39 protein-coding genes are annotated in these 41285 nt (G+C 72.1%); 15 read left to right on the top strand and 24 right to left on the bottom strand.

The genetic code is table 11. The features are described 5' to 3' along the window. Positions 1 to 50 precede the first annotated feature (50 nt). The 4 genes from ACWGE1_RS18270 to ACWGE1_RS18255 all read right to left on the bottom strand — a co-directional run bounded on the left by ACWGE1_RS18270 (position 51) and on the right by ACWGE1_RS18255 (position 3137). The gene (locus ACWGE1_RS18270) at positions 51 to 1043 is read right to left on the bottom strand and encodes a pirin family protein (RefSeq protein ID WP_453421516.1); all 993 of its coding nucleotides are present in this window, start codon (positions 1041 to 1043) and stop codon (positions 51 to 53) included. Positions 1044 to 1160: 117 nt separating this feature from the next. Beyond that, on the bottom strand, positions 1161 to 1535 hold the full coding sequence (locus ACWGE1_RS18265; protein WP_453421515.1) for a hypothetical protein: 375 nt from the start codon (positions 1533 to 1535) through the stop codon (positions 1161 to 1163). 101 nt (positions 1536 to 1636) lie between these two features. Then, positions 1637 to 2596, bottom strand: coding sequence for a DUF5937 family protein (locus tag ACWGE1_RS18260; RefSeq protein ID WP_453421514.1), 960 nt, complete (start codon positions 2594 to 2596; stop codon positions 1637 to 1639). A gap of 82 nt (positions 2597 to 2678) precedes the next feature. Next, positions 2679 to 3137, bottom strand: coding sequence for an SseB family protein (locus tag ACWGE1_RS18255; RefSeq protein WP_453421513.1), 459 nt, complete (start codon positions 3135 to 3137; stop codon positions 2679 to 2681). Between the two features lie 172 nt (positions 3138 to 3309). On the opposite strand from ACWGE1_RS18255, the gene ACWGE1_RS18250 reads away from it, so the two are divergent. From ACWGE1_RS18250 to ACWGE1_RS18240, 3 genes are all read left to right on the top strand, one after another. Further along, positions 3310 to 5136: an acyl-CoA dehydrogenase gene (locus tag ACWGE1_RS18250; protein WP_453421517.1), complete on the top strand. Its 1827-nt coding sequence runs from the start codon at positions 3310 to 3312 to the stop codon at positions 5134 to 5136. Positions 5137 to 5270: 134 nt separating this feature from the next. Then, complete coding sequence (locus ACWGE1_RS18245; RefSeq protein ID WP_453421512.1) at positions 5271 to 5999, top strand: hypothetical protein; 729 nt, start codon at positions 5271 to 5273, stop codon at positions 5997 to 5999. 101 nt (positions 6000 to 6100) lie between these two features. Next, on the top strand, positions 6101 to 7393 hold the full coding sequence (locus ACWGE1_RS18240; protein WP_453421511.1) for a M18 family aminopeptidase: 1293 nt from the start codon (positions 6101 to 6103) through the stop codon (positions 7391 to 7393). A 23-nt stretch (positions 7394 to 7416) separates the two neighbouring features. Here the strand turns inward: ACWGE1_RS18240 and ACWGE1_RS18235 are convergent, their stop codons facing one another. Next, positions 7417 to 9267, bottom strand: coding sequence for an NHL domain-containing thioredoxin family protein (locus tag ACWGE1_RS18235; RefSeq protein ID WP_453421510.1), 1851 nt, complete (start codon positions 9265 to 9267; stop codon positions 7417 to 7419). A gap of 74 nt (positions 9268 to 9341) precedes the next feature. Between ACWGE1_RS18235 and ACWGE1_RS18230 the strand changes: the two genes are divergently transcribed. From ACWGE1_RS18230 to ACWGE1_RS18220, 3 genes are all read left to right on the top strand, one after another. Then, entirely contained in the window at positions 9342 to 10016 is a 675-nt protein-coding gene (locus ACWGE1_RS18230) for a hypothetical protein (RefSeq protein WP_453421509.1), read from the top strand. Positions 10017 to 10119: 103 nt separating this feature from the next. After that, a complete protein-coding gene (locus ACWGE1_RS18225; protein ID WP_453421508.1) occupies positions 10120 to 10674 on the top strand; it encodes a Uma2 family endonuclease in 555 nt (184 codons plus the stop codon). 25 nt (positions 10675 to 10699) lie between these two features. Further along, positions 10700 to 11365, top strand: coding sequence for an MSMEG_1061 family FMN-dependent PPOX-type flavoprotein (locus ACWGE1_RS18220; RefSeq protein ID WP_453421507.1), 666 nt, complete (start codon positions 10700 to 10702; stop codon positions 11363 to 11365). Here the strand turns inward: ACWGE1_RS18220 and ACWGE1_RS18215 are convergent. Together ACWGE1_RS18215 and ACWGE1_RS18210 are read right to left on the bottom strand one after the other, a co-directional pair. Next, positions 11356 to 11883 carry a DUF4240 domain-containing protein gene (locus ACWGE1_RS18215; RefSeq protein WP_453421506.1) on the bottom strand — a complete coding sequence of 176 codons (528 nt, stop codon included), beginning with the start codon at positions 11881 to 11883 and terminating at the stop codon, positions 11356 to 11358. The two genes, ACWGE1_RS18220 and ACWGE1_RS18215, sit on opposite strands and share 10 nt — an antisense overlap. A gap of 28 nt (positions 11884 to 11911) precedes the next feature. Further along, complete coding sequence (locus ACWGE1_RS18210) at positions 11912 to 12724, bottom strand: hypothetical protein (RefSeq protein WP_453421505.1); 813 nt, start codon at positions 12722 to 12724, stop codon at positions 11912 to 11914. A 32-nt stretch (positions 12725 to 12756) separates the two neighbouring features. Between ACWGE1_RS18210 and ACWGE1_RS18205 the strand changes: the two genes are divergently transcribed. Further along, positions 12757 to 13254 carry an LURP-one-related/scramblase family protein gene (locus ACWGE1_RS18205; RefSeq protein ID WP_453421504.1) on the top strand — a complete coding sequence of 166 codons (498 nt, stop codon included), beginning with the start codon at positions 12757 to 12759 and terminating at the stop codon, positions 13252 to 13254. Between the two features lie 129 nt (positions 13255 to 13383). Here ACWGE1_RS18205 and ACWGE1_RS18200 read toward each other — a convergent pair whose 3' ends face one another. Together ACWGE1_RS18200 and ACWGE1_RS18195 are read right to left on the bottom strand one after the other, a co-directional pair. Further along, the gene (locus tag ACWGE1_RS18200; protein ID WP_453421503.1) at positions 13384 to 13617 is read right to left on the bottom strand and encodes a hypothetical protein; all 234 of its coding nucleotides are present in this window, start codon (positions 13615 to 13617) and stop codon (positions 13384 to 13386) included. A gap of 316 nt (positions 13618 to 13933) precedes the next feature. Further along, positions 13934 to 14725 carry a carbon-nitrogen family hydrolase gene (locus tag ACWGE1_RS18195; protein WP_453421502.1) on the bottom strand — a complete coding sequence of 264 codons (792 nt, stop codon included), beginning with the start codon at positions 14723 to 14725 and terminating at the stop codon, positions 13934 to 13936. A gap of 149 nt (positions 14726 to 14874) precedes the next feature. Here ACWGE1_RS18195 and ACWGE1_RS18190 point away from each other — a divergent pair, with 149 nt between their 5' ends. Then, positions 14875 to 15705, top strand: a complete 831-nt coding sequence (locus ACWGE1_RS18190) for a maleylpyruvate isomerase family mycothiol-dependent enzyme (RefSeq protein WP_453421501.1) — start codon at positions 14875 to 14877, stop codon at positions 15703 to 15705. A 17-nt stretch (positions 15706 to 15722) separates the two neighbouring features. Here the strand turns inward: ACWGE1_RS18190 and ACWGE1_RS18185 are convergent, their stop codons facing one another. From ACWGE1_RS18185 to ACWGE1_RS18175, 3 genes are read right to left on the bottom strand one after another with little or no spacing between them, the layout of a single operon-like run. Then, positions 15723 to 16718: an AraC-like ligand-binding domain-containing protein gene (locus ACWGE1_RS18185; protein ID WP_453421500.1), complete on the bottom strand. Its 996-nt coding sequence runs from the start codon at positions 16716 to 16718 to the stop codon at positions 15723 to 15725. A 51-nt stretch (positions 16719 to 16769) separates the two neighbouring features. After that, on the bottom strand, positions 16770 to 18131 hold the full coding sequence (locus ACWGE1_RS18180; protein ID WP_453421499.1) for an MFS transporter: 1362 nt from the start codon (positions 18129 to 18131) through the stop codon (positions 16770 to 16772). Next, complete coding sequence (locus ACWGE1_RS18175) at positions 18128 to 18778, bottom strand: GntR family transcriptional regulator (protein WP_453421498.1); 651 nt, start codon at positions 18776 to 18778, stop codon at positions 18128 to 18130. Before ACWGE1_RS18175 ends, ACWGE1_RS18180 begins: the two co-directional genes overlap by 4 nt. A gap of 206 nt (positions 18779 to 18984) precedes the next feature. On the opposite strand from ACWGE1_RS18175, the gene ACWGE1_RS18170 reads away from it, so the two are divergent. Further along, positions 18985 to 20166, top strand: a complete 1182-nt coding sequence (locus ACWGE1_RS18170) for a DUF418 domain-containing protein (protein ID WP_453421497.1) — start codon at positions 18985 to 18987, stop codon at positions 20164 to 20166. Here the strand turns inward: ACWGE1_RS18170 and ACWGE1_RS18165 are convergent. The 3 genes from ACWGE1_RS18165 to ACWGE1_RS18155 form a co-directional block, all read right to left on the bottom strand. Continuing rightward, positions 20150 to 20482, bottom strand: coding sequence for a hypothetical protein (locus tag ACWGE1_RS18165; RefSeq protein ID WP_453421496.1), 333 nt, complete (start codon positions 20480 to 20482; stop codon positions 20150 to 20152). The genes ACWGE1_RS18170 and ACWGE1_RS18165 overlap by 17 nt on opposite strands. 15 nt (positions 20483 to 20497) lie before the next feature. Then, positions 20498 to 22396, bottom strand: a complete 1899-nt coding sequence (locus ACWGE1_RS18160; protein ID WP_453421495.1) for a C1 family peptidase — start codon at positions 22394 to 22396, stop codon at positions 20498 to 20500. Positions 22397 to 22545: 149 nt separating this feature from the next. Beyond that, the gene (locus ACWGE1_RS18155) at positions 22546 to 23655 is read right to left on the bottom strand and encodes an FAD-dependent monooxygenase (RefSeq protein ID WP_453421494.1); all 1110 of its coding nucleotides are present in this window, start codon (positions 23653 to 23655) and stop codon (positions 22546 to 22548) included. Positions 23656 to 23822: 167 nt separating this feature from the next. On the opposite strand from ACWGE1_RS18155, the gene ACWGE1_RS18150 reads away from it, so the two are divergent. The 3 genes from ACWGE1_RS18150 to ACWGE1_RS18140 are packed head-to-tail and all read left to right on the top strand — an operon-like array spanning position 23823 to position 26490. Further along, positions 23823 to 24797 carry a GntR family transcriptional regulator gene (locus ACWGE1_RS18150; protein ID WP_453421493.1) on the top strand — a complete coding sequence of 325 codons (975 nt, stop codon included), beginning with the start codon at positions 23823 to 23825 and terminating at the stop codon, positions 24795 to 24797. A 10-nt stretch (positions 24798 to 24807) separates the two neighbouring features. After that, positions 24808 to 26019 carry a DUF1266 domain-containing protein gene (locus tag ACWGE1_RS18145; RefSeq protein WP_453421492.1) on the top strand — a complete coding sequence of 404 codons (1212 nt, stop codon included), beginning with the start codon at positions 24808 to 24810 and terminating at the stop codon, positions 26017 to 26019. Between the two features lie 60 nt (positions 26020 to 26079). After that, positions 26080 to 26490, top strand: coding sequence for a PPOX class F420-dependent oxidoreductase (locus tag ACWGE1_RS18140; protein ID WP_453421491.1), 411 nt, complete (start codon positions 26080 to 26082; stop codon positions 26488 to 26490). 81 nt (positions 26491 to 26571) lie between these two features. Here ACWGE1_RS18140 and ACWGE1_RS18135 read toward each other — a convergent pair whose 3' ends face one another. The 8 genes from ACWGE1_RS18135 to pdhA form a co-directional block, all read right to left on the bottom strand. Beyond that, complete coding sequence (locus tag ACWGE1_RS18135) at positions 26572 to 29334, bottom strand: PKD domain-containing protein (protein ID WP_453421490.1); 2763 nt, start codon at positions 29332 to 29334, stop codon at positions 26572 to 26574. Positions 29335 to 29503: 169 nt separating this feature from the next. Beyond that, positions 29504 to 30268 (bottom strand): hypothetical protein, encoded by a 765-nt coding sequence (locus tag ACWGE1_RS18130; RefSeq protein WP_453421489.1) that lies wholly within the window; start codon positions 30266 to 30268, stop codon positions 29504 to 29506. 48 nt (positions 30269 to 30316) lie between these two features. Beyond that, positions 30317 to 30730 carry an Imm50 family immunity protein gene (locus ACWGE1_RS18125; RefSeq protein WP_453421488.1) on the bottom strand — a complete coding sequence of 138 codons (414 nt, stop codon included), beginning with the start codon at positions 30728 to 30730 and terminating at the stop codon, positions 30317 to 30319. A 1-nt stretch (position 30731) separates the two neighbouring features. Then, positions 30732 to 31217, bottom strand: coding sequence for a hypothetical protein (locus tag ACWGE1_RS18120; RefSeq protein ID WP_453421487.1), 486 nt, complete (start codon positions 31215 to 31217; stop codon positions 30732 to 30734). Continuing rightward, positions 31214 to 32149, bottom strand: a complete 936-nt coding sequence (locus ACWGE1_RS18115) for a GNAT family N-acetyltransferase (RefSeq protein ID WP_453421486.1) — start codon at positions 32147 to 32149, stop codon at positions 31214 to 31216. The genes ACWGE1_RS18120 and ACWGE1_RS18115 overlap by 4 nt, the downstream gene beginning before the upstream one ends. A 128-nt stretch (positions 32150 to 32277) precedes the next feature. Beyond that, positions 32278 to 33705, bottom strand: a complete 1428-nt coding sequence (locus ACWGE1_RS18110; RefSeq protein WP_453421485.1) for a dihydrolipoamide acetyltransferase family protein — start codon at positions 33703 to 33705, stop codon at positions 32278 to 32280. Between the two features lie 12 nt (positions 33706 to 33717). Continuing rightward, positions 33718 to 34698, bottom strand: coding sequence for an alpha-ketoacid dehydrogenase subunit beta (locus ACWGE1_RS18105; protein ID WP_453421484.1), 981 nt, complete (start codon positions 34696 to 34698; stop codon positions 33718 to 33720). After that, on the bottom strand, positions 34698 to 35897 hold the full coding sequence (gene pdhA / locus ACWGE1_RS18100; protein WP_453421483.1) for a pyruvate dehydrogenase (acetyl-transferring) E1 component subunit alpha: 1200 nt from the start codon (positions 35895 to 35897) through the stop codon (positions 34698 to 34700). Before pdhA ends, ACWGE1_RS18105 begins: the two co-directional genes overlap by 1 nt. Positions 35898 to 36224: 327 nt before the next feature. Here pdhA and ACWGE1_RS18095 point away from each other — a divergent pair, with 327 nt between their 5' ends. Then, the gene (locus ACWGE1_RS18095; RefSeq protein WP_453421482.1) at positions 36225 to 36887 is read left to right on the top strand and encodes a response regulator; all 663 of its coding nucleotides are present in this window, start codon (positions 36225 to 36227) and stop codon (positions 36885 to 36887) included. Between the two features lie 165 nt (positions 36888 to 37052). Here ACWGE1_RS18095 and ACWGE1_RS18090 read toward each other — a convergent pair whose 3' ends face one another. Then, positions 37053 to 38654 (bottom strand): protein kinase domain-containing protein, encoded by a 1602-nt coding sequence (locus ACWGE1_RS18090; RefSeq protein ID WP_453421481.1) that lies wholly within the window; start codon positions 38652 to 38654, stop codon positions 37053 to 37055. A gap of 230 nt (positions 38655 to 38884) precedes the next feature. Between ACWGE1_RS18090 and ACWGE1_RS18085 the strand changes: the two genes are divergently transcribed. Continuing rightward, a complete protein-coding gene (locus ACWGE1_RS18085) occupies positions 38885 to 40549 on the top strand; it encodes a protein kinase domain-containing protein (protein ID WP_453421480.1) in 1665 nt (554 codons plus the stop codon). 162 nt (positions 40550 to 40711) lie between these two features. Continuing rightward, positions 40712 to 41194, top strand: a complete 483-nt coding sequence (locus ACWGE1_RS18080; RefSeq protein ID WP_453421479.1) for a hypothetical protein — start codon at positions 40712 to 40714, stop codon at positions 41192 to 41194. Positions 41195 to 41285 lie beyond the last annotated feature (91 nt).

Here is a 41285-nt window from a genome sequence, read left to right as displayed (position 1 = left end):
GGCGGACTCCCCGCGGGGAGTCCGCCCGGCCCTTCGACCCCGTCGGCCGGTCAGCTGTCCGCGTCACCCGTGCCGCGGTGGCCGAGACCGGTGCGCGCGGTGGTGGGGATGCGGCCCAGCCGGCCCGCCTGGAAGTCGTCGAACGCCTGCTGCAGCTCGTGCTGGCTGTTCATCACGAACGGCCCGTAGTGCGCCATCGGCTCCCGGATCGGGCGTCCGCCGAGGAGCACGACCTCCAGGTCCGGGGCGTTGGAGTCCTGGGACTCGTCCGCCCGCACCGTCAGCGAGCCGCCCTCGCCGAAGACGGCCGTCTGCCCGGTCGCGAGGGGCCGGCGGTCCTCGCCGACGGACCCGCGCCCGGCCATGACGTACGCCAGCGCGTTGAAGTCCTCGCGCCACGGCAGGGTGATCTGCGCGCCCGGCGAGACGGTCGCGTGGATCATCGTGATCGGGGTGTGGGTGATGCCCGGCCCCTGGTGCCCGTCGAGCTCACCGGCGATCACCCGGAGCAGGGAGCCGCCGTCCGGGGTGGTCAGCAGCTGGACCTGGCCGCCGCCGATGTCCTGGTAGCGCGGGGGCATCATCTTGTCGGAGGCCGGGAGGTTCACCCACAGCTGCAGGCCGTGGAACAGCCCGCCGGACACGACGAGGGACTCCGGCGGGGCCTCGATGTGCAGGAGGCCCGAACCGGCGGTCATCCACTGCGTGTCACCGCCGTTGATGACGCCGCCGCCGCCGTTGCTGTCCTGGTGGACGAAGGTTCCGTCGATCAGGTACGTGACGGTCTCGAAGCCGCGGTGCGGGTGCCAGGGGGTGCCCTTGGGCTCGCCGGGCGCGTACTCCACCTCACCCATCTGGTCCATCATGATGAACGGGTCGAGGTACCGGTAGTTGATCCCGGCGAACGCGCGGCGCACCGGGAATCCCTCACCCTCGAACCCACCGGGAGCGGAGACGACGGCCAGCACCTTGCGCGCGACGGCGGCCTGCGGCTCGGCCACTCGCGGAAGGGTCAACGGGTTCTCAACAGTCACTGCGGGCATGGTCAGGACCTCCTTCTGCGTCGAGTTTAGTTGAAACTCGAACTTTCTGCCACACCCACAGAACAGAGGGGCCCCGGAGGAAATTTCCTCCGGGGCCCCAGCAGTCCCGACCTGCGGTTACGGCGAGACGATCACCGAGTTGATCGGCGTGAGGTCGACCGCCACCCACTGGTCGACGGGCATGTTGGTACAGCTCCCCGTGCCGTTCCAGCCGGTGCACAGCCTGAACTTCCAGTTGGAGGTCTGGTTGTTCAGGACCCAGTGCCATCCGTACTGGTTGCTCAGGTTGTAGGTGCCCGCCCGCGACCACTTCAGCGACGGGGTGACCGGCACCGCGTCCTGCGGGTAGATGCACGCGAAACCGGAGGGGCACCCGGCCACCGTGTGGTCGGACGCCTGGGCGGATCCTGCCGCCAGGACCCCCGTACCCAACGCCATCACCCCCGCGGCCGCCACAGCCCCGAGCTTCGCGCGTAACGACGTACGTGACATCGCAGTCTCCCTGTCCCTAGGAGCGGGTGTCCCCCCGCGGCACCGATACTCACCGGCCGCGGCCCCCGCCGCGATCCTTTCGGGCAGGGCCGAAGCGTGGCTCAGCCGCCGCTGTGCAGGAGGTCCACGCCCAGGCCCGTCACCGAGTGGAGGACCGCCCTGCCGTCCCGCTCGGTGGTGATCAGACCGGCCGCGCGCAGGGTGCGGGTGTGCTCCGAGACGGAGGGGAGGCTGATGTCGAGATCCCTGGCCAGCTCGCTGGTCGTGCGGCGGCGCACGAGCAGCTGGAGCACCGCCGCCCGGGTGCGGCCCAGCAGCGCGTCCAGGGCGCCTTCGGCCGGACCCGCGGCGGTCAGCGGCAGCGGGGTCAGCGCCGGGTAGAGCAGAACGTGCGGCCCGTCCGGGTGCTCGGCCACCAGCGGGCGGCCCGTCCAGAACGGCGAGGGCATCAGCATCAGCCCGCGCCCGCCGAGGCGCACCTCGAAGTGCGGCGGCCGGGCCACCTCGAAGACGGTCCCCGACCAGCCGGCCGCCGGGTGGGTGCTGGCCAGGCACGCCTTGATGCCGTGGGTGGCCAGCAGCCGGGTCCGCCAGGCGACGTCCGCCTGGAAGGACTGGCGGATCCGGGCCCAGTGCGGGGCCACCAGGGTCTCGTGCCCGGCGCGGAGCGCCCCGTCGAGCTGGTCCCAGGCGCCGTGGTCCCGCCGCCACAGGGCACGCAGCCAGGAATCCGGCCCGGGGGCCCGCGCGGCCGCGCGGGCGAGCTGCTCGGCCGTCAGCAGCGGCGCGGCGTCCCGTACCGCCGCCAGGCCCTCCTCGAGGGTGGCCGCGTACGGCTCGACGAACGGGAGGTTGTCGCCGTCGGGGCGCAGGAGGTCGAGCAGCGGACGGGCCCGGCCGGGCAGCTCCCTGCCGACCTGGCTGCGCCAGCGGCCGAAAACCGCCGGTTCATCGGTGCGCTGCCAGGCCACCAGGGCCATCGCCAGCTCCACCATGGGCAGCGGCTCGGTGGCGAACCTGATGCCGAGCAGGTCCTCGGCCGTGAAGTGCACCCGCAACATCGCCCCGCCCCCCGTCAGGCGCCGCCGGACCGGTCGCCGTCTGCGCGGCGATGGCGTCTAGCCGTCCGCGCAGCAATGGCGCCTAGCCATACATCCGGCGCATCGCGAAGTCGACCATCTGCTCGACGGCCTTCGCGTCGAAGACCATCCGGTGGTCGCCCTCCATGTCGAGGACGAAGCCGTACCCGGTCGGCAGCAGGTCGATCACCTCGGCGCCGGTGATCACGAAGTACTTGGACTCCTTGCCGGCGTACCGGCGCAGTTCCTTGAGCGTGGTGAACATGGGGATGACCGGGTGCTGTGTGTTGTGCAGCGCCAGGAATCCGGGCGTGTCGCCGCGCGGGCAGTAGACCTTCGAGGTGGCGAAGATCTGCTGGAAGTCCTCCGCGGAGAGGGACCCGGTGGTGAAGGCCCGCACGGCGTCGGCGAGCGACGGCGGTGACGGCTCCGGGTACAGCGGCGGCGTCTGCTGCGCGTAGCCCTGCGGGGGCTGCTGCGCGTACTGCTGCTGGGCGCCCGGGTTCTGGTCATAGCCGTACATGGGGCGAAGCCTACCGACCGGCCGCGGGACGCCGGACACGGATTTCCCGCCAGGCTTGACGCTGGTCACAGTCGTCAGGGGTTGCGCCTTATTACCGGCGGGTAGCATCATTACGTTACCGATTGGTATGTACGAGGAACCTGTCTCCCCGAGCCTTAACGGAGCCGTCGCCATGGGGCACTACAAGTCGAATCTCCGCGACATCGAGTTCAACCTCTTCGAGGTGCTCGGCCGCGACAAGCAGTACGGCACCGGTCCGTTCGAGGAGATGGACACCGAGACCGCCAAGAGCATCCTGTCCGAGCTGGCCCGCCTCGCCGAGAACGAGCTGGCCGCCTCCTTCGAGGACGCCGACCGCAACCCGCCGGTCTTCGACCCGGCCACCAACACCGCGCCCGTCCCGGCCTCCTTCAAGAAGAGCTACGAAGCCTTCATGGAGTCCGAGTACTGGCGCCTGGGCCTGCCCGAGGAGATCGGCGGCACCACCTCGCCCCGCTCCCTCATCTGGGCCTACGCGGAGCTGCTGCTCGGCTCGAACCCGGCGATCTGGATGTACTCCTCCGGCCCGGCGTTCGCCGGCATCCTCTTCGAAGAGGGCAACGAGGCGCAGAAGAAGGTCGCCCGGATAGCCGTCGAGAAGCGCTGGGGCTCCACCATGGTCCTCACCGAGCCGGACGCCGGCTCGGACGTGGGCGCCGGCCGCACCAAGGCCGTCCAGCAGGAGGACGGCTCCTGGCACATCGAGGGCGTCAAGCGCTTCATCACGTCCGGTGAGCACGACATGGAGGAGAACATCCTCCACTACGTCCTGGCGCGCCCCGAGGGCCACGGCCCCGGCACCAAGGGCCTGTCCCTCTTCCTCGTCCCGAAGTTCCACTTCGACTGGGAGACCGGCGAGCTGGGCGAGCGCAACGGCGTCTACGCGACGAACGTCGAGCACAAGATGGGCCTCAAGGCCTCCAACACGTGCGAGATGACCTTCGGCGACCAGCACCCCGCCAAGGGCTGGCTGATCGGTGACAAGCACGACGGCATCCGCCAGATGTTCATGATCATCGAGTTCGCGCGGATGATGGTCGGCACGAAGGCCATCGCCACCCTCTCCACCGGCTACCTGAACGCGCTGGAGTACGCCAAGGAGCGCGTGCAGGGCCCGGACCTGGCGAACTTCATGGACAAGACCGCGCCCAAGGTCACCATCACGCACCACCCCGACGTGCGCCGCTCGCTCATGACGCAGAAGGCCTACGCCGAGGGCATGCGCGCCCTCGTCCTCTACACGGCCTCCGTGCAGGACGAGATCCAGGTCAAGCAGGCCGCGGGCGAGGACGCCTCCGCCGAGATCGGCCTGAACGACCTGCTCCTGCCGATCGTGAAGGGCTACGGCTCCGAGAAGTCGTACGAGCAGCTCGCGCAGTCCCTGCAGACCTTCGGCGGCTCCGGCTACCTGCAGGAGTACCCGATCGAGCAGTACATCCGCGACGCCAAGATCGACACCCTCTACGAGGGCACCACGGCCATCCAGGGCCAGGACTTCTTCTTCCGGAAGATCGTCCGCGACCAGGGCGCCTCCCTGAACGTCCTCTCCGAGACGATCAAGAAGTTCCTGGCCGAGGCCGTCGGCGGCGAGGAGCTGGCCGGCGCCCGCGACGCGCTCGCCAAGGCCGCGGTCGACCTGGAGGCCATCGTCGGCCAGATGATCGTCGACCTCACCGCCACCGGCGAGGACGTCAAGAACATCTACAAGGTCGGCCAGAACACCACCCGCCTGCTGATGGCCTCGGGTGACGTGGTCGTCGGATACCTGCTGCTCAAGGGCGCCGCCGTGGCCGCCGAGAAGCTGGCCACCGCCGCCCCGAAGGACGTCCCCTTCTACACCGGCAAGATCGCTGCCGCGAAGTTCTTCGCGTCGCAGGTCCTGCCGAACGTCTCGGTCCAGCGCCAGCTGGCCGAGGTGGTCGACAACTCCCTCATGGAGCTCGACGAGGCCGCCTTCTAGGCCGGTCGCGCCCCGCGCACACGCACCAGCGGCCGGGCCCCCACACAGGGGCCCGGCCGCTGGCGCGTACCCGGCCCCGGGCCCCTGTCCTGCGGCTTTCCGCTATGTCAGTCGTTCATGGGACGCTCGTACACATGAGTCCACAGGATCAGCACGGCAGCAGGGGGTACTCCGTCCCCACCGGGCGTCCGTACGCCCTCAAGGAGCTGCAGGCGAGCCTGGGCAGCCTCGGCGACCACCTGCGCGAGCTGTACGACGGCGCCCACCCCGCCGAGTACGACACCATCGCCGACGCGCTGTACGTGGCCTTCCAGACGGCCACCGGACTGGCTCCCGCCAAGAGCTACACCGGCTGCCCCGAGCACCCCAACGGCGCCCTGGACCCCGAGGCACCCGAGGGCTGGGGGCGCTGCCTCATCTGCAACGACCGCCGACGCCTCGGCCGGCGCGGCCGCGGCGGCCCGCCCGCCGCCCCCGCCGGAGAGCAGCGGCGCCTGGGCTACCCCGTGCCGGACCCCCCGTACACGCTCCAGCGGCTGCGCACGTACGTGCGTGCCGTCGAGGACCAGCGGTTCCACCTGGGCCTGTCCTCGCCCGCCGAGGACTTCGTCCGCATCGCCGACGACCTGCACCGCGCCTTCATCGTCGCCCGCGAACTGTCCCGGCCACGCAACGCCTCGGGATGCGCCGAACATCCCGGCGCGCCGATAGACCCCGACGCTCCTGCCGGCGAGGGCTGTATCTTCTGCGCCGGACGCAAGAGACGCGCGCAGCGCTCCCCGCAGACCCCCGAGATGCTCCCGCGCATCCGCCGGGGCGAGCGCAGGCAGCTGCAGCGCCGATTCGAGCGTCCGCCGGGCTGAAAACCGACGGGACCGCAGATCACCCACCCTGCGGACCCAGACCACCGGCCATCCCTCGCAGTCCGGCCATGGCGAACACGACCGTCGTTAAGGTGATCCACATGAGCTCTCCCGCCCGCTTCGACCGCGGCCACACCGACGATCTGATGACCTTCCTGACGGCCAGTCCGTCGCCGTACCACGCCGTCGCCAACGCGGCGGAGCGGCTGGAGAAGGCAGGCTTCAGGCAGTTGTCGGAAACGGACGCCTGGGATGCGGGCACCGGGGGCAAGTTCGTGCTCCGCGGCGGTGCGCTCATCGCCTGGTTCGTCCCCGAGGACGCGACCCCGCACACCCCGTTCCGGATCATCGGCGCACACACCGACTCCCCGAACCTGCGGGTCAAGCCGCTGCCGGACACGGGCTCACAGGGCTGGCGGCAGATCGCCGTCGAGATCTACGGCGGCACCCTGCTCAACACCTGGCTGGACCGCGACCTGGGCCTGGCCGGGCGGCTGACCCTGCGCGACGGCAGCGAGCGCCTGGTGAACGTGGACCGCGCACTGCTGCGCGTCCCCCAACTGGCCGTCCACCTCGACCGGTCGGTGAACAGCGACGGCCTCAAGCTCGACAAGCAGCGGCACATGCAGCCGATCTGGGGCCTGGGCGACGTCCAGGAGGGCGACCTGATCGCCTTCCTGGAGGAGGAAGAGGGCCTGGAGCAGGGCTCGGTGGCCGGCTGGGACCTGATGGTGCACTCCATCGAGCCGCCCTCGTACCTGGGCCGTGACCGCGAGCTGGTGGCCGGCCCGCGCATGGACAACCTGCTGTCGGTGCACGCGGGCGTCGCGGCCCTGGCGGCGGTGTCCACTACCGACAAGCTCGAACACATCCCCGTGCTGGCCGCCTTCGACCACGAGGAGAACGGCTCGCAGTCCGACACCGGCGCGGACGGCCCGCTCCTGGGCAACGTGCTGGAACGTTCAGTCTTCGCCCGCGGGGGCTCGTACGAGGACCGCGCGCGCGCCTTCGCCGGCACCATCTGTCTGTCCTCGGACACCGGCCACGCCGTGCACCCCAACTACGGTGAGCGGCACGACCCGACGCACCACCCGCGCGCCAACGGCGGACCGATCCTGAAGGTCAACGTCAACCAGCGGTACGCGACGGACGGCAGCGGGCGCGCGGTGTTCGCCGCCGCCTGCGAGCGGGCCGGCATCCCGTGGCAGACCTTCGTCTCCAACAACTCGATGCCGTGCGGCACGACGATCGGCCCGATCACCGCGGCCCGCCACGGCATTCAGACGGTGGACATCGGCGTCGCGATCCTCTCGATGCACAGCGCCCGCGAACTGTGCGGCGCGGACGACCCGTTCCTGCTGGCGAACGCCCTGGTGGCCTTCCTGGAGGGCTGAGCCCCCAGGAAGGCCACCACCGGCTACCCCTCGGCGTCCATGCCCGCGAGGACGAGGGGCAGCCGGGAGGCGCCGTCGGCCGTGACGCGGACGGGCACGCCCCAGTCCTGCTGGTGGACGTGGCAGGCCGGGTACTCGTTGGCCGGGTCGTCGTCGCAGGACGCCGCCATCGCCGAGACGTGCAGAACGCCCTCGGTGACGTCCGGGTTCAGCGCGAGCTCCCGGAACAGGTCGGTCCCGGCGCCCTCGCCGTCCGCCAGCAGCCCGGGCGGGGTCGAGGAGACGAGCAGCCGGGTGGAGGGCCCGTAGCGGGTGTCGAGCTTCTGCCCGCTCGGGGCCTGGAAGACGATGTCGAGGCGGAGCGTGCCGGGCGCCACCTCGGTGGCGGCCCGCTGCGTACGGTGGGCGACCGCGTCCACCCGTACCGCCTCCTCCGGCAGGCGCAGCCGGGTCAGCCGGTGCCGGGCCGACTCCACGACCACGATGTCCTCGCCGACCAGCACGGCGTCGCTGGGCTCGCGCAGATCGGTCGCCAGGGTCGAGACCTGCCCGGTCGCGGGGTCGTAGCGGCGCAGCGCGTGGTTGTACGTGTCGCACACCGCGACCGAACCGTCGGGCAGGGCGGTCACCCCGAGCGGGTGCTGGAGCAGCGCCTGGGCCGCGTCGCCGTCCCGGTGCCCGAAGTCGAACAGCCCCGTGCCGACGGCGGACTTGATGACGTACCCGGCCGCCGGGTCCTCGGCGGCCTCCACGTACCGCAGGGCGCTGGTCTCGGAGTCGGCGATCCACAGCCGGTCCCCGGCGGCCGCGAGCCCCGAGGGCTGGGCGAACCAGGCCTCGGCGGCGGGCCCGTCGAGCAGCCCCTCATTGGTCGTACCGGCCGCGACCCCGACCGTCCCGGCCTCCGGGTCCCAGGTCCACAGCTGGTGCACACCGGCCATGGCGATCCAGACCCGGCCCTGCCACCAGGCCACGTCCCACGGCGAGGACAGGTCCACCTCCAGCGCCGGCCCGGAGGTCGGCGACCCCTGCCACCACTGCCGGCCGGTGCCGGCGACGGTCTCGACCTGCCCGGTGGCCGGGTCGTAGGTGCGCAGCGCGTGGTTGACGGTGTCCGCGACGACGACCTTCCCGTCGGGCAGCAGCGCCAGCCCTTGCGGCTCGCTGAAGCTGTCCCCGGCGAAGCCGCGCTCGCCGCTGCCGATGCGGCGTACGACGCTCTCCCCGTCGGCGGCCAGCTCCACGAGCTGGTGCCGCGTCGAGTCCGACACCAGCAGGTTCCCGGACGGCAGCAGCAGCCCCTTCCCGGGGAACCGCAGGGCGCCGGCCACCGGCTCGGGCGCCACGTACGGCCCGTCCCCGCGCCGCAGCGTGCCCTTGGCCTCGTGCTCGGCCTCCAGCTCCTCGACCAGGCGGGCGATGGCGTGCGCGTGCCCCTCACCGGCGTGCTGGGCGACGATGTACCCCTCGGGGTCGATCACGACGAGCGTGGGCCAGGCGCGTACGGCGTACTGCTTCCAGGTCGCGAGCTCGGGATCGTCCAGCACGGGGTGGTGCACCTGGTACCGCTCGACGGCATCGACCACGGCGGCGTGCTCGGCCTCGTGCACGAACTTCGGCGAGTGCACGCCGATGATCACGACGGTGTCGCGGTGCTTCTCCTCCAGCTCGCGCAGCTCGTCGAGAACGTGCAGGCAGTTGATGCAGCAGAAGGTCCAAAAATCAACAACAACGCACTTACCTCGCAGGTCAGCGAGGGTGAGCTCCTTGCCTCCGGTGTTCAGCCAACCACCCTTGCCGATCAGCTCGGGGGCACGGACACGGGCACGGCGGGGCGCAGGCGCGGGGGTGGGCGCCGAGGCAGCATCGTTCATCCTTCAAGCTTGCCATCCGGGTATGAACACCGGATCACGCGTATGCGGCAAGGACCACGACGGGGGAGCGACGGATGACGGAGGACGGCAGAGCGGCGGTGTTCATGGCGCTGCCGGAGACCGCGGAGGACCGGCAGGAGGAGGCGTTCGCCGGGGCGCTGGCGGACGTCGTCCGGGTGCTCGGGCTGGACGTCGCGCGCGAGCCGGAGACCGACGGCGGGCTGACCTGGGAGCACCGCGCCCGGGCGGTGTTGCGCGAGGCCTGCCGCCAGGGCCTGGTCCTTTCCGACGAGTCCTTCGGCGTACTGGTCCGGGCCGGGGTCCACGACCCCAACCCGAGCTCCAACCGTCAGTTCATCGAGCCGGCCCTGAACGCGTTCGGGCACCACCGCGTCCAGACCGCCCTGCTCGAGTACCTGCGCACGGGAACCGACCTCGAACGGGCGGGCGCCACCCGCGCCTGGTACTGGTCGGCCATGCCCCTGCGGATGCCCCTCGTACGGGCGGCGCACCCGGCCGCGGCCGGGGACGGCCCGTGCGTCGTGGCCGAGTGGGACGACGCCGCGCTGCGCGAGTTCGTGCGCAACGAGAACGTGAGCGTCCGCCGGCGCATCCTGCCGGGTCTGCCGCTGCGGAAGGCGGCCCACCCGCCGGAGCTGCACGCCCTGGTGGACGAGGCGGTGGCGATTGCCCGGTCCCATCCGGACGAGTACATCCGCCACCGCGTGGAGCACCAGGTCGGCGGCTGACGTCCGCTGCGGCGGCCGCCGGCCGATGTGCACTCGCAGGGGTGACGACGGGCGGCAGGACCCCGTGGGAGCCTGGTGCCAGGAAGCAAGGGAGGCGTCCGGAATGACCACCGAGCACGACTACAGCGAAGGCGTCGATCCCGAGCGCGCGCTGAAGTACGCCATCCAGCACCACAGCGGGGACCGCACCGAGATCGTCGAAGGGGTCATCAGCAACGTGACGCCGAGTTGGGACCACGAGAACGCGGCCGAAGAGATTCGCGATCAGATCCGACCGCGGGTCAAGGAGCTGGACTGCGTCACCGGCTCGGGCAACCTGGACCTCCCGGGCTCGCCGAATTGGTACGTGCCCGACCTCGCCGTCGTTCCCAAGGCGCTGGCGAAGGGGGGCAGCGCTCTCCTGCCGGACCAGGTGCTGCTCGTCGTCGAGATCACCTCCGAGTCCAACGCCGGGACCGACCGTGTCGTCAAGCGCAAGCGGTACGCCGAGTACGGGGCACCGCTGTACCTGCTGGTCGACCGGGAGGAGGCGACCGTCACACTGTTCGCGCAGCCCGGTCGGCTCGGATACACCAGGGTGGACGGGCCCCACCCGTTCGGGACGCCGGTGCGGCTGCCCGAGCCGTTCGGGATCGACCTCGACACCAGCGGGCTCTAGCCGACACCCGGTAGCGTGCGGGAACGTGACAGTCAGCACGCCGCCGAGCGGGCGGATATTCGATGCCGTGAACGCCACCGCCGTCCGGAGCACGGACGGATTGCGCGAGCTGTACGAGAACCCGGGGGAGCTGGCCCGCCGCAAGGCCGTGGACCGGATCCACGGGGCCGCCCGGGCGGTCATCGGGCAGTCGTCGCTGGTGTTCGTCGCCAGTACCGGGGCCGACGGGAGCTGCGACGTCACGCCCCGGGGCGGGCCGCCCGGATTCGTGGCCGTGCTGGACGAGTTCACCCTCGCGCTGCCCGACGCCACCGGCAACAAGCGGCTCGACACCGCCCACAACATCGTGGAGACGGGCCGGGCCGGGCTGATCTTCGTCATCCCCGGGCGGGCCACCACCCTGCGGGTGAACGGGCGGGCCTGCGTATCCGCCGATCCGCGGCTGCTGGAGCAGCTGACCGCCGTCGGCAAGCCCCCGCGGAGCGCGATCGTGGTGGAGGTCGAGGAGGCCTACCAGCACTGCCCGAAGGCGTTCCTGCGCAGCAACGCGTGGAAGCCGGAGCAGTGGCTCGCCGAGGACGCCGTCCCGAGCTCCGCCGAGATCACCCTCTCCCACGTGGATCTCCCCGGTCTGACGATCGAGGAGATCCGGCGGCAGGAGCGCGACTCCCTGCTGCACCGCTACGAATGAGCGAAGAGGGCGCTCAGGCGGGGCAGTCGGGCCGTCATCTCGTCCGTGTCGTCGAAGTCGAAGTCCCAGGACGGGTCCAGGTCCGGGTAGCTGATCGTGAAGGAGTCCGCGGGGAGCTCGCGGCCGGTGCCGGTCTCGTGGGCGGTCCAGGCTATCGAGAGGGCGTCCTCGTCCCACAGCTCGAGGCCGTCGGCCGCGGCCGCGCGGACCGCGGGGTGCGCGGCCAGGGAGTCGGGGTCGGTCACGGCCGTCTCGAAGGCCTCCTGGCCCTGGGTGAGGAGCCAGCCGCGGAAGTAGTCGAAGCCGTCGTCCGAGCAGCCGCCGTTGATCAGGTAGGCGGCGGCCCAGAGCGGCGCCCGGTAGGACTCGGCGAGCAGGTCCCACAGCACCTGCTGGGCCTGGGCCATCTCGGTCTCCGGGCGGTCCGCCAGGAGTTCCGCGGCGCGCGCGGCCACGCCCTCCGGTTCCGCGTCGGCGCGGGCCGTCTCGATCAGCTTCCAGAACGTCTGCTTGTCCATGGGGAAAGCCTGGCAGCCGGGTCTGACATCAGGCGGTGGTGCCGAGGAAGGTGTGGAGGGATCTTGTGAGCGCGCCGACGAACGCGTCCTGCACCGGCGCCGGGACGAGGTCCAGGGAGAGGTAGGGGTTCAGGTCCTCCAGCTCGACGAGGAGCAGTTCGCCCGACGGCGCCCGGCAGGCGTCCACGCGCTGGATGCCGTGGTCGAGGGTGTTCCAGGCGATGAAGGAGCGGGCGAAGGCCAGGTCCGCCTCGGTCGGGGTGTAGAGCTGCAGCTCCCAGCGGCGGGCCGGATCGGGGGCGTACAGCGCGTACTGGAAGGCGTCGTCGACGAAGTAGAAGGACACTTCGTACGTGAAATCGATGCGCGGCTGGATCAGCACGGCCCCGGCCGGGCCGGCCGGTGTCGCGGTGAAGGTGAGGCCGATGGAGTCGGCGCCCTGCTTCGGCTTGACCGCGTACTGCGGCACCTGCGGCAGCTCCGCCAGCCGGGCGGGGTCGTCGACCGTCGGGATGACCGGGTAGCCGGCGGCGGTCAGGTCCAGGAGGTACTGCTTGCCCGCCATGTCGGCGCGGCCGGTGAGCGGGTTGTAGACGCGGGTCCCGGCGGCGAGGGCGGCCGCGCGGAAGGAGTCGTATGCCTCCTGGTAGTGCAGGACCGGACCGCTGTTGCGGATGATCACCGCGTCGAAGCCCAGCGGGAGGAGTGCCTCCGCGTCGGCGGGGTGGCACAGGGCCAGGTCGAATTCGGCGCGCAGCCGGGACGTGAGGAATATGTCCTCGTCGCAGTAGCGGCGGCCGCGTGCGGGATACGCCAGGTCGGTCACGTAGAGCAGGGGCATGAGGGCAACCTATCGCGGGCACTGATCAGCGCATGAAATACCTCGTTCGGGACAAAATGCTGGCCATCGGGGACGACTACTGGATCGAGGACGAGGACGGTCGGCACGCCTTCCTCGTGGACGGGAAGGCGCTGCGCTTCCGGGACACGCTGGAGCTGAAGGATCCGGACGGGCTGATCCTGATCACCCTGCGGGAGAAGCTGTTCACCCTGCGGGACGCGATGACTCTGGAGCGGGACGAGCGGCGGCTCGCGGTGATCCGCAGGAAGCGGCTGTCGCTGCTGCGGGGCCACTTCCGCGTGACCCTGGCCGAGGGCACCGAGCTCGATGTCAGCGGGCGGATCCTGGACCGCGAGTTCAAGGTCGAGTACGACGGGGAGCTGCTCGCGCTGGTCTCGCGGCAGTGGTACCGGGTCCGTGAGACGTACGCGGTGGACGTGGTGCGCGAGGACGCGGACGCGGCGCTGCTGATCGCGGTCGCGGTGTGCGTGATCCGGATGGCGGAGAAGGAGCGCGAGGACGACGCCTGAAGGGTTCTGCGCCCCCAGGTGCGGAGGGCGGGGGGCTCCGGGAGGGCTTCGCGCGGGCGGTCGGGGAGCACCCGGGCCGCGGGGCCGCAGGGGCCGGGGCCCTGGCCGCCCCGGATCCTGCGCCGCGGCTCACTGCAGGGGCAGCACCAGTACGTCGTACGCCGGGTGCTCGTCCCCGTAGCGGGCGCGGCCGACCTTCCGGTAGCCCCACGCGGCGTAGGCCGTCCGTGCGGGTGCGGCCCCGGGCTCGGGCCGGGTGGTCAGCGTGGCCCGCTCGGCCCGCTGGTCCTCGATCAGGAGCCGGTGCATCCCGGCCGCGACGCCCTGCCGCCGCCAGGCCCGCCGCACGGCGAGTTCGGCCACGTTGAACGTCCGCCGTCCGTCCTCCTCGGTGCAGGGGCCTTCGAGCGGTTCCTCCAGGGCGCTCCACCACCCCGTGTCCGCGGGCAGCGGTAGCCGTACGAGAAGCCGACGAGCTGGTCGCCCTCCCGCGCCAGGACCATGCGGAAGCCGTCCCGGGTCGCCTGCCGGCGGGCCCGCGCGAGGAAAGCGGCGGCGTCCTCGGGGCCCTCGCAGTACGGCGGCTCCGCGTAGATCTCCCGGTAGGCGGCTGCGACGGTGTCCAGCTGCCGTACGGCCGCCTCGGCCTTCCGGATCCGCTCGAACGTCACTCCGGTGGTCACGCCCGGCCGCCGCGGCCCAGGCGGCGGTCCTTCAGGGCCGGGAACTGGGCGCGGGTGTCGGTGACCTTGGCAGGGTCGAGGTCCACCGTGAGGACCTCCTCGCCGGGGCCCGCCTCGGCCAGGACCTCGCCCCACGGGTCCACGACCAGGCTGTGCCCGGCCTGTTCCACGCCCGCGTGGGTGCCGGCCAGCCCGCACGCCAGGACGTAGGACTGGTCCTCGACGGCCCGGGCCCGGTTGAGCAGGGTCCAGTGCGAGCGGCGGCGCGCCGGCCAGCCCGCCGCGACGACCATGGTGGTGGCCCCGGCATCGACCAGGCCGCGGAACAGTTCCGGGAAGCGCAGGTCGTAGCAGGTGGCGATGCCGAGGGTCTGCTCCGGCAGGGTCACCGTGGTCAGGGAGTCGCCGGCCGACATCAGCACCGCCTCGCCCTGGTCGAAGCCGAAGCGGTGGATCTTGCGGTAGGTGGCGGCCAGCTCGCCCGCCGGGGAGAGGACGAGGGCGGTGTTGTAGAGGGACCCGTCGCCGGCGCGCTCCACGACCGAGCCCGCGTGCAGCCAGACGCCGGCGTCGCGCGCCGCCTTGGACATGGCCTCGTAGGTCGGGCCGTCCAGCGGTTCGGCCTCGGTCTCGAACTGCTCGTAGGCGAAGGCGCCGACCGGCCACAGCTCGGGCAGGACGACGAGATCGGAGCCTTCCTGCTCCCGTACGAGCTCGGCCACGCGGGCACGTCGGGAAGACACCGACTCGCCCTCGTTCACTGCGATTTGGATCAGCGAGGCGCGCACACTACCACCGTCCTGGCGTTCAAGCCGTCAACTCGGGCCTACGATCGTCACACGAAAGCACTGCCGGGGTGCTCACCGGCAGCGTAGTTTTGGAAACTGAGTCCACAGCTTCCGAAACGCGCCATTGAACAGCACCGCGAGGGGTCCCGTTGACCGTCCATCCGCATCCCGCCCTCCAGCCCTATGCCGACGCGTGGACGCACTCCATCGAGGCGATATCCGAGTTGGTCCTCCCTCTGTCGGAGGGCGAGTGGAACCGGGCGACGCCGTGCCCGGGCTGGTCCGTCCGCGACGTCGTGTCCCACATCATCGGCATCGAGTGCGAGCAGCTCGGGGACCCGCGACCGATCCACACCGTGGCACGGGACCTGCGTCACGTGGTGGACGAGTTCAGCCGGTACATGGAGGTGCAGGTCGACGTACGGCGTCACCACACCGCGCCGGAGATGACCTCGGAGCTGGAGTACACCGTGATCCGGCGCGCGCGCCAGCTGCGCAACGAGAAGCGGGATCCGGCCACGATGGTGCGCGGGCCGCTCGGTGACCAGGTGACGCTGGAGCACGCGCTGCGGCTGCGGGCGTTCGACGTGTGGATCCACGAGCAGGACCTGCGGGCGGCGCTGGGGGTGCCGGGGAACTGGGACTCGCCGGGTGCGTACGTGGCGCGGGACCTCCTGCTGGCCGGGCTGCCGAAGGTGGTGGCCAAGCGGGCGGGGGCGCCGGCGAACTCGGCGGTGGTGATCGACGTGCACGGTCGGCTGGAGTTCATGCGGACGGTACGGGTGGACGCGGACGGCCGCGGGACGGTGGACAAGTCGCCGTCGCTGGGCCCGGCGGTGACCCTCACCCTGGACTGGGAGACCTACGTCCGCCTGGCGGCCGGACGCGTGCGGGCGCACACCGTCGCGGACCGGGTGAAGGTGGAGGGCGACGTCGAGCTGGCGGACGCCATCCTCACGCAGTTCTCCGTGACCCCGTGACCCCTTAGGGCCAGGGGCTAGGTGCCGGGCGCACGGCACAGCCGTGTGGCCCGGGCGGATGTGCGGCGGAACTCCGTCGGGCTGATCCCGTACGCGTTGCGGAAGGTACGACTGAAGGCCGCGGCGTTGGTGAAGCACCAGCGGGCGCCGATCTCGTGGACGGGGCGGCCGGCCAGCTCGGGGCGGGCCAGGTCCGTGCGGCACCGCTCCAGACGGCGGCGGCGGACGACGGCCGTGAGGCTTTCGGGACCCTCGTGGAAGAGCAGGTGCAGTGCGCGTACGGAGATGCCGTGGGCGGCGGCGATCAGGGCGGGGGAGAGCGCCGGGTCCCCGAGGTGGTGCTCGATGAAGGTGCCGATCCGCTCACGCAGGGCGCGGATGCGGGCCTCGGCGGGCAGTTCCCCGTAGGCGTCGAGGCGTTCGGCGAGGCAGGCGGCGGCCAGCTCGACCACGGCCGTGCCGAGGTGGCGCAGCTCCTGCGGCCCGCAGTCGGAGCCGTGCTGCCCGAGGGAGGAGATGAAGCGCGCCAGGACGGCCGCCAGGCCGCTCTCCGCGCCGATGCGGTGGCCGAGCAGCGGATCGAGCCGGCCGGCGCGCAGCGGCAGCACGGTCTTCGGCAGTTGGACGACCAGTGCCCGGAGCGTGCCGTCGCCCGGGCGGCAGTCGGCCTCGAAGGGGTGCGAGGTGTCCCAGAGGATCATGTCTCCGGGGGCGAGCTCCGCGTCGCTGCCGCACTGGGACATCCACATCCGGCCGCGGGTCAGCACGGACAGTTGGTACTGCTCCGGGTCCGCGCGCCGGATGAGCGCCGGGGTGCGGCGCGAGCGCACGTGGGAGTACTCGAAGGCGGAGACCTGCACGGCGCCCATGTCCAGCACCGCCGCCTCCGCCTGGAAGTCGGCGGTCCGTTCGCTCCTGAGCGCGGTGGGCATCAGCGAGTTGGAGATGACGTCCGTGAACCAGTCGAACCTCTCCACCGTCGGCACGGCGGCGGCGGACAATTTCGTCCACATCTCCGGCAGATCACCCCTCCCGATACCGGTCGCCCGGCGGCGACGGCGGCCCTACGGCGCCTCGCGCCCGGCTGTTTCCGGGAGGGGACACGCTCGGGACACCGGCTGCGGTTCCTGTGCGGGGACCGTGGCGCCGCTCCGGGCGGCTTCGCGGGCCAGGGCGCGCGGGCGGAGCCGCAGGATGCTGACGACGCCCACCGTTTCGAGGACGAAGACCGTGGAGAAGGCGATGCGGTAGTTGTCTCCGGTGGCGTCCAGCAGGACGCCCACCGCCAGCAGCGTGGTCATGGACGCGATGAAGCCGCCCATGTTCGTGATCCCGGAGGCGGTGCCCTGGCGCTCCGGCGGATTGGCCGGGCGGGCGAAGTCGAAGCCGATCATCGACGCCGGTCCGCAGGTGCCGAGGACCAGGCACAGGGCGACCAGCAGCCACATCGGCGCACGGTCGCCCGGGTACACGAGGACCGCCGCCCACAGCAGGGCCGTGAGGCCGACCGTGCCGAGGGCGAGCGGGATCCGGGCGGACTGGCGGCGGCCGACGATCTGGCCGTAGACCAGTCCGATCGCCATGTTGGAGGCGACGACGAGCGTGAGCAGCCCGCCCGCGGTGGTCCGGGACAGCCCCTGCGCCTCGACCAGGAACGGCATCCCCCACAGCAGCAGGAACACCATCGCGGGGAACTGCGTGGTGAAGTGCACCCACAGGCCGAGCCGGGTGCCGGGTTCGGCCCAGGACTCGCGTATCTGGCGGCGTACGAAGCCTCCGGAGGCCCCCGGGCCCTTGGGCGCGGGCGCCGGCCCGTGCCCCTCGGGGTGGTCCCGCAGGAACAGCACCAGCGGTACCAGGACCACCAGGCCCGCCACCGCGCTGCCCGCGAAGGCGGCGGTCCAGCCGACGCCGTGCAGGACGGGGGCGAGGACGAGGGTGGAGACGAGATTGCCGGCCATGCCGACCAGGCCCGCCAGCTGCGCCACCAGCGGCCCGCGCCGGGCCGGGAACCACCGGGTGCCGAGCCTCAGCACCGATATGAAGGTCATGGCGTCGCCGCAGCCGAGCAGCGCCCGTGCGGCGAGTGCCATCCCGTAGGAGGGCGACAGCGCGAAGCCGAGCTGGCCGACGGTGAAGAGCACCGCGCCCAGGGTCAGCACCTTCTTGGTGCCGAGCCGGTCGACCATCAGGCCCACCGGTATCTGCATGCCCGCGTAGACGAGCAGCTGGAGGAGGGAGAAGGTGGCCAGCGCCGAGGCGTTCACGTGGAAGCGGTCGGCGGCGTCGAGGCCGGCCACGCCCAGGCTGGTGCGGAAGATCACCGCCACGAAGTAGACGGCGACGCCGATGCTCCAGACGGCGACGGCCTTCCCGCCGCCCGGCGGGTCGGCGGGCACGTGCGGCCCGACGGGGGAGGCGGTCACCGGCCCGGCCCCCGCACCAGGGCCTCGACGCGCCCGATGTGCCCGCGGACCGCCGCGGCGGCCGTGTCCGCGTCCCCGGCCCGCAGGGCGTCCAGGATCTCGGCGTGTTCGGCGAGCGTCCGCTCCAGCCGCTCCGGGTGGGCGTGCAGTACGGCGACGCCCATCCGCAGCTGCCGGTCGCGGAGTTGGTCGTAGAGCCGGCACAGGATCTGGTTCCCGGCGCTGCGCACGATCTCCGCGTGGAAGCCCCGGTCGGCGGCCATCATCGCGGCGAGGTCGCCGGCGGCGGCGTGCCGGCGCTGCTCGTCGAGCAGGGCGGCGAGCCGGTCCAGCAGGCCCGGTGGGGCCGGCACGGCTCTGCGTACGGTGAACTCCTCGACCAGCAGCCGGGTTTCGAGGACGTCGGTGATCTCCTGTGCGGAGACCTGGAGGACCAGTGCGCCCTTCTTCGGGTACAGCTTCAGCAGCCCCTCGGTCTCCAGCCGCAGCAGCGCCTCGCGGACGGGGGTGCGGGACACCCCGACGGCCGTGGCGAGTTCGCCCTCGGTGAGGAGGGTGCCGCCTTCGTAGCGCCGGTCGAGCACCCCTTGCTTGACGTGCTGGTAGACGCGGTCGGCGGCGGTCACGGTACTGGCGGGGGCTGACATGCGCACAGGATAGATACAACAGAGGTGCAAGCGGCTGCGGGTCCAGGATGTGGACCCGCATCGACCACGGGCAGGACCCGCCGCCACCACGGCCGCCGCGGGCTCGGGGGGGATGAGCGGGGGCCCGCCCGCTGCATCGAAGGATGTACCGCGCCTTCGTCCGCCCGCAGGACGTACGGGCTCCCGCGCCCCGGGACGCTGAAGTCATGGCCGACACCCTGCTCACCGCGGCGGCGCAGAAGACCGCCCGGCTCCCCCTCCTGGACGTCCTGCGCGGCGCCGCCATCCTCGGCACGCTCATGACCAACGTCTGGATCTTCACCTCCCCCGGATCGGAGTGGGGGGTGCTGCAGGGCGGGCTGAAGCCGCCCGATCCGCTCGCCGACCCTTCCGCCGCGAACCTCGCGGAGAGCGTCTTCCGCTTCCTCGCGGACGGCAAGTTCCTGGCGCTGCTGACGGTCCTGTTCGGCGTGGGCCTGGCCATCCAGTTCGACTCCGCAGCCCGCCGCGGCGAGCCCTGGCCCGGCCGTTACCCGCGCCGCGCCGCCTTCCTCTTCGTCGAGGGCACCGTCCACTTCGTGCTCGTCTTCGCCTGGGACGTGCTGATGGGGTACGCCGTCACCGCCCTCCTCGTCGCCTGGCTGCTGGCCCGCTCCGAGAAGGTGCGGCGCCGGGCCATGTGGACGGCCGCCGGGCTGCACCTGGCGCTGGTCTCCCTGGCGACCCTGGACGCGCTGAGCCGGCCCGCCGGGGCCCCGAAGAGCCCGGACCCGGCCGCCGTCGAGCTGTACGCCCACGGCAGCTATCCGGCCCAGATCGCCTTCCGCCTGGAGCACTTCCTCGCCCTGCGCATCGAGCCGGTCATCTCCTTCGGGCTGCTCGTGTTCCTCTTCCTCCTCGGAGTGCGGCTGCACCGCGCCGGCGCCTTCACCGCCACGGCCGAAGGCCGCCGCATCCGGACCCGGCTGGTCGCCTGGGGGCTGGGCCTCGGACTGCCGCTGAACGCCGCGACCACCCTCGGCGGCAGCGACTTCTACCTCCTGGGCCGCTACGGCGCCGCGCCGCTGCTCGCCCTCGGCTACATCGGCCTGATCGGCATCGCCCTCGACCGGCGGTGGATCCCGGCCCCCGTGGCCACCGCCCTCGGCTCCGTCGGCCGCACCGCCCTGTCCTGCTACGTCGCCCAGAACCTGCTCTGCATGCTGCTCTGCTACGGCATCGGGCTGGGCCTCGCCGACCGCCTCGGCGGCAGCGGTCCCTGGTGGGTGATGGGCTTGTGGGCCGGCGTGAGCCTTGCCCTGGCGGCCGGGTCGTCGCTGTGGCTGCGCCGCTTCGACCACGGCCCCCTGGAGGCCGTGCAGCGCACGGTCCTCAGGCCGCGCCGGTGATCTCCGTGACCTCCACGTCCAGCACGAACTCGTCGTACGGGGCCTCGTCCGGGTAGGGCGGCCGGACCTGCGCGAAGCGGATCCGGGCCCGGCCCCCGCCCGGGGGGCGGCCCCGGACGACGTAGCTCCGCTCCACCTCCGCCCCCGGCAGCGGCACCCCGGCTGCCGGGGTCTGTGCTGCCGGGGCCTCCGCCACCGACACCACGTCCGCGTCCCCGGTGACCTGCCAGGTCCACACGTACCCGCGCGCGCCGCGCCCGGTGAGCTTCAGCTCGTACGGCTCGCCCGGGCCCAGCACGATGCTCCGTACCTCCACGACCGCCCGGTCCTCTCAGACGGGGCCGATCACCGACCCCTCGTGCCAGCCCGCGCCGTCGCGCCAGTAGTGCTGAAGACGGCGGTCGGTGCGCAGGACTATGACTTCCAGGTTGAACCCGAAACTGCCCTGGAGCATCCCGGTGACCGAAGCGACGTCGTGCCCGAAGACCGCGCTGCACCGCCAGGGCGAGCCGCTCGCGTTGCCGCGCCACCAGTGCTCCACCCGGCCGCCGGCGACGGCCACGCACAGCTCGTAGTTCCCGGCGGTGTCCTCGTCGGCGGCCCCGAACTGCCCCTCGACCAGGCAGGGCGCGGAGACGGCCGCCGTACCGCTGCCGAAGATCTCCCCGGCGCGCCACGCGAATCCGTTCGGATCGTCGCGCCACCACAGCTGCATGCGGCCGTCGGTGCGGGTGGCGACGAGGTCGAGGTGGCGGCCGCGGGTCTGGACGAGGGCGGGCCCGTAGTGGGCGATGCCGTAGGCGAAACGGCCGCCGTCGTTCCAGGTCCAGGGGGCGCCGTTGATCCGCCACCAGTGGTTGAGGCGGCCGTCGGCGGTCCGGACGACCACCTCGAAGTTGCCCGGCTTGCCGTAGTCGCTCTGGATGAACGCCGGGGTCGATCCCACGGCCGCGTCACCCGGACCGAAGACCCCTCCGTCGCGCCAGGCCCCGCCGGACTGCTCGTAGTACCAGTGGCGCAGCCGGCCGCCGGTGGTGACGTGCAGGGACTCCATGTTCCGGTTGTAGGTGGTCCCGGTGAAGGCGGGCTGGCCGGAGGCGTCGGTGGCGAAGGTGCCCGCGCGGGCCCAGGCGAACGGGGAGTCCCCCTCGCGCCACCAGTGCTGCAGGCGGCCGCCGCCGGGGGCGGTGGCGAGGAGCTCGAAGTTGCGGTGCGCGCGGCCGTTGCCGCTCTCGTAGACGTTGCCGGTGTGCAGGCGGCGCTTGGTCCACGGGTCGATGTTGGTGCCGCGCAGCCCGCACTTGGCCCAGTGGTCGATGTTGACCTCGCCGTAGGCGATCCGGCCGTAGCCGCCGACGTGGTAGCCCGTCCCCCAGGAGTTCTTGAACAGCCAGCAGCCGGCCGCGTCGTCGTAGCCGACGATCAACACGCAGTGCCCGCCCGCGAGATGGTCGCTGGTGCGGTGGTAGACGCCGGATCCGAGCCCGAAGAAGTCGTCGTAGACGTCGAAGCAGGCGGTCAGCGGGCCGACCGTGTCCAGCCAGACCTTCTGCTGTTCCACGTCGCCGAGGCGGACGTAGTCGGTGATCCGGACGGTCCGGCCGGACCGGTCCCAGCTGGGCGTGTACTCGGCGCGCCAGGCGTCGCGGCGCGCGGCCGGCAGACCCGCGGGCGGGGTGCTGTACGGCCAGCAGTCCGGATCGGCGAGACCGCCGTTCGCCTTGACCCAGTCCAGCGCGGTCTCCGGGTTGCTGCCCTGCCCGCAGGTGAAGCGCAGGCCGTCGTGCACGTCCCCCTCGGAGCGCTCCGCCCATACGTCGTGCTCGATCCGGGCCATGGACTCCACCAGGCCCGCGGCGCCGAAGGCCCAGCAGGAACCGCACGGGTTCTGGTCCTTCACCTTGGTGATCCACGGCCAGCCCCAGCGGCTGCGCCAGTCCACGGCGGCGGGCCGGGCTCCGACCACCGGCCCCTGCACACCGGGCAGCAGCCCGTGGGCGGCCCGGCGCCGGGTCAGGTGCGGATTGCCGCTCTCGTGGCCGATGATCCCCGGGAGATCGATCACCCCCACGTCCTCGGCGGGCGTCAGGTTCGCCCCGGGCTCCAGACCGAGCGAGGGCCGCGGCACGGGCTCCTCGTCGGCGAGATGCTCCAGGACGGACCAGCGCGCTCCCCGTGCGACGAGCTGCGCACGCAACTCCCCCACCGACTGGACAGACTCCTCCGGCATGGCGGCCCCCCAGCTGCAACCGTTCGGATTCAAGATTCGGGAGCGTCCCCCCGCTGCACGGGGGCGTCAAGGGGGTCCGCACGGTCGCGTGGTGGCACGAGGGGGCGTGCCGCTCCGGCGGTGGCCGAAACCACGCCCGCACCGGCCGGTCAGCCGTCCAGGGAGATCGCGTTCTTGGCGCGGGCCACCGATTCCTCGGAGGCGGGGCCGCCGGGGTTCTCCGTCGCCAGCGCCTGGTTGAGGGTGACGAAGGGGCGCATCCGCTCCTCGTAGCGGGCGTATGCGCCGTGGTGGTCGCCGGGCGCCTGCGCGAGGCAGTCGGCCAGCACGTGGGCGCCCACCAGGGCCAGGCCGGTGCCCTGCCCCGAGAGGGGGGAGGGGCAGTAGCCCGCGTCGCCGAGCAGGACCACCCGGCCCCGCGACCACCGGTCCATGCGGACCTGGGCCATCGCGTCGCAGTAGAAGTCGGGCGCCGTGCGGGCGGCCGCGGCCAGGCGGGCCCCTTCCCAGCTCAGGGACTCCAGCCGGTCGACGACGGTCCGCCGCAGGGCCTCACCGGTACGCAGCTCCGGGGCCAGGGGCGCGGACTCGAAGCCGAAGGCGATCCGGAGTTCGGAGTTGTCGCGCACGGGCATGATGCCGAAGCCCATGTCCCCGTCCCGCAGCCACATCTGCCAGTCCTCCAGGGCGAGGAAGTTGTCCGCGCCGAACACCGAGAGGTAGGTGCCCAGATGGTGGGTGAAGCGCTCCTCGGGTCCGAAGGCCAGGCGCCGCACGGTGGAGTGCAGCCCGTCCGCCCCGACGACGAGGTCGAAGGTGCGCGGCGCGGCGTGCGCGAACCGGGCGCGCACGCCGCTCCCTTCCTCGTCGAGCCCGGTGATGCTGTCGCCGAAGAGGTACTCGACGTCCGCGCGGGTGTGCTCGTGGACCATCCTCACCAGGTCCTCGCGCAGCACCTCGATGTCCTCGCCGTCGAGCCGGCCGCTGCTGAAGGTCGACTCGGTGGAGCGGCCGACCTCGCTGCCGTCGGGGCCGAGGATCGACATGCCGCGCATCCGGGTGCGCACGCGGGCCACCCGGTCGAGCAGGCCCATGCGCTCCACGACGTCGAGGGCGACGCCGCGGATGTCCACGGCCTGCCCGCCGCCGCGCACGCCGGGGGCACGCTCGACGACGGTGGGCTCGAAGCCGTGGTGACGCAGGCGGTGGGCGAGGACGGGCCCGGCGATGCCGCCGCCGGAGATGAGTACGGTCCGCATGAGGAGCTCCTTCGCTGGGTCTGTACGCTGTACGCACTCTGAATGTACGACGTACATGCAGCCTCCTCAACAGGCAAAATGACGCTCCTGTACTAGACCAGGCCCGACCCGAAGGACATCGCCGCTGCTACCCTCTGCACTAGTACAGGAAAGAGAGGCGGCAGAACGTGACGCAGACCACAGGCCCGGCCGGCGATCCGCCCTACCTGCGCATCGTCGCCGCGATCCGGCAGCGCATCGCGGACGGGGAACTCGCCCCCGGGGACCGGGTCCCCTCCACCCGGCAGATCGCCGCCCAATGGGGCGTCGCGCTCGCCACCGCCACCAAGGCGCTGACCACCCTGCGCCTGGAGGGCCTGGTCGAGGCCCGCCCCCGGATCGGCACGGTCGTCGCCGGAAGCACCCCGCTCGCGCCCGCCGCAGCGCCCCGCAGCCGTCCGTCACCCGCCGCGAACACCCCGGCGGCCCCGGCCTCCGATCAGGAGCTGACCCTCGACCGGATCGTCCGCAGCGCCATCGACATCGCCGATGCCGAAGGACTCGCGGGGCTCTCCATGCGCGGTGTCGCGGCCCGGCTCGGCGTCGCGGCCATGTCGACCTACCGGTACGTCCCGAGCAAGGAGGACCTGGTCCTCCTCATGGCCGACGCCGCCTTCGGGGAGGAGTCCTACCCCGCCGAGGCCCCCGCCCACTGGCGGGCGCGCATCGAGATGGGCGCCCGCACCCTGTGGGGCCTGTACCGCAAGCACCCCTGGCTGGCCCAGATCAGCTCCCTCACCCGCCCGTTGCTCCTGCCCAACCTGCTGGTCCACGGCGAGTGGATGCTGGCCGCCCTCGACGGCCACGGACTCGACCCCACCACCCTCTTCGACATCCACGTCCTGCTCTACAGCCATGTGCAGGGCCTGGCCGTGCACATGGAGATGGAGGCCAACGCCGAAGCCGCCACGGGCCAGTCGGAGGACCAGTGGATGGACAGCCGCGCCCCCGTCCTCCAGGAACTGGTGGACTCCGGCCGCTTCCCGACATTCGCCAGGATCGTCGGATCCTTCGAGGACGGCTACGACCTGCGGCTCGACGCGCTCTTCGAGTCGGGCCTGCGGGCCCTCCTCGACGGACTCACCCCCGTCGTCGAAGGCTAGGCTCGGCCGTATGGGGACCTGGATCGCGCCGAGCGTCATCGAGAGAGAGCTGTACGAGGCCAAGGCCGCCGGCGACTGGGCCGCGTACTTCGACGTACTGGCCCGTACGCCGCTGTACGTGGCGCAGCCCCGCGCGCGCTCCGACGAGCACCCCGGCTCGGTGTTCTTCCACGCCACCCCGGACCGGATGCTCGTCGTCCACACCGCCGGCATGCTGCCCGCCCCCACCCCCGAGACGGTCTTCGAATCCCGCAGCCTGCGCTGGTTCGCCGAGGTCTGGGCCGCCGACGACCCTGCCTTCCTCGCCGTCAACCCGGGCTCCCCCGCCGAGGCCTACCTCACCACCACCCCCGCCGACCTGGCCCGCTGGCGCGCCCACGCGGAGGCCTCCCCGCACTACGGCCTGCCCGAGGGCAAGGTCCACGCCCTCTTCACCGGCGGCCCGCTGCACGGGCCCGTCGCCCACGGCCTCGCCGTCGGCAGCCATCTCGCCGTGACCAACGGCGAGTTCTGGAACTCCCTCGCCTACCACGGCAGCGGCTACCAGTACGAGCGCCGCCGCGTCGCGAAGAGCTGGAGCATCACCGAACGCTCCGACTGGCTCTCCACCCTGCACACGCTGCTCGACTCCGGGATGGTCAGCCCCGTCTGGGAGTTCGCGCTCCGCGTCCGCCGCGCCCTCGCCTCCGACTTCGCCGGGCCGGTGGACGTCGAGCACTGGCGGCACGTCGCCGAGGCCAGCCTGCGCCGCAACGCCGAACGCGCCGCCGAGCCCCAGCTCACCCCCGACGGGGTCACCGTCGCCCAGCCGCGCCCCGCCGCGGAGGTGGAGGGGGAGATAGCCGGTGTCAGGCGCCTCATCGGCCGGATCGCCCGCTACGAGCAGCGCTTCCGGGCCGACGGACTGCTCCCCGCGGACGGCTGGGTCCGCTCGGTGGAGGGCTGGGACATCGGCCGGGCCTCGCAGATGGCCCGCTGGGGCGTCGGCTGCCGCTACGGAACCGTCGCCGAGGCCGAAGAGGCCGTACTGCGCGCCGGGGAGGCCGCCCGCGACACCTACCGCTCGTGGGAGGAGTTCTCCGCCGGGTACGTCCTCGGCCGGTGCCTGCACTTCGACGAGGAGGAGTTCGGCACCTGGTACACGACCGCTCTCGCCGCCCACCTCGCCCTGACGACCGACCCGGCGAGCCCCTGGCGCAACATCCCCTGGAACCTCGGGTAGTCGGCAGGCCCGGCCGAAAACCCGCGACGGCCGTCCGGCGCCCCGGTTAGCCTCGCCGCCATGACTGCTGAGCTGAACGAGACCGTGCGGGGGCTGCTCGACGCGCCGCACCCCGCCGTCCTGTCGACCATCAACCCCGACGGAAGCCCGCAGAGTTCGGTGATCTGGGTGACCCGGGACGGCGGCGACCTGCTGATCTCCACCGAGCAGGGCCGCCGCAAGGAGCGCAACATCGTCCGGGACGGCCGGGTCGGCCTCACCGTCTTCGACCTGGCCGATCCCTTCCTCTACGCCGAGATCCGCGGCACCGCCACCGTCACCGAGGACATCGGCCGGGCGGTGGCCGTGCGGATCGCCGAGGAGTACATGGGCCCGGGCGCCGGCAAGGAGTACCAGGAGGCCCCGGCCGAGGAGGTCCGCGTGGTCGTCCGCATCACCCCGACCAAGGTCCTCGGCAACGCCGCCCGGTAGGCCCGGCAGCAGGAAGCCCCGGCCCCCGCGGTGTGCGGGGACCGGGGCCGTGCGGCTGTGCGCCTCCGGGACTGCTGCGGCCTAGCCCTGGGTGAAGTACCCGAGCAGGTCGGCGATCACATGGGTGGGACCGCCCCACGGGCCGTTGTAGACGCTGATCCTGCCGTCACCGACCGGGGTCGTCACGTGGTTCGGAACGGTCAGGCCCGGAAGCGTGTTCAGGCTGCTCGCGTCCGGACGCGCCGACCCGAAGCCGTACGCGGTCAGGTAGCCCGCACCGGCGCTCTCCGTCGCCGTCAGGTTCAGCACCGCGCCCACCGCGCCCGCCGGCACACCGGCCGCGGTCGTGGTGGCGCCCGCGGCGAGCTTGCCCGTCACGCGGGTGTCGGCGAGACGCTTCGGCACGACCGGCGTGTAGAGCGCCTTGCCGTCCTTGCCGTAGTAGCCCACCGCGTCCACGATCAGCTGCACGGAACCGGTGTGGTTGTACAGGGTGATCGTCCCGTTCGGGCCGATCGGCACGATCGCCTGGTTCGACTTGGCCTTGCCCGGCTCCGGGTTCAGGTTCGAGACCTCCGGCCGCTTCGCCGGGTCCGGATAGGCGGCGACGAACGAGTTCGACGTGGCGTCGGTGCTCGTCAGGTTCACCGCGACGGCCCGGGCGTCCGCGGGGATCCCGCCGACCCCCGCGACCTTGACCGTACGCGTCGTGCCACCGGCCACCGCGCCGCCCGCGGTACGGGTGTCCGCGAGGCGGGTCGGGGCGACGGGGCTGAACTTCTGCCCGCTGTTCGGCTGGTAGTAGCCGACGAAGTCCACGATCAGGTCGGCACGGCCGGCGTTGAGGTGGAACCAGGCATTTCCGTGCTCGTCGACGGGGACGGTCACCGTGTTGGACACGGTGGCGCCCGCCCGGACGTTGAGGTTCGAGGTCGTCGGCCGGTCGTCGCGGGCCCCCGACACGTTGAGGAAGGCGTCCTGGGTGACACCCGTGAGGGTCACGTTGATGACCGCCGCGGCCATACCGCCCGAGCCGAGGTTCCCCCGGTTGTTCGTGTCGATGGGCATGCGGACGGGCCGGGACTCGCCGCCCACCAGGCTGACGCCCATGTCACGGCTGTCCTGCAGACGGAAGGGAGTGGTGGCCACGTAGCCGGACCGGGCGTAGTCCACGTGCACGGTCCGGGTCGCCGTGGACGTGGCGCCCTTGACGTCGACGAGCTTGACGGTCACCTGGTAGTCGCCCGGCCGGGCATAGGTGTGCTTGAGGGCGGCCAGACCCGGGAGGCTCTCGCGGAAGCCCTCTCCGAAGTCCACCTCGGTGCGCTCCACCGGCCACGGCGCCGCCGAGGGCGCGGCCTCGATGTAGTAGGTGAGCGGCGGGGTGTGCCCCGTCGTGTCGTCCGCATCCGGCAGGACCGCCCTGTCGGTGAAGGCTGCCGTCAGCGGGCCCTGCGCCGTCACCTTCGTCGGCTTTTCGGCCGAGACCTTCTGGCCGGCGCCGTTGACGGCCGTCACCTTGACCGTGTAGTCGCCCGGCTTGCTGTAGACGTGCGAGGCGACGCCCAGGTCCCCGGTGGCCGGCCGGGTGACGACCGGGGCCGTCCCGTCACCGAAGTCGACGTGGTAGCTGATGGCGGTGGGCCACCGGCTGTCGGAGCGGGCCTCCACCTCCACCTTCGTCCCGACCGGCGCCCAGGTCTGGTCCACGGTCATCTGGACACGGCTCAGTTCGTCGCCGGTCTCTTCGGCGCCGCGGTCGAGGTAGCCGCCGTTCTTCCCGGTGTTGGGCACCCGCGGATCGTCCGCGATCGGCTCTCCGTTGAAGTCGCTGGGCAGCACGCCCGGCGCCGTCGGGTCGGCGGAGTCGATCGTCGGGGAGCCGTCCACCGCGCCGACGCCGTCCCGCTTCGGGGTCAGGATGTCGTGCCCGCCCTGACCGGTCGCGCCGTGGAACGCCGCCGGGTCCGGATACGTGGTGCCGGCCCAGTTGTACGGCACCTGCACGGGCGCGGTGGGAACGCCGGTGGCCAGGTTGTAGTCGGCGACGGTGCCTGCCGTCGCGCTCTGCGCGACGAGGAGGGCGTTGCGCGCTTCGTCGGACTTGCAGAAGCTGCTGCGGACCTCGGTGTAGATCACGTTGTTGAACAGCGCGGAGCCCGTCGAGGCACCACCGAGCGAAAGGGCCGCGGCGCAGTAGCCGTGGAGCGAATTGTTGGTGACGGCGGTACCGGGTGCGTCGACCACGGTGACCGCCGGCCGTTCCCGTCCCGTGATGCGGTTGCGCCCGAGTACGGTGCCCTGCGAGCCGCCCTCGATCCGCACTCCGGACAGGGCGCTGCGGGTGATGCGCACGTCCTTGCTCGCCGCGCCGACCACGACGGATTCGAGCGCCCCCCGCGAGAACCGGCCCCGGTCCAGCTCGACATCGGTGGAACCGCTGATCTGAACGCCGCCACCGGTCCGCAGGCCGCGGAGCACCACGTGGGAGGCGCCCCGGACGGTCAATGACTTCCCGAGATCGACCTGATCGCCGTCGTACTGCCCGTCGACGACGAAGCTGATCGGCTTGCCCGGCGCTCCCGAGCGGTCGATGGTGACGGCCTCGTCGTAGGTCCAGCCCGCCTTGATCCGGACGGTCTGGCCCGGGAGCACGGCCTTGGCCGCCGCCGAGATCGTGCAGTACGGGGCGGCCTGCGTACCGGCTCCGGTGTCGGAGCAGTTGGAGCCGGCCTGGTTGTTGACGTAGAGGTTGGTCGGCATCTCGGCGGCCGTGGCGGCCGGAACACCGAGAAACGTGACGAGACCTGCGGTCAGCAGGACCGTCGTGCGAGTGGGACGCACCAGTGGGGTTCCTTCATGGAGAGACAACGTGGCGTCACGAAGGATGTTGCGGCGCCGCACGACTGCAGATGCGCTGTTCCCCCAGCGGCAGTCGGGCGCACGCAGCCCCCCGCGTACGGGGCACAGTATCCCGGGTCCGAAACCCGATGTCACGCGCCCTTTTTCCGGACTACGGGAGCAGCCGCCGGACAGCCGCCCAGGCGTCGGCCGCCTCCGCCAGCGGGTCTCCGTCCGCGAGGTGCGGACGGACGAGGAGCAGCCACGGGATCAGGCCCTTGATGCGCCGCAGGTGCCGGATGCGGTGGTACGGGAGGTCCCGCCAGACGCGGCCCTGGGCCGCGGCCTGTTGCGGCGTCAGGTCCATCAGCGCCAGCAGGTCCCGGCACAAGGCGGCCGGGTCGCCGCCCCGGACCGGACCGAACTGCTGGATCAAGTACACCTGTACGGAGGCGAGTTCGGGCGCCCGGATCAGATCGGGCACGCCCTCGGCCCGCGCGCAACGGAGGGCGGCCGCCAGCGCGATCCGGCCCCAGCGCAGCCGGATCCCGTCCGGCAGCCGCTCGTCGCGCATCCGCACCCCGGCCAGGACGCGCAGGGTCCACGGGTGCGGTTCGTCCAGCAGCGGCGGGCCGGTGGCCAGCCATGCCTCCAGGTCCTCCAGCGAATGCCCGTCGGGCGGCACCGAGGTCAGCACCTGTCCCCGGGTGAGCAGCGCGACCATGGCGCCGGCCAGGTGCACCGTCGCGATGTGCCCGGCGTCGAAGGAACCGACGGCACGCCCGTGGCGCTCGATGCCGCGCAGGCCGATCCTCGATTCCCCGACCGCGTAGACCTGTCCGGCCCGCGCCACCCCGCCGACGCAGCGGACCACGCACACGCCGCCCGTGACGTCGGCCTCCTCGACGGAGTACACCTGCAATTCGGCGATGGACACCCGCGCCCCCTTCCCCGGGCGGAGGTTACCTCCCGCGGACGGGGGCGCTCACACGGAGCCCTGGAGGTACACACGGGTGCGGGTGACGGCCGAGGCGGCGGCGGAGAAGGTGAGGCTGCGGTTCTCGCTGGTCACCGAGACCTGCAACCGGTCGGTCCCTGTCGCGCCCCCGCTTCCGCTCCCGGTGACGCGTACCGTGCGGTCGCGGCGGTCCGGGTGTTCGGCGGCGATGCCTGTCATCCGCAGCTCGTCGACACCCGTGAACACGATGAAGAAGCGCAGGGTGTTGTACGCGCCGCGCTTCCACTCCGGCTCGGGGCGGTCGGGCAGCTGCGGGGTCTCGAAGCCGAGGGTGACGGAGGTGTCCCGCTCGTCCACGTGGACGTAGTACAGCGGGCAGGAGGACAGCTCCGGCGCGGTGTCGTAGAGCGCGGCCAGTTCGGGCCACAGGGCGAGGCTCATCTCAGGCCCTCTCGTAGAAGGCGTTGACGTGGGTCGGGGGCAGCGTCGGGTACAGCCTGCTCTCGGGCGCCCTGTCGAACCGGCGCGGCCCGCCGTCCCCGCCGTCCGCGTCCGGTGCGAAGACGCCGACCTTGCCCAGTGACAGCGACGCGTTCGCCGTGAACGACACCTCGGTGCCGGGCGCCGTGACGTGGACGGCCATCCGGTGGCGGGGCAGGTCGGTGAGCGCGATGTCCGCCGTCACCGGCGGCCGCCAGCCCTCCATCACGAACTCCTCGACGTGCAGGAAACCGATCTGGCACTGCAGCGTGTCCCCGGGCCCGGCGTGCCCGCGGTCGGGGGGCCTCGGCAGGTCCAGCCGCAGGATGACGCACGAGCCCCAGCCGTCCGCGTGCACCGACCGCAGCCGGACGCCCGTCAGCCCGGGCACCTCCCCGTAGTACGCCGTGAGGACCGGCGGCCCGGGGACGCGGTCGGCCCAGTTCACCGGGACGGGGCTTCGAGGACGAGGCGGATCTCGGTGACCTCGTAGCCGGCGCGGTCGAAGGCGGCGGCCATCGGCACGTTGACGGTGTCCGTGGTCGCGGTGATCCGCTCGGCGCCCTGGGCGGCGTGGAAACGGGTGATCTCGCCCAGGATCTCGTCGATCAGGCCCTGGCCGCGCTGCTCCGGTACGACGCCCAGGTAGCCGACGTTGCGGTGGTACGGGGTCGCCGAGGGGACGGCCAGGCCCGCGAGGCGGCCGTCCGGGAGGTGTGCCAGGCGCCACCAGGAGCGCTCGCCCGGGCAGTCGAGGTAGAAGTCGAAGTCCTCGCGGGCCAGCTGGGCGGCGTCCATCACCTGCAGTTCGTGCTGCGTGGTCAGGTCGAGGCTGTCGTGGGAGAGCCGGACGAAGGCGTCCAGGATCTCCTCGTCGGTGCCCTCACGGAAGACGAGCCGGCCGGAGGGCTCGGCGGTCCCGGCGGCCGGGGTCCACTCGTAGCGCAGCCGCTCGATCTCGCGCGTCAGGCCGGCCCGGTGCGCCGCCTCCTGGCGCCAGGCGACCGCCGCGGCGAGCTCCGGGTCGGCGCGCCAGCCGCGGGGCAGGGAGATGTTGTAGCCCGGCCGCTTGCCGAAGGCGGCGTGACCGGCGTCCAGCAGCCCGGCGGCCACCCCGGCCGGGTCGGCCACGTCCGCCCCCACCTGGAGGCAGTCGAGGGCGACGGGCCGCTCGCTGTCGGCCCGGCCCCACCACAGGGCGCGGGCCAGGATCCGCCCGTCCCCGTCCTCGGCGAGCCAGATCCACTCGGGGCGCATCCGGTTCCCGGCGAGCTCCTCCCGGATCCGCTCGGCGGTCAGGGCGGGGACGGGGCCGTCGGCCGGGTGGCCGACGGCGCGGTCCACGTCTGCGGGATCTGCGGTGACAGTGCGGAAGATCATCCGCCGATGATCACACGGGGCCGGCGCGCCGACCAGGTGTTTGCGTTGCGCCGGTACGGCGGCCCGCAGACCGATGGCCGGCCTCCGCGGGGGAGACCGGCCGTCGGACGGGGCGTCGCAGGTGTCCGCTACGACCAGGTGACCAGGCGGCGGGGGTGCTCCAGGACCGCCGCGATGTCGGCCAGGAAGCGGGAGCCCAGCTCACCGTCGATGAGACGGTGGTCGAACGACAGCGCCAGGGTGGTGACCTGCCGCGGCTTGACCTTGCCCTTGTGGACCCACGGCTGGAGCTTGATCGCACCGACCGCGAGGATCGCGGACTCGCCCGGGTTCAGGATGGGCGTACCGGTGTCGACGCCGAAGACGCCGACGTTGGTGATGGTGATCGTGCCGTTCTGCATGTCCGCCGGGGAGGTCTTGCCGTCGCGGGCCGTGGCGACCAGCGAGGACAGGGACTCCGACAGCTCGCCCAGGGTCTTGGCGTGCGCGTCCTTGATGTTCGGGACGATCAGCCCGCGGGGGGTGGCCGCCGCGATGCCCAGGTTGACGTAGTGCTTGAGCACGATCTCCTGGGCCGCCTCGTCCCAGGACGCGTTGACGTCCGGGTTGCGGCGGATGGCCACCAGAACGGCCTTCGCGATGAGCAGCAGCGGGTTGATCCGCAGGCCCGCGAGGTCCGGGTCCGCCTTGAGCTCCTGGACCAGCTTCATCGTGCGCGTCACGTCGAAGGTGATGAACTCGGTGACGTGCGGCGCGGTGAAGGCCGAGCCGACCATGGCCTGGGCGGTGACCTTGCGGACGCCCTTGACCGGGATACGGGTCTCCCGCGCCGAGGCGTCGGCCGCGGGGGCCGCGGCCACTGCGGCGGGTGCCGCCGGAGCCGGGGCTGCGGCGGGGGCCGCCGCGGGCGCCGCGGCCTGCGGGGTGATCGCCGCGGCGGCCGCCGCGTGGACGTCCTCCCGGGTCACGACCCCGCCCTCGCCGGTGGGCACCACCGAGGCCAGGTCGATGCCGAGGTCCTTGGCGAGCTTGCGCACCGGCGGCTTGGCCAGCGGCCGCTCGCCGCCCGGCTGCGCCGGGACGGCGGGGAGCGGCGCCGGGGCGGCCGGGGCCGCGGGCACGGCCACCGGAGCCGCCGTGCCGTTCTGCGCGGCCACGGCGGGCGCCGGGGCGGCCTTGCGCGGGCGGCGCTTGGTGGAGGACTCGGAGACCCCGTAGCCGACCAGGACGGGCTGGCGGGCGGCCGGGGCCGGCTCGGCGGCGGCGGCCGGAGCCGCTTCCACCGCGGCGGCGGCCGGGGCCGGGGCCTCGGCCTCACCGGTCTGCACCGAGATGATGACCTGGCCGACGTCGACCGTGGTGCCCTCCTCGAAGAGGAGCGCGTGCACGACACCGTCGAACGGGATCGGCAGTTCCACGGCGGCCTTGGCCGTCTCGACCTCGCAGACGACCTGCCCGTCGGTGACGGTGTCACCCGGCTGGACGTACCACTTGAGGATCTCGGCCTCGGTGAGGCCCTCGCCCACATCGGGCATCTTGAATTCGCGGATGGTCATGACGCGGGTCTCCTAGTACGCCAGCGAGCGGTCGACGGCGTCGAGCACCCTGTCCAGGCCGGGCAGGTACTCGTCCTCCAGGCGGGCCGGCGGGTACGGGGCGTGGAATCCGCCCACGCGCAGGACCGGCGCCTCCAGGTGGTAGAAGCACCGCTCCGTGATGCGGGCGGCGACCTCCGAGCCCACACCGAGGAACACCGGGGCCTCGTGGACGACCACGAGCCGGCGGGTCTTCTCGACCGACGCCTGGATCCCGTCGAAGTCGACCGGGGACATCGAGCGCATGTCGAGGACCTCGACCGACTTGCCCTCCTCGGCGGCCGCGGCCGCCGCCTCCAGGCAGACCTTCACCATCGGGCCGTAGGCGGCCAGGGTGACGTCCGAGCCCTCGCGGGTGACGCGCGCCTTGTGCAGCTCACCGGGGATGGCGTCGACGTCGACCTCGCCCTTGTCCCAGTAGCGGCGCTTCGGCTCGAAGAAGATCACCGGGTCGTCGCTGAGGATCGCCTGCTGGAGCATCCAGTAGGCGTCGCTCGCGTTCGACGGGGAGACCACCTTGAGGCCGGGCACGTGCGCGAAGAGCGTCTCGGGGGACTCGCTGTGGTGCTCGACCGCGCCGATGCCGCCCGCGTACGGGATGCGCACGACGACGGGCATCTTGACCTTGCCCAGGGCGCGGGCGTGCATCTTCGCGAGCTGCGTGACGATCTGGTCGTAAGCGGGGAAGACGAAGCCGTCGAACTGGATCTCCACGACCGGCCGGTACCCGCGCAGGGCCAGGCCGATGGCGGTTCCGACGATGCCCGACTCGGCGAGCGGGGTGTCGATGACCCGCTCCTCGCCGAAGTCCTTCTGCAGGCCGTCGGTGATCCGGAAGACACCGCCCAGCTTGCCCACGTCCTCGCCCATGATCAGGACCTTCGGGTCCTGCTCCAGGGCCTTGCGCAGCGACTCGTTGAGCGCCTTAGCGATCGACATCTTCTCGACAGCCATCAGTGACCCTCCTCGAAGGACGCGAGGTAGGCGGCGAACTGGGCGCGCTCCTCGTCGACGAGCGCGTGCCCGTCCGCGTAGACGTTCTCGAAGATCGCCATGGTGTCGGGGTCGGGCATGGAGCGCACGGCCTCGCGCACCCGCTTGCCCATCGCCTCGCTCTCCGCCTCCAGCTCCGTGAAGAACGCCTCGTCGGCGCCTCCGGTGGCCAGCAGGTGGGCCTTCAGGCGCAGGATCGGGTCCTTCGCCTCCCAGGCCGCCGTCTCCTCGTCCCGACGGTACTTCGTCGGGTCGTCGGAGGTGGTGTGCGCGCCCATGCGGTACGTGAACGCCTCGACCAGGGTCGGGCCCTCGCCGCGGCGGGCCCGGTCCAGGGCCCAGCGGGTCACGGCCAGGCAGGCCAGCACGTCGTTGCCGTCGACGCGGACGCCGGGGAAGCCGAAGCCCTGAGCGCGCTGGTAGAGCGGCACGCGCATCTGGCGCTCGGTGGGCTCGGAGATCGCCCACTGGTTGTTCTGGCAGAAGAACACCACGGGGGAGTTGTAGACGGCGGAGAAGTTGAAGGCCTCCATCACGTCGCCCTGGCTGGACGCGCCGTCGCCGAAGTAGGCGATGACCGCGGAGTCCGCGCCGTCCTTGGCCACACCCATCGCGTAGCCGGTCGCGTGGAGCGTCTGCGAGCCGATGACGATCGTGTAGAGGTGGAAGTTGTTGGTGGTCGGGTCCCAGCCACCGTGGTTCACACCGCGGAACATCCCGAGCAGGTTGGTCGGGTCGACCCCGCGGCACCAGGCCACACCGTGCTCGCGGTACGTCGGGAAGACGTAGTCGTCGTCGTTCAGCGCCCGGCCGGAGCCGATCTGCGCAGCCTCCTGGCCGAGGAGCGAGGCCCACAGGCCCAGCTCTCCCTGGCGCTGCAGGGCGGTCGCCTCACCGTCGAAGCGGCGGGTCATGACCATGTCGCGGTACAGCCCGCGCAGGTCCTCGGTGGTGATGTCTGCGACGAAGGGGGCGAATTCCGCGTTGTCCGCGCTTTCTACCCGTTCCCCTTCCGGCGTCAGCAGCTGTACGAGCTGAGGTACGGCGTCCTGCGTCTGCGCGGTGGCAGCGGCGGGCTTGGCGGCGCTCGCCGCGCCTGCCGCCCGCTTGGTGCCGCTGCTGCGTCGCGGCTTGCGCGCGGCAGTGCTCTCCACGGTCACGTGTGCTCCTCCGTCGGTCCGGCACCCGGGTTCTCCGGGGTCCAGTGCGGCTCACCTGTATCCGTAACGAGCGCACGGGGTGGGTGCGCTACGCGTACGGGGATTCAGGCGTGACAGGTGCCCCGGCGAGTGCCCTGCGCAATGCACGTTACCCAGTGCGCCGCATAACTGCGAAACCCCGTTTGACCTGCGTTTTTGCTTGGATTTCCAAGTAAATCCGCAGCGGCGGGAACAACCACTGGTCACAGCCTTGCAGGGGCCGGGAACAACGGCACGTTATCCCGGGTAACTCCGGCAGGGAAGGGGTGAGTGTGTGAAACTGACTTCGTGCGCGAAGACGGAAAAATCAAGGTATTCCTCCTGGACGACCACGAAGTGGTGCGTCGGGGCGTCCACGAGCTCTTGTCGGTCGAAGAGGACATCGAGATCGTCGGCGAGGCCGGGACGGCTGCGGATGCCCTGGTCCGTATCCCCGCCACCCGCCCCGACGTGGCCGTTCTCGACGTGCGCCTGCCCGACGGCAGCGGTGTGGAGGTGTGCCGCGAGGTCCGCTCGCAGGACGAGGACATCAAGTGCCTGATGCTGACCTCGTTCGCCGACGACGAGGCGCTGTTCGACGCGATCATGGCCGGTGCCTCCGGTTACGTACTGAAGGCGATCCGTGGCAATGAGCTGCTGAACGCCGTGCGCGACGTCGCCGCCGGCAAGTCGCTGCTGGACCCGGTCGCCACGGCCCGCGTGCTGGAGCGGCTGCGTGACGGCGGCAGGAGCGGCAGGGGCGACGACCGCCTCGCCAATCTCACCGACCAGGAGCGGAAGATCCTCGACCTGATCGGCGAGGGCCTGACCAACCGCGTCATCGGCGAGCGGCTGCACCTGGCCGAGAAGACCATCAAGAACTACGTCTCCAGCCTGCTCTCCAAGCTGGGCATGGAGCGCCGCTCCCAGGCCGCGGCCTACGTGGCCCGCCTGCAGGCCGAGAAGCGCTGACCCGGCAGCGGTGACGGCGTAACGCCGGCCACTGTCCATTCCGCTTCCGCATTTCACGGACGGCGAGTTCTTCGACCCCGCCCGCATTCGGACCCGTGTTCGCGCGGATACGCGGACGGGCCCGGCGGAATTGATTCCGCCGGGCCCGTCCCGTACCCGACCGCGTCACTCCTCCGAGTTGGTTCCGCCTCCGCCACCTGGACCGCCGCCGCCCGTCTCCGTGGGCTTGGCCGTCGGCGACGTCGTGGGCTTCGCCGTCGGCGAGGTGGTGGGCTTCGTCGACTGCGAGGCGGACGGCGAGGCCGAACCCGTCGGCGTGTGCGTCGCGGTGGCCGTGGGAGTCGGGCTGAAGCTCTGCGACCGGCTGCGGGTCGGCAGGGGCGAATTGTCGTTGGTGGGAGGTGTGTTGTCCTGGGTCTGCGGAGGCTGGGAGGCGTTCGGGGCAGCGGACTTGCTCGGCTGGGCACCCGGCGTGCTCTGGGTGGTCTCCGGCTTCTTCTCGCCCTTGCCCACGGTGGTGACGGCGTAGGCCACACCGCCCGCGACCGCGATGATCGCCAGCACCGCGAACAGCCACGCCTTCCAGCGGCTGCCGTTGCCGCCGCGGTCGTCGTAACCGTCGTAGCCGTCGTACCCGCCGTTGCCGCCCGAGCCGCCGGGGAAGGCCGTGCCGTCGTCCGGGTTCAGCGGCGGCACCATCGGCTGCTGGAACTGCGAGGTCGAGGCGTGCGCCCCGTACTGCGGCTGCCCACCGCTCCCGCTCACGGGCATGGCCGTGGTGGCGGCGGCGCCGCCCCGGCCGTGCGGCAGGGACATGGTGACCGGGCCGGTGCTCCAGGTACCGGTGTTCGGACCCTGGTCGTGCAGCATCTGCAGGGCGTACTGGACCAGCCCGCGCATCTCCTCGGCGCTCTGGAACCGGTCGTCCGGGTCCTTGGCGAGGGAGCGCATGACCAGACCGTCGAGCTCCTGCGGGAGGTGGCGGCCCTCCGGGAGTTGCGAGGGCGGCACGGGCGCGTCCTGGACGTGCTGGTAGACCACCGACAGCGGGGTCTCGCCGGTGAACGGGGGACGCAGCGCGAGCAGTTCGTACAGCAGACAGCCGGTCGCGTACAGGTCGGAGCGGTGGTCGACGGCCTTGCCGAGGGCCTGTTCGGGCGACAGGTACTGCGGGGTGCCCATGACCATGCCGGTCTGGGTCATCGTCGACTGCGCACCGTGCAGGGCGCGGGCGATGCCGAAGTCCATCACCTTGACGGCGCCGGTCTCGGTGATGATGACGTTCGCGGGCTTGATGTCGCGGTGCACGATGCCGTGCTGGTGCGAGTAGGCGAGGGCTTCGAGGACGCCCGAGGTGATGATGAGCGCCTGTTCGGGGCCGGGGGCCTCGGCGCTCATCAACAGGTCGCGGATGGTGCGGCCCTCGACCAGTTCCATGACGATGTACGGGACGGTGTTCGGGCCGACCCGGTCCTCGCCCGAGTCGTACACGGCGACGACGGCGTGGTGGTTGAGTCCGGCGACGGACTGCGCCTCGCGCGTGAAGCGGGCCTTGGACACCGGGTCCTCGGCGAGGTCCGCGCGCAGCAGCTTCACGGCGACGGTGCGGCCCAGCCGGACGTCCTCGGCGGCGAAGACCTCGGCCATGCCGCCGCGGCCCAGCCGGTGCGTCATCCGGTAACGACCGTCTCCCACCAGGCCGCCTGCGCCCCAGTGCTCAGGACCGTCGGTCATCCCGGCGCCGTTTCCCTCGGGTTCGGGTGCCATCAGTCCTCGCCGTCGTATCTCTCGGCCGCCGCTCAGCGGTAGTCCTCTTCGTCGGTGCTCCGGTGAACGCTACAGCCTCGGAACCGGTGACCGTTCGGACAAGACCACCCTGTGCCCGTGTGGTCACGGAACGGGAACCTGGCTTGACGTGTGCTTGCCCTGGGGCAGACTGGGCGCCATATGCGCCCGGCCAGCGGCGTGGGGACACATCGCGAGGGGAAGCAACAGTCATGAGCCAGGACGGCACTCAGGGCCAGTACGCGGGCGGCTCTCTGGCCGGTGGCCGTTACCAGCTAAGGGACTTGCTCGGTGCGGGCGGCATGGCGTCCGTGTACCTGGCGTACGACTCGGCGCTCGACCGGCAGGTCGCCATCAAGACGCTGCACAGCGATCTCGGCCGCGAGCAGTCCTTCCGCGAGCGGTTCCGCCGCGAGGCCCAGGCTGTAGCGAAACTGTCGCACACGAACATCGTCTCGGTGTTCGACACCGGCGAGGGCGAGGTGACGTTCTCCGGCGCCGGCGGCAGCGACGGCGCGGTGATGCCGTACATCGTCATGGAGTACGTGGAGGGTCAGCCCCTCGGCTCGGTGCTGGAGGCGGACGTCCGCCAGTACGGGGCCATGCCGGCGGACAAGGCCCTGAAGGTGACGGCCGATGTGCTGGCCGCCCTGGAGACCAGCCACGAGATGGGGCTCGTCCACCGCGACATCAAGCCCGGCAACGTCATGGTGAACAAGCGTGGCGTGGTCAAGGTGATGGACTTCGGCATCGCCCGCGCCATGCAGTCGGGCGTCACCTCGATGACGCAGACCGGCATGGTCGTCGGCACCCCCCAGTACCTCTCTCCCGAGCAGGCGCTGGGGCGCGGGGTCGACGCCCGCTCCGACCTCTACTCGGTCGGCATCATGCTGTTCCAGCTGCTGACCGGCCGGATCCCGTTCGACGCCGACTCGCCGCTGGCCATCGCGTACGCCCACGTGCAGGAGGAGCCGGTCGCCCCGTCCTCCATCAACCGGTCGCTGACGCCGGCGATCGACGCGCTGGTGGCGCGGGCCCTGAAGAAGAACCCGAACGAGCGTTTCCCCACGGCCGCGGCCATGGGCGACGAAGTCGCGCGGGTGCTGGGCGCCGGGCAGGCCGGGGCGCCGGTCATCGTCCAGGGCCAGGGCCCCCTGAGCAGCGGCGCGGGCGTGGCCTCGGCCGTGTTCCCGCCGGTGGAGTCCGGCTACCAGGCGCCGCCGCAGTCGGTGCAGCAGCCGTACCAGGCTCCGCACACCCCGACGCCGGCCCCGTACGCGCCGAACACCGCGCCGCAGCAGCACGCGCAGGGCGGCTACGCCTACCCGCACACGCCCCCGCCGCAGCAGCAGTACGCGCCGCAGACCCCGCCGCCGTACACGATCTCCCCGGCGGCCACGACGGGCACCTCCGCGGCGGCCGGCGGCGGCGGCAAGCGGAACATGCCGGTGGTCGCGGGCGCGATCGCGGTGGCGCTGCTGGCCGTCGGCGGTCTGATCGCGGCGATCTCGATGGACGGCGACAAGGACAAGGGCACGACCACGACGGCGGACCCGGGGGCTTCCGCCTCCTCCTCCGCCAAGGCCGGGTTCAAGGGGCCCGACCTGACGCGCACGATCGACAAGAAGAAGTGCACGGAGCCGGTGAAGCACTACAGCGAGGCCGGGAAGTACTCGGCGCCGGACTTCAAGTACAAGAACCTGCTCTCCGTGAAGGAGTGCATCCAGGCCTCGGGCGGCAAGTACAACATCGAGTTGAAGGACGAGGCCGTGTACGGCAAGGACACGGTGCTGTTCCAGACCCCGGCCGCCAACGAGAAGGTCGACAAGGAAGGCACGGAGTACACGCTGACCGTGTCGACCGGCAACCCCGAATAGCGGCCGCGCAGGGCTCCGTACGCGGCGCGACACGACACACCGGCATCCCGGGCACCCCGATGGGGCGTCCGGGATGCCGCTTTTGCCCCATTATGTAAATCTGGGCGCATATCTCTGAAGCGCAGCGAGCAGCTCGGCGGCTCGGGACGGGAGGGGCTCCCCGTGATCCAAGGCTTCCACCCGCCTCACTGGCTGGCCTGCGCGGCCCTCGCCGCCGCCGCGTTCGTACCCACCGCGTCCGCCCACGCCGGGCCCCTCCTCGCCCCGCCCCGGCACGTCGCCGCGCCCGCCGCGCCGGACGACCCGTACGAGGAGCTGGCCGGCAGCGCCGCCGGAGTCGGGCGCGAGCGCCCCGGGCGGCCGGTCGGCGAGCCCGCCAATCCGGAGCTGGTGGTGGCCTCCCGGCCGCTGCCGGTGCGCCCGCGCACCGAGCCCACCCCACCGTCGCAGCTGCAGCCACAGCCGCCACCACCGACCGCCGCCGTCGCCGTCCCGACCCCGCCGGCGGTGGTCAGCGCGCTCGACACCGGACCGAACGACCGGGCCGCCGACCTGGCCGCGCACATACTGCCGCTCGGCACCGGATTCGCCCTGATGGGCCTGGGTCTGGGCTACCTCGGGGTGCGCCTGCGCCGCGGCATCTAGTAGTGCTTTGTTAGGTGGTGTCGTAGGGCTGCCATGGGGTGGGTTGTCGGCAGGTGGGGCAGGTGCCGGTCCAGGTGGCGATGAGGTGTTG

The organism is Streptomyces sp. NPDC054932 (assembly GCF_053610205.1).
The sequence above is the reverse complement of the archived record's forward strand: the minus strand, read 5'-3'. Positions and strand labels throughout refer to the sequence as shown.

Coding starts and splice junctions, on each gene's coding strand:
- ACWGE1_RS18205 (WP_453421504.1), top strand. CDS start 12,757: ATGAAATACCTCGTTCGGGACAAAATGCTGGCCATCGGGGACGACTAC.
- ACWGE1_RS18145 (WP_453421492.1), top strand. CDS start 24,808: ATGGGGACCTGGATCGCGCCGAGCGTCATCGAGAGAGAGCTGTACGAG.
- ACWGE1_RS18230 (WP_453421509.1), top strand. CDS start 9,342: ATGACGGAGGACGGCAGAGCGGCGGTGTTCATGGCGCTGCCGGAGACC.
- ACWGE1_RS18255 (WP_453421513.1), bottom strand. CDS start 3,137: ATGTACGGCTATGACCAGAACCCGGGCGCCCAGCAGCAGTACGCGCAG.
- ACWGE1_RS18105 (WP_453421484.1), bottom strand. CDS start 34,698: ATGGCTGTCGAGAAGATGTCGATCGCTAAGGCGCTCAACGAGTCGCTG.
- ACWGE1_RS18115 (WP_453421486.1), bottom strand. CDS start 32,149: ATGATCTTCCGCACTGTCACCGCAGATCCCGCAGACGTGGACCGCGCC.
- ACWGE1_RS18235 (WP_453421510.1), bottom strand. CDS start 9,267: ATGAACGATGCTGCCTCGGCGCCCACCCCCGCGCCTGCGCCCCGCCGT.
- ACWGE1_RS18260 (WP_453421514.1), bottom strand. CDS start 2,596: ATGTTGCGGGTGCACTTCACGGCCGAGGACCTGCTCGGCATCAGGTTC.
- ACWGE1_RS18265 (WP_453421515.1), bottom strand. CDS start 1,535: ATGTCACGTACGTCGTTACGCGCGAAGCTCGGGGCTGTGGCGGCCGCG.
- ACWGE1_RS18185 (WP_453421500.1), bottom strand. CDS start 16,718: ATGTGGACGAAATTGTCCGCCGCCGCCGTGCCGACGGTGGAGAGGTTC.
- ACWGE1_RS18170 (WP_453421497.1), top strand. CDS start 18,985: ATGGCCGACACCCTGCTCACCGCGGCGGCGCAGAAGACCGCCCGGCTC.
- ACWGE1_RS18090 (WP_453421481.1), bottom strand. CDS start 38,654: ATGGCACCCGAACCCGAGGGAAACGGCGCCGGGATGACCGACGGTCCT.
- ACWGE1_RS18215 (WP_453421506.1), bottom strand. CDS start 11,883: ATGGACAAGCAGACGTTCTGGAAGCTGATCGAGACGGCCCGCGCCGAC.
- ACWGE1_RS18160 (WP_453421495.1), bottom strand. CDS start 22,396: ATGCCGGAGGAGTCTGTCCAGTCGGTGGGGGAGTTGCGTGCGCAGCTC.
- ACWGE1_RS18085 (WP_453421480.1), top strand. CDS start 38,885: ATGAGCCAGGACGGCACTCAGGGCCAGTACGCGGGCGGCTCTCTGGCC.
- ACWGE1_RS18270 (WP_453421516.1), bottom strand. CDS start 1,043: ATGCCCGCAGTGACTGTTGAGAACCCGTTGACCCTTCCGCGAGTGGCC.
- ACWGE1_RS18250 (WP_453421517.1), top strand. CDS start 3,310: ATGGGGCACTACAAGTCGAATCTCCGCGACATCGAGTTCAACCTCTTC.
- ACWGE1_RS18175 (WP_453421498.1), bottom strand. CDS start 18,778: ATGTCAGCCCCCGCCAGTACCGTGACCGCCGCCGACCGCGTCTACCAG.
- ACWGE1_RS18240 (WP_453421511.1), top strand. CDS start 6,101: ATGAGCTCTCCCGCCCGCTTCGACCGCGGCCACACCGACGATCTGATG.
- ACWGE1_RS18225 (WP_453421508.1), top strand. CDS start 10,120: ATGACCACCGAGCACGACTACAGCGAAGGCGTCGATCCCGAGCGCGCG.
- ACWGE1_RS18125 (WP_453421488.1), bottom strand. CDS start 30,730: ATGAGCCTCGCCCTGTGGCCCGAACTGGCCGCGCTCTACGACACCGCG.
- ACWGE1_RS18245 (WP_453421512.1), top strand. CDS start 5,271: ATGAGTCCACAGGATCAGCACGGCAGCAGGGGGTACTCCGTCCCCACC.
- ACWGE1_RS18110 (WP_453421485.1), bottom strand. CDS start 33,705: ATGACCATCCGCGAATTCAAGATGCCCGATGTGGGCGAGGGCCTCACC.
- ACWGE1_RS18155 (WP_453421494.1), bottom strand. CDS start 23,655: ATGCGGACCGTACTCATCTCCGGCGGCGGCATCGCCGGGCCCGTCCTC.
- ACWGE1_RS18140 (WP_453421491.1), top strand. CDS start 26,080: ATGACTGCTGAGCTGAACGAGACCGTGCGGGGGCTGCTCGACGCGCCG.
- ACWGE1_RS18210 (WP_453421505.1), bottom strand. CDS start 12,724: ATGCCCCTGCTCTACGTGACCGACCTGGCGTATCCCGCACGCGGCCGC.